The following is a 50,716-nucleotide window of genomic DNA, read 5'->3' as shown; positions in this document are numbered from 1 at the left end:
CAGCAGACGCTTGGCGGCTTTCGCGTTGCGACGGCTCTGAACCAGGATGTCGAGCACCATCCCATGCTGATCGACGGCGCGCCAGAGCCAATGCTTCCGGCCTGCAATGCTACATCATGGCTGATCACTTCAGCCGGGAAGCGGTGGCGAACGTAACGAGGATGATGGGTCGATTTCATCCCTCACATATGCCTCGATCCGGTCACTCTCCGGTTAACCTGACGATGCCGCCTGCCTTGCACGGTGAGCCCGTCATGTGACCGCGTTTGCCTCACCGCGCCCGAGTTCCGTTAACGTGACATCACCATCCTTGATCCCTGAGCCCAGAACGGATTGGCTAAAACTCTGAAACAGTAAATATGCGACGGATCCGGGTATCTTGGTCAGCTAACGACGATGGCTTCTCACGGGTTGTCCGCGTCCATCGATTGTGACGTCGTAGGATCGAACTGTGGCTCGACCCAGCAGTACGCGGCGTACCGAATCTCAGACCAGGCGGAGTGCGGCGGCGGTAGCGCAGGCAGCAGTGGGCGGCCGACCCGTTCGAACGTAACGCGTATCCGCACCAGTTTGCGGCCTCGGGTGAGCCGACGAGGCAGCAAAAACTCATCCTCACGAAAGCGGCGGGTCGACGTCAGAATTGCGGGCGACGGAGGATCCAACTCGCCCATGGGAAAGCTATGATAGAAAGTGGTGGAGCCTGCGAGGTACCAGATGCCAGCCTTCTCCCATATAGGCTCCGAGGCTGCGCCATCAGCGACCCACACGAGCGCTTTCTGGTCAGGCATGCCATAGTCCAGTGTGCGTCGCAACATGACACCTTGGTTGTCCGACCGGATAGCCAAGGTGAACTCGGACGTCCCGCGTGTGTACCGTACAAGCTGGGCCTCTTCCTGGCCAAATTCGTAGCTTGAGGTTAGAACCTGCGCTGGTGTTGCATCGGGGGAGTGATAGTTATGCGCGCTTTCGGATGCCGCGTCGCCAATGCGGAGTTCATCCGACTTCACGAGCGAGGCAGCGGGCAGGCCGTACCAATACGCAACCGTTCGATAGCGTTCGGACATATCATTGAGGCCGCCGTGCTCCAGTTGGATGCGGGCGTTCTTTCCGAACGGGAATAGGTCAGCCAGCAGGAACCGGTAGGCGGAGTGGACGAGATCGCTTGTATCGCGGGCATCGGCAGGCGTTGGCGCACCAATCGGGTGGCCGACGAATGGCAGCGTCATGGTCTGGCCGCCCCAATAGTCTCCGCCCCCGCCCCACTCTTCCGTGCCAGTACCATGCGCCTGGGGAGAGCGTGCATCATCGAAAAAGAAGCGCGGGTCACCCTCCAGGGTCCGGAGCTCGGCATTGTCGGTGAAAGTGAATGATGTGCCTATGAACGATCCTGACCAATTCTCGCTACCCTCGACACCGCGCGTATCAAGCAGCACATGGTCCGTGCCTGGCACTCCTGCGCCCTGATCCCGATAGGTTGCATGGAAGTAGCCGACGGTGGATGGCTGGTGCTCGAACGGCTCATAACGAACCTCAGCCTCAAGAATCACAGGATGTTCGAGCGCTGAGGGCGAGATCAGTTCAATCGATGCCGAACGGAAGAACGGCATCGGAAAGTAGCTCGCGAGATGCACGGCTTCTTCTGCGTAGCGGATATTGACCGGGAAAGCCTTAACCAGATACTCGACATTGTTTCGGTTGTACAGCAGGCCGGCGCCGAAGAAGAGCGCTAAGGGCGCATCAATCGAAGGCAGCTCTCTGTCATCCCAGGTGATGCGCAAATGCGCACCCGACAATGTCAGTGCGCGGTCGCGGGGCAGGCTGAGCTTCAATGCACGGATCGTTACAGGTCCCGCAAGCTGAAACAGGCGAAGTGAACGGCCAGGCTCAAGTGTCACGCGCTTTGTCTCGCGCGCAATATCGGTTGGTGCAATATCATCGCCGGATCTTCCGATCAATTGCAGGACTCTCGAATCGGGTGGAGTGAGCCAGTCGAGCGGCCGCGGCGGTGACACCGGAGCGTCATCGGCGAAATGGTGAAAGATGTAGTATCCCGTGCCGTAGAACGTCCGCTCATACGCCAGCCGCAGCGATCTCTCGAAGGGGATCGGCACCCAGTTCAGGTCTGATCCTTTCGTGGTCGGCCATGTCAACGCCAGTGGCGGCGGGAAGATCTTCGGGGGATCATATCTCGAGTCAGGCGAAGGATGGTGTGGATCGGCCGTGCTCGTCTCGCGCAAAACATGGTCGATGCTATCGACCTCATAATGCCAAGGGCTGCCGTGCCAGCGATTGGTCCGGACGAAGTGGAGAACACCCCGGCCCATGATATCGAGGGCGACATTGAAGTTTGGCCCCTCGCTGTAGAGGAAATGCGATGCGTCTGCTGTGCGGTTCAAACCGCCACGGTCGTAAGTCGAATGCATATAGCCGCGGATCCCAACCCGCTGATATGGCCACCGTGCCCATTGCAGGTACGCATCAAGTCCGAGCGGGGTGATCGGAGGCCACGACGGTGTGGCGTAGTCAGCGGCCGCTGCTGAAGATTTTCCGCTGTAGGTAGTATCTGCGTTCTGTGCCTCGGACTTACTCGCCTGAGCAAGGAGAATGGCTCCCAGCCCAGCTATGACGGCGAAACGCAGTCGAAGGTTCCGATCGGGTTTTGTAGTCTGCTCTGGCGATGTACAGACTCTCAATGCAGTTTGCCTTTGCTGGTTCTTTGGAAGATTTAGCATCACAATTCGGCTCTTTGAACCATCTCTCTGCCTCAGATCATCTCCTTGAACTGTCTGGCATGCCACGGCAACCATTCTCAAAAGCAGCCTCTCCAAGTTGGCAGGGTGGTGGGCTTGTCACGTTAACGGCCGTTGGACGCAATGAGACCTGGATGGCGGCATACGTGTTCAAGCGGCAGTGCCCGCCTCAACTTTCCATTCCGCCATGGCATGGAGGCGATGAAGATCGGTGGCAAGCGCAGAGCGGCGAGACTGGGGTGGTACGAAGAGGTTCCGGACGGCAGAGAACACCGCAGTAAACCTCTGTAAGCCTCCCGCCGATCGAAAACCTTGCATCGCCTGTTCTCATCGGCGTAAGGGCAGATGTGGATTTTTCGCACGGGTGTTCAGACCCTTCGAGCGGTGCTCAATCCTCGGCATGTCTGGCGCTGGGCGGCAGCGTAGGAGCTCAACTTATCGGTGATCATCCGTTGTGGAGGGCAGCCTTGCTTCTTCAGGAGGCGTTCTAGCACCCGCTTAGCCGCCTGGGGGTCGCGGCGGCTCTGGACAGTTTGGCCGAGGACGTATCCGTCCTGGTCGACGGCTCGCCAGAGCCAGTGCTTCTGGCCAGAGATTGTAGCCACGACTTCTTCGAGGTGCCAAATATCGCGGCGGGTCGGATCTTGCGTGATAGAACCAATCAACCTGGTCCAATTCTACCCAATGAGGCCATTCTCTCGAGGGGTGCATCGTTAGCACCACACTTACCATGTCTCGAGGGGAGGAACCTATGGCAGAAACACCCGAGAACCTACCCTCTGGCGCGGGCGAGATCGCGCAGTCCTACCCTGAGATCTGGGCTGCCTATGCAGCCCTCGGGAAAGCCTGCTCCGAGGCGGGCCCACTGGAGGACCGAACGCATCGCCTGGTCAAGCTCGCCCTGGCCGTCGGAGCGCTCTCCGAGGGCGCGGTGCATTCGCACGCCCACCGGGGCTTGGCTGAAGGCTTGTCAAAGGAAGAGCTCAAGCAGGTCGCGCTTCTTGCCCTTCCAACCCTTGGGTTCCCGCAGGGCGTGAAGGCACTCACATGGATTGAAGATATCACTGACCCGGCTTCGACTGACCGCACCCCATCGCCGTGAAACCATCCTTCAGCTATGCTGCCCCAAACGATGTCGTTCAACGCCAGCGGATCGTTCTCTCAAGAGTTTGCATGGCACAATGCAAGCTATCGAAAGGCCCAATTCAAGAAGAGCATGACGGCGAGCACAATCGCGATCATTTGCCAGACGAGCACGGGATTACGCTCGTAGAGTGGTTTGCGGTGAAAGGCAGTCGGCAGCGCTCGTGCGGAGCCATGCTCCAATTTAAAAGCCAGCTCAAGAACATCGCCGAAGCGCTCGCCCGGTTAAGCCGCAAGGGCGCGGGCGAGAACCTGATCCAGCCAGGCTGGCTGGTCGGGGCGGTGCGACGTCAATGGAGTGGATTTGCTGAACCGGGGCTGGGAGAATGGCTCAATCTCACCGTACGGGAAGGCCCGGCTGAACATGCGGTAGATCCTAACAGCTACCGCAAACCGATCCGATAAATCGTTGCCGGGTGCGCCGGTGAAGAGCTCGGGGGCCATGTAGCTTGGCGTGCCCAGTGCGTGCTCCAGGCAAAACCGTCCTGTCAATCGGCGTCCAAGTTTGGCTCTGACGCCGTTTTGGTGCACGAGTCGTCGTGACCTGTCATTCCGCTCCAACCAATCTGGCTTGCAGGAGATCGAGATGGCCTCTGCCGTACATCTGACGCTTCACGAGCTTGAGTTTCGTGATCTGGCCTTCGGTCTGACCGTTTGACCACGGCAACGTGATCGCCGCACGAACAGCCGCCTCATCCTTAGCGATGCCATTGGCGAACGAGGCTACGAGGCTTTGACGTGCTCGGGCGATCCATAACCTCAGGTCAGGCTCGCGGCCACTCCGGATCAGGGTCTGGAAGTCCGCAACCGTGTCGCGAGCACTGGCGAGAGCTGGCACGCCGCTTTGGATGGCGGCGATGGTCACGGTCTCCGTCTTGGAGAGCATGTCTCGCCCCGTACTCATCTGCCGGGCGATGGTCCTGGCGGATGGAATGCGCTGAAGCTGCTCGTCTCCGATCCGTTCAGCCCGACGGCGGCGGGTGGCCCATTCCCCCACAACGCGCAGCGAACCACGAAAGCCGCTGGCCCGCAGACGCCGCCAGAGCTCGGCACCATTGCGGCATCCTCCGGTCCAGAGGGCCTCAAGCAGCGGCCAGTATGCCTCAAGACTGCTCTCACGCAAACGGAAGACGTCGCTCCGGCCGCCCCGCAGGATCTGCCGTACCGTGCCGCGGCTCAGACCCGTTTGCCGGACGATCTGCTTGATCGGGACGCCGTCCGCGCCGAGAGCCATGACCGTTGCGTTGGTCTCCTCACGGCGCAAGTAGCCCTGGTACTGAATGCGTTCGGCACAGGTGAGAAGGTGCGAGTTGATTGTTGCCGATCCAATGACCTGACGGATCTGGCGCATCGACTTGCGGACAGCATCCAGAAAAGCGTGGCTGGCGTTCTCCATCAGGTGCCAGCGGTCGGCCACCTGCACCGCGTCTGGCAGCGCCTTGGCCGCGGCCTCGCCATAGCCACCGCCTCTGTCGCGGGCGACGACGGTAATCTCCGGGTGGGTGGCCAGCCATGCCTGTGCGGTGGCCTGCTCCCGGTCCGGAAGAAGCGATGCGATCCGCCGCCGTTCGAGATCACAGACGATGGTGCCATAGCGGCGATTGCGGCGCCAGGCCCAGTCATCGATCCCGATGGCGCTCAGCGGCTCGGAAGGACGGTGGACATGCCGGCGCACAATGCGCAGGAGCGTATCCTTGCTGACAGGCAGCATCAGCCGCCGGGCTAGACGTGTTGCGGGCCGACCGCCCAGAGCCAATCCGAGGTGGTGGGCAATGCCCTCGAGCCGGGCGGTGCGACGGGCATGACGGGCAATCACATCCGAGGCAAAGCGCTCGGTCAAGATCTGCCGTCCGCACCGCACAGCATCGCAGCGGAGCTGCCGCGCTCGGATCAGGAACTGGACGGGTCGACCGGCCGGCGGCAGGTCCGCCACGCGCCGGAGATAATGGCTATGCACACGCGAGGAGATCGTGCCGCACGAAGGGCATATGCCTGATCGGAAGCCGGAATGGACTGTGATGGTCACCTGCTGTGCGTCGGCGTGGATCTGGTCAACGATCAGGCCAGGCGGGATCAAAGCTGAGGGGCGCAGGCTTCGGTGCATGAGGCTGCCTCCTTCCGGAATACAGCATCAGTTCAGTCCTCAACTGCACCAAAAGTGCGTCAGAGCCAAGATTGCATGCCGAAACACACCTTGGCGACGGCACAGATCAGCCGTCTTCGCACCCGCCTCCTGCTCGCGCAGGATCGCCACGCCCTGCTCCTCGCTGAACTTCGATCGCTGCATCGTCCGGTCCTTCCATCGGGCAAGACTCTAGCTTCAAGTGGGCGAGTTTGCGGGGGGCAGAGCAGCCAGCCCAGCGTAAGTATGATCAATCCCAGTGACACAACACCGTGTCGATAGCTGCGTGGACGTCTACCTGAGGAACACCATCACGAGCCTGAACCGATCGCCCGAGCAGGAGCGCATCAATAAGGGTGGGGAAACCTTGCACTTTCGACTCGGCGAGCTCGCCCTCCTTCGCCGCGCGTTCGACGACCCTTCGAATGGCTACGCGATTCTTGGCGCGCTCCGCCGCTATGAGATCCTTGAGTGCTTCGTTCTGGCCCGACCATCCGGATGCGCCAGGGCCGATCAAGCATCCGGTCGGATGTCCGAGCGCTGATTGCATTCCGGGCTCTGTTGCATTAGTTGCTATAGGCCATAATGAGCCTACCGATGCGTCTTCCTCACGCGGCAAGACCGAACAAGTTGTTCACCATACGAATTACATCTAGCACGCCCGCATGCCTCAGCATGCAGTGACCTCGGCGGACCATTCGCATGATCTCGAACCCCTTCAGGGTCGTAGACGCGGTCTTCATTCGCTGGAACCCGCGAGCCGGCCGGATCATCCGCTTGATCGCGCCGTGATCCGCCTCGATGATGTTGTTTAAGTACTTTGACGTCCGATGCTCGACGTCTTTCGACAGCAACCCTTCATTCTGCAAGCGCCGAATTGCCTTCGGATACTCACTGCCTTCAAGGCTTTGCGCAGGAAGCGATAAGCCGCTCCAGCATCACGCCGCTCGGATAGCACGGAGGCGATCAGCTGCCCGTGCTTATCGACCGCTCGAAACAAGTACCGCCAGCATCCGCCAACTCGTACATAGGTCTCGTCCACGCACCATGACCCGGAACGGGATCCCTGGAAGCTGCGGACCCTCTTCTCGATTTCTGGCGCATAACGCTGAACCCAGCGGAAGATCGTGGATGGGTTCACATTGGTGCCTCGCTCTTGCATCATCTCGGTCAGATCGCGATAGCTGATCCCGTACTTGCAGTACCAGCGCACGCACAGCAGGATGATTCCAACAGGAAAACGGCGGCGCTTGAACAGAGGCATCGGGGCGGCTCCTTGACGAACCACCCCTCGTTGTACCGCCAAGGTTAATGCAACGGTGCCTCAGGAAACGTGTGGCCGATCGATAAGGAAATGCTCTTGAAGGTCATCCGCTAGAGGATGAAGACGTCTGCCTAGAGCCGGGAGACGGTAGGCTAGAGCTGTTTCCAAAGGCGTGGAAGCAGCTCTCTTTCTTGGTTTACCGCATTTTCAGGCGGCGAACCGAATTCACTTCGCCGGAGAGGGCTCAATCGCCCTGCCAAACCAAGCTGTTGAGATCGGCCGCCGAGTTGATGATCCCCTCTTTCTTCGCTGCGTCTACCCAGAAGCTCATTGTCTCCGGAGGCACGTTCTTCTCCCACCGGCCCAGAGCCATCTTCTCGATGACAGCCGGGGGAACCTTGGTGTTCGCTGCGATTGTTTCACGTACAATCTGAGGGTTCTTGAAATCATCCAAGGCCCGGTTGATGGCGCGACGGAAGCGTTTGGCAACCGCTCTGTTACCCTCGACATATGGCAGCATTGCTGCAACGCCCGAGAAGAACACAGGTGATTTCACGTCTGTGAAGTGGTACCCGAGCACACGGGCCCCTTGCTCCTTGCCGAGCGTAAGGAAAGGCTCGGTGGCACCCACAGCGCTCACTGTTTTGCTGCGAAGCGCAGCGATCATGTCCGGAAACGGGATCTCACGAAACGTGACGGATTTCGGGTCGACGTTGTGCTTTCGAAACCACTCCCGCATCGCCGTCCAGTCAGTATTATAGCTAAGGTTGGTCGCAACCGCTTTTCCTTTGAGGTCGGCCGCGCTCTTGATGTCCGGATCCATTGTCAGAACCGCATGAATCGGATCATCCGACGCTTGCGAGAAATTGAACGACACATAGGTGACCGGAATTCCTCCATTCCGGGCGTTCAGCACCCCGAGTGCGTCAGTGATACCGAACTGAAGGGCCCCAGACTGCAGTGCAGGAATGATCTGCCCGCCGCCAGCCATCGGCACGAGTTCGACGTCAAGATTTTCCTCCTTGAAGTAGCCCGCATCACGGGCGCGCCAAAAGTACGAATAGACGCCGATCGGAATATATCCGACCTTGATTTTCGTAATCTGTTCCTGTGCTCTTGCGTCCTGACTTGGAGCAACAGCACATAAGGCAATCGCGATGGTAACGGCGACAGCCGTCGTTAAGGTTCTCAGCTTCATTTCATGTCCTGTCAGTTGATGCCACAATGGTGCTTTTGTGCGCCTGCTGGCGCACCAAGGTGTAAACTCGGTGGCGCAAGTGTAAAAACTCGGGACTCTCCTTGGTCGAAAGTTGATCACGTGAACGAGGAAGATTGATCTCGATCTCCTCAACGACGCGTGCTGGCCTCGTCGAAAGCACGACGACCTTGTCCGCCATAAATACAGCTTCGTCGATATCGTGCGTTACGAGCAAGGCGGACAGAGACATTCGCCGGCAGATATCCATGACCATATCTTGAAGGTCAGTGCGGGTCTGGGCGTCGACGGACGCAAATGGCTCGTCAAGAAGAAGCAGCTGCGGCGTGACGACGATCGAGCGCGCTAGTGCGCAGCGTTGCTGCATTCCACCGGATAGCTGCCACGGATAGAGATCCGCGGCGTGCTCCAGACCCACGGAGCGCAGCGCAGCGAGGACGCGCTCAGCGCGGCCGTTTTTATCGCGTAAACCAAACGCGACGTTCTTACGAACAGTAAGCCAAGGAAAAAGGCTTCGATTGTAGTCTTGAAATACGATCGACAACCAAGAAGGCGGTTCTTTGAACTGCTGCCCCCGGTGAAGCACGGAGCCGGTGTCTGGCTGCATGAGTGATGCTATGCAACGCAGCAATGTCGTCTTGCCGCAACCCGACGGACCAACAACGGCTGTGAATTGTCCTGGCTCCACCTTGAACGTCACGTCCTGAAGGATTGGAGCGGACTCGTTGTAAGCCTTAGTTACACCTTCGACGCATATGATGGGTTGCACCAATGTGACTCCTACGCGCTTTTTGTATTGGACAGGCCACGCCAGCCCCGATGCCATGCTAAAACACGTTTCTCGAAAGTGAGGAGAAACAGGGTTAGTACCAGCCCGATCGTTCCGATCATCAAAACGCCCGCATAGACGTTCGCTGTTTGGAACAATCGCTGGCTACGAAGGATGTAGTACCCTAGTCCATTATCGGCCGCGATGAGTTCTGAGATCACCATCATCACCAGGGCGATACTGAGCGCGATACGGATGCCTGCAAAGATGAGTGGCGAAGCAGCCGGCAATGTGACCCGAAACAGTCGCTCCGCAGTTGATAGGCCGCAGATCCTGGCGACGTCCGTCAACAACTCCTCAGCGCGACGCGCGCCGTCGATCGCGGCAAGCAGGACCGGAAAGACCGAGCCGAATGCGATGACAAAGATGCGCATTGTGTCTGTCGCACCAAAGACCAGGAGAGCCGCTGGCAGGACGGCGACCGCAGGAATGAAGCGAAGATACTCGATCACCGGGCGGAGGAAGGGCTCGAACCAGCGCAGAGAGCCGATGACAATTCCAAGAACCGCGCCAAATAGAACCGCGATAGAAAAGCCGATCAATAATCGGAGGATGCTCGGAGCGACGGCGCTCCATAGAAGATCGCCCCAGAGGAGGTCCAGATATCTGGTGAAGATGAGTTGCAAGGGGGGTAAATGCGTCGTCGGGTTGGTCACCGCCGCCCATTGCCAAGCAACGAGCACCGCGAGAAGCGTCGAGACTTGCCAAGCAAGAGGGGCGATATTGGAGCGTTTACTGGTCACGGTTGTCGGGACTCCAAGGCAGGGCCACGCGCTCGATTGAAAGGAACAGGGTGTTGACCAAATACCCTGTCACACCTGTCACCAGGATCGCTGCCCACATCTCCGTGATCAGCCCATTTAGGCGAACATTTTCGATGTAGAAGCCAAGCCCTGGTTGGCCAGTGAGCATCTCGACGGTAATGGCGAGTACAAGTGCAATTGCCGAGGCTGTTCGCAGACCCGTAGCGACGGCCGGCAATGCGCTAGGAAGAACGATGCGGACGACTTGCATCAACCGGCTCAAGCCGAGCATGCGTCCTGTTTCGATGTAGCGCGGGTCCACACTCTCTACGCCGGCTTTGGTGGCAAAGAGAACAGGCCAAATACTCGCGAAAGCAATCATAAAGAGCTGCAGCTCAAGCCCGATACCAAGAATCGGCAAGGCGACAGGGATCATGGCGACGGATGGAATCGGGCGTAAGAACTCCAGGAGAGGCCGGGTTGCGATCTCCAAGCGCGGGAGCATTGCCAAGCTTACTCCGGCGACAACTCCCGCAATCCCTGCAATGAGGAGGCCTGGCGCCCAGGTGCTCATCGTTGCCAGAACAACGAAAAGCAACTCTCCACCCCATATGCCGCTTGCCGCTGCCTGAAGAATTGCAGCGAAAGAGGGCACGTCGCGAGGATCTACGATCCCCAGCATGCGAGCACTCTCCCAGAGCAGGACCGATAAAGCGATACCTGATGCGCCTTTAAGTACGTTCGCGAGCGGAATGTCGGCAACGAACCTTAAGGAGCGCATAAGACGACGCGGATTGTTTCGCATGGACACAGCCGAGATACTTGCCGTCGGTGGAGCAGAGAAACCCACGCTTTTCCATAACAAGGTACAAAATCCTCTCTGGAGCCGCTCGCCAAGCACGCTTGCATGAGGGCTGTAACAAGGGAGTACAGATTTGGCGCTGACCTGACTTGTTATTGACCTGTAAATTACCTCGCGGGCCGAGCCTGAAGTGGTTCGGCTTCTATCTCATGAAGAGAAACACGGTCATGAATGTACGTCAATAAGATTGACAGACAATCTTCCATTATGCAGATTCGGTTGGGGGCGGAACGACATTCATGATGAGGTGCTCCTAAGCGAGCTGCTCGTTGAGTGCCGTCATGGCTTTCGAAATGCCATTGTTTTCATGTTTCAGCGCGACTGACGGGCAGATGCGGAGGAACAACTCGTAGGACACTTCGAAAGTGAGTTCTTGAAAGCTAGCAGCCCGTTCAGCATCTGCTCAAAGGGGTTCACGCGATCTTCTCGAGCGGGCCCGGTCGTGTTTTGTGAGACGATCCAGGCGTTGGAAAGAGATTCGGTCCAGAGTGCGCCCGGCGCCTGCGTTGCAAGCAGGCGAGCCCTTGCGATGTCTGGTGACTGAACGAAATGCTCATCAACATCGCCGCTCACGCGCACCGGCTGTGGAAAGCCGCGACAGGCGCGCTCGCCTGACGCCAGCGAAGCAGGATTTGCTGCAGTGTTCGCAAGATTACCTCACATCACTCGCGTTCGGATAGGGACTCGCGTTTCACCTATGCATGGTCTCGCTGCCGGGTGTTGCTAAGCCCTTGCACAAAGGCGCTGTGCTCGCTGGTCTCGGATCAGATCGGTACGCTTGAGAAGGTGAAACAGGGAAATGCCGCAATTGCGGTCCCGCGATCACGAACTACAGGAGGAGGTTGCGCGACCGGCGGTGCCCGATGATCGTGGAGTACCTGAAGACAGCGCATCGGCCCCGCCATGGGCAGACCGTGCCGAATTGCCGATGAATCGCGCGGCAGGCCGGCACGAAATGCCTGGAGTTTGGGCAAATTGGCCTCAGCCTCGCGGCTTCCCCTGCGCGCGACTTTGGCCTGAAACTTGCTTGGCAGTTTGCTTGATGATTCATGTGAGCATCGACATCGAGAGTTCCCGTCAACTTGACGAAAGATACCCAAACAGGTCAGCGGCCCCTTCGTGTTGCGATCCTTGAGGAGGATAGCCTCAAGGCGGCCGTTCTGCTGGACGGGCTCCGGGAGGCCGGGATCGCGGACGTGGAAGTCATCGACACGATGACCCACATGCTGCGCCGGCTAAGCACCATCGATCCGGACGTGATCATCATCGGGCTTGAGAATCCCAGCCGCGACGTGCTCGAGCAGATGTTCCAGGTCTCCAAGCTCGTCTCCCGTCCTGTGGCCATGTTTGTGGACCAATCCGATGAGAGCATGATCCAGGCTGCGGTCGAAGCGGGCGTATCCGCCTATGTGGTCGACGGGCTGCGCAAGGAGCGGGTGAAGGCCATCGTCGATATGGCGATCAGCCGGTTCAAAGCATTCGACCGCCTGCAGCGTGAGCTGGCGGCAGCGCGCAACGAGCTGGCGTCCCGCAAGATCATCGAGCGGGCCAAGGGAATTCTGATGAGGACCCGGCAGCTGTCGGAGGCGGAAGCGTATGCGCTTCTTCGACAAACAGCCATGAACGAGAAAAGAAAGCTCGCCGAGATCGCGCAGAGCGTCGTTACGGCGGCTTCGCTTCTGGAGAAATAATCGCGTGTTGGATTCCCAAGCATCCGGAGAGTATCCCGTGCGTCAATCAGGACCGTTGGGTGATACCCCTGTCCGGAAGACCGGTCAGCCCTCGCAGGAGCGGTTGGTGCGCGCAGGCTTCATTCCACTCCTCGATATGGCGGTGCTTGTCGCGACGGAGGAGCAGGGCTTCGCCCGGCGTGAGGGCATCCGCCTGCAACTCGTCAAGGATGTGTCATGGTCGAATATCCGCGATAGGCTGGCCTTCCGGCAGTTCGACGTCGCCCACATGTTGAGCCCGATGCCGGTCGCCTCGCAGCTGGGGATCGGCTCGAACCCCTATGCGTGCTTCACACCTTTCAGCCTTGGGCGCGGGGGCAACAGCATGACGCTCTCACTCGACCTGTATCGCGAGATGCAGGCGGCCGCCGGCCTCGACGGCACGGAGGATGCGCTTGCAAATGCTCTTGCCTTGAAGGCAGTGATTGAACGGCGAAGACGTAGCGGCCGCAAGCCGCTGGTCTTCGCCATGACTTATCCGTTCTCGTCTCATAACTACGAATTCCGCTTCTGGCTGGCAGCCGGCGGCATCGACCCGGATGTCGACGTCATGATGACGGTGGTCCCGCCGCCGCTGACCGTGGATGCCATCGCCGCACGGGCGATCGACGGTTTCTGCGTCAACGCTCCCTGGAACATGATCGCAGTCGAGAAGGGCGTGGGCCGAATCGTCGCCACCAAAGCCGACATATGGCCGTCCGCCCCAGAGAAGGTGCTGGGCGTCAGCACCGACTGGGCGGACAAGAACCCGGAGACCCTGTCCCGCCTGATCGTTGCGCTGGATGCCGCCGCCCGCTGGTGCGACGATCCCGACAATCATGGCTGCCTAGCCCATATGCTGGGTGATCCGGCTTACGTGGGTGTCTCGCCGGATATGATCCTGCGCCTTCTGAAGGGGGAGATTACGGTCGACCCTGGCGGCAGAACGCGATCGACCAGGAATTACCTGATGTTCCATGGGCAGGCGGCCAATTTTCCTTGGCTCAGTCAGGCCCGCTGGATCTACAGTCAGATGGTCCGCTGGGGACAGGCTGCCTACGATGAGGCCTGCCTTCCCCGGGTTGAGGCGGCGTATCGGCCAGATATCTATCGCAGCGCACTCGCAGGCTCGGCAACGGCCGTTCCCGCCGTCGACAGCAAGGTGGAGGGCGCTGGATCCACTCCGACCGTCGTTCCTGCCACGGACGGGGACCTCATCCCGGACCCGGATGTGTTCATCGATCGGCGCGCCTTCGACCCGAGCGACATCCCAGGATACGTGAGCGGCTTTGCGATCAGGGCGAACGAGAGCGTTACGGCGGCGAAGTACGCAACCGGGCCAGAAAATAGGCGCCTTGTGCCCAAACAATCGACTTGAGCAAAGTCTGTGCAATGCTAACCTTTTCCCGAGATTTGGTCAGACAATGAAGTCGTGTCCAGCCCTGATCAGCAGTGCCGATCAACGATGATCGCCTGTGCGTGCCCTCTGACGAGGCATTTTCCCGACAACGACGTCGCATGATGGATTGCAGTGCCGTGACAGCGGCATGTGGTTCATCGCGCGGCGTTTTTTGCGTTCAGGCAAGGTTCTCACGACCGGCGAGCAACCTTGTCCGCAGGATATCCGGAGGTCATTGATGCTGCAGCCGTTGAGAAAGCCGACCGAAGCCGAACCGGGCCGCTTGGGCCGCCTCGCCAAGCTCCCGGTCTTCTTCGACTTGCGCGGCAAGCGGGCCGTGCTCATCGGCGGATCGCTGGGCGCCGCCTGGAAGGCGGAGCTTCTCGCCGCGGCGGGGGCCAATGTGGATGTCTATGCAACGGAGATCGGCCCCGAGATGGAGGCCCTGCTGGCGCGCGGAGCGGCAGATGGCCGCCTGACCCTGCACCGCAAGAGGTGGACGCCCGAGATCCTGAAGGATGCCACCCTCGCCGTTTCGGATCTCGAGGAGGAAGGCGAGGCGGCGGCCTTCGCTTCGGCGGCGCGGCGATCCGGCGTGCCGGCGAATGTGATCGATAAGCCCGGCTTCTGCGATTTTCAGTTCGGCTCGGTTGTCAACCGCTCACCGGTCGTTATCGGCATCTCGACCGATGGAGCCGCGCCGATCTTAGGCCAGGCCATCCGGCGTCGCATCGAGACATTGCTGCATCCGTCTCTGTCTTCATGGGCCTCGCTCGCCAAGGCGATACGGGTGCGCGTGATGGAGCAACTGTCTCCGGGGCCGTCGCGTCGTGCGTTCTGGGAGCGCTTCGCCGATCTGGCGTTCCAGGGCCGTCCGCCGGAGGCCATAGGATCGAGCGTTGATGCCGTCCTGGGACACATCGCATCGCAGCCTGTCGGAGCCGTGGGGCGGGTGACGCTTGTCGGCGCGGGGCCCGGCGATGCGGAGCTGCTAACCCTCAAGGCCGTACGGGCGCTTCAAGCGGCCGACGTCATTCTCTTCGACGACTTGGTCTCGGAGGACGTTCTCGAACTCGCCCGCCGTGAAGCGAAGCGCCTCATGGTGGGGAAGCGGGGAGGGCATGCGTCCTGCGCCCAGGACGACATCAACGATCTCATGACCCGTCTGGCCCTGCAGGGAAAGCATGTGGTTCGCCTGAAGTCGGGAGATCCCATGATCTTCGGCAGGGCCGGGGAGGAGATTGAACATCTGGAGCGCGCCGGAATCCCCGTGGAGGTTGTGTCGGGCATCACGGCCGGCATCGCGTTGGCATCGGCGCTAGGTGTATCCCTGACCCATCGCGACATGGCGCAATCGGTCCGGTTCGTGACCGGGTGTGCGAAGACGGGGCGCTTGCCGGCCGATCTGGATTGGCACGGCTTAGCGGATCCTCTCACTACGACAATCTTCTACATGGCTGGAGGAACGGCAGGCGCCATTGCAGCGCGACTGGTCGAGGAAGGTTTCCCTCCGGACACGCCTGCGGTGATGGTGTCGAGCGTGTCCCGAGGTGACGAGCGCTGGGCCGGGCCCATGTCGGAGCTCGGCGAGGCGAGCAGCCGACGCGATTCTGCGAAGCCGGTCATCATCGGCATCGGCCGCGTCTTCGGCAGGGCTGGTCTGTCGGGCCTCCGGTGTGTTCCCGCATCGGCTCGGCGGCTCCTCGTGGAAGCGTAAGCAAAGGACGACGGATCATGCTGCAGGGACGAAGGATCGCCGTGCCGGAAAGCCGCGAGCTCGATCTGTTCGCGAACATGCTCGAACGGAACGGCGCTATTGCTGTTCGCTGCCCGTTGGTGTCGATCCACGATGTGGAGGATGCCGCACCTGTTCAGGCATGGATCAGGCGGCTCGCCGAGGGGCGGCACGACAGCCTCGTTATCTACACGGGGGAGGGACTAAGTCGTCTCCTGGGGCTCGCGCGGCGCAGCGGGATCGAGGCCGAGGTGATTGCCGGCCTTCGGCGGACGCGCAAGATCGTCCGTGGACCGAAGCCCGCCAAGGTCCTGCGGAGCATCGGTCTTGCTCCGGACATCACGGCCGCGGCCCCCACTACCGCCGGATTGATGGCGACCCTGTCTGCGTTGGAGCTGAAAGGCAGTTGTGTCGGCGTGCAGCTTTATCCCGGAGGCGAGCATCTGCTGACCGCATGTCTGCGAGAGGCTGGCGCCAAGGCCGACCCCGTTCTCTGCTACCGCTATGCCTCCGAGGAGGAGGACGAGCAGGTTGCCCGCCTTATCGAGGATCTCATCACGGGGGCTATCGACATGATCGCCTTCACCAGCACGGCGCAGGTGCGTCGGCTTCAAGACGTCGCGCGACGGATCGGCCGGACAACGGAATTCAATGCGGCGATGCAGAGGGCTACGATTGCCGCTGTTGGCCCGGTCACCGCGCAGGCCGTCGAAGAAGAGGGCTGGCCTGTTTCGGTGATGCCGAAGGACAGCTTCCATCTCAAGCCTATGGTCGTGGCACTCGGCAGGAGGCTGGCTTCCGACGCGAGCACTACGCCTCCCGTCCGACCTTTGCAGCCAGTGCCCTGACACCCTCACCGTCGGCATGGAGCGCCTCGAGACCTTCGCGATAGGTGGGATAGAGAAGTTTCACCCCCAGCTCGCTCTTGATGCGGGTATTCCGAACCCGCTTGTTGTCCTGGTAGAAGGAGCGGGCCATGGGACTGAGATCGGCTGTTGCGAACGGGACCTCCGCGGGTGGCTCAAGCCCCAGCAGGTGAGCCGCATACGTCACCACGTCCTGGGGAGGGCTGGGCTCGTCATCGGCGACGTTGTAGACCGCGTTGCGGTTCGGGCGATCGATGGACGCCATAAGGACCTGCGCGATATCGGCGGTATGGATTCGGTTGAAAACCTGTCCGGGCTTGATGAGCCGCTGAGCCGTTCCTTCCGCGAGTTTCAGGAGAGCGTTGCGTCCTGGCCCGTAGATGCCAGCCAAGCGGAAGATCTGGACCGAGAAGGCTGCGTCCTTTCCGAGATCGAGCCATTGCCCCTCGGCGGCGATTCGATGACGCGAGCGCTCGTTGACAGGGCTCAGCGACGTATTCTCGTCGACCCATGCGCCGGCGACGTCACCGTAGACGCCGACGGTCGAAAGATATCCGATCCAGCGCAGGCGAGGGGCCGACGTGATGGCATCGAGAAGCGATCTCAGGACGGGATCGGATCCGAAGGCGGGCGGTATTGCCACGAGCAGGGCATCGGCGCGGCCTATCTCGGCGAGAATGGCGGGATCATATCTTTCTCCATCGAAGAAGGAGGGAACAATCCCGGCGGCCCTCAAGGCTTCCGCCTTCCTATCGGAGCGAAAGGTGCCGCCGATCCGCTCGAAGTATTGGCGGTAGGTGCCGATAAATTGCTGTGCCGTGTAACCGGCTCCGAAGACGAAAATATTCATGACGAGACAAGGCAGGAATGTCCGAGGGTTGACTGGAGTTTATCGATAAGAGTGAGAACCGGCAAATCTTCGATCCGGGCCTAGCAACCTGTGTGCTCTTCCTTTGCTGGGAAGGATTATCAGCAAACGTAAACGGTCACGCTGATCAGTCCAAGGGCATGGGGCTGACCGCATGTTAGCCACTGTGCTCAAATTATCTCCTTGAGCAAAATGCGTGCACTCGTTAATTTTCAAGACCAACGCGGGTCGCGACAACGAAGTCCAAAGACCTCGCTCGACCGTCTGACCAGGGATGTCAGACTGTTTGCCTCTCATCCGGCATTGCTCCGACAACGACGTCGCATGAATCGATTGGGTGCTGCGCAAGCCGCACGTGGTCACTTCAGGCGGCGATATCGTGCTTGCATCATCGTGTCAGGGAGACGCCGTCGATTTTCTACATTCTCAGGGAGACTGGGATGCCCAAGAAGCTCGTCGTCATCGGAAACGGTATGGCTGCAGGCCGTGTGCTGGAGGAGATATTCGATCGCGCTCCCGATCTATACGAAGTCACCATTTTCGGCGCTGAGCCGCGCGTCAACTACAATCGCATCATGCTCTCGCCGGTCCTGTCGGGCGAGAAGGGCTACGAGGACATCATCATCCATGACGACGCGTGGTATGAGGCCCATGGGATCACCCTAAATCGCGGCAAGCAGATTGTGCAGATCGATCGTGACGCGAAATGCGTAAGGGCCGCCGACGGAACAACGGCGGACTACGATCAGCTTCTGATTGCGACAGGCTCGCTGCCGTTCATCGTTCCCGTTCCAGGGGCGAGCTTGCCCGGAGTGGTCACTTACCGCGATCTGGATGATGTCAACACTATGCTGGCTGCGGCGCGAAGGGGAGGGCGGGCCATTGTCATCGGCGGCGGCCTCCTCGGGCTCGAAGCTGCTGCGGGCCTGAAGGCGCAGGGCATGGACGTGACCGTCCTCCACCTCATGTCGACCTTGATGGAGCGCCAGCTCGATCCATCGGCTGGGTATCTCCTGGGCCGCGCGATGGAGGAGCGTGGCATCGCGGTTCGCTGCAACGCGAACACCCGAACGATTCTCGGCGAAACGCATGTCACCGGGGTCATGCTCGATGACGGCACCGAGCTTCCCGCCGATATGGTCGTCATGGCTGTCGGCATCAGACCCAACGCAGTTCTCGCCAAGGAGACGGGGTTAGAGACGAACAGGGGCGTCATCGTCGGCGACGACATGCGCACCAGCGATCCCAACGTTTTCGCCGTCGGTGAATGCGTGGAGCATCGGGGAACCTGCTACGGTCTCGTCGCACCGCTCTACGAGATGGCGAAGGTGGTTGCCGCGCAGCTCGCAGGCGATTTAACGGCCGCTTATGCCGGATCCGTCACGGCAACGAGGCTGAAGGTCACCGGCATCGACCTCTTCTCGGCAGGGGATTTCAGCGAAGCCAGCGACACGCAGGACATCGTCTTGCGCGACGTGGCCCGCGGGATCTACAAGCGCGTCGTCCTCAGGAACGACCGTATCGTCGGCGTGGTTCTCTATGGTGAAACGGCGGACGGTGCGTGGTTCTTCGATCTCATGCGCCAGGAAACCGACATGTCGGACCTGCGCGACACGCTGATCTTCGGCCAATCCTATGGGGGAGGCGCGGCGCTCGATCCGGTGGCCTCTGTCGCCGCCTTGCCGGACAATGCGGAGATCTGTGGCTGCAACGGCGTGTGCAAAGGCAAGATCGTTCAGACGATCAACGACAAAGGCCTGTCCACCCTCGCCGACGTGCGGGCTCATACTAAGGCCTCGGCGTCCTGCGGAACCTGCACCGGCCTGGTCGAGCAGGTGATGGCGCTGGCCCTCGGGGACAAGTTCTCCCGTGTCGCCACCGATCCCATGTGCGGCTGCACCGACTTCGACCATGACGAGGTGCGTCGTCTCATCCGAGCGGCGAAGCTGACATCGATCCCGGCGGTCATGCAGGAACTCGGGTGGAAGACCTCCTGCGGGTGTGCCAAGTGCCGCCCGGCTCTGAACTATTATCTTCTGTGCGAGTGGCCGGAGGAGTACGAGGACGACGGCCGCTCCCGCTACATCAACGAACGCGTTCACGCCAACATCCAGAAGGACGGCACATACTCGGTCGTTCCGCGCATGTGGGGCGGCCTCACCAATCCACGGGAACTTCGCGCGATCGCGGACGTCGCGGAGAGATATAATATCCCGACCGTGAAGGTGACGGGTGGTCAGCGCATCGATCTCCTAGGCGTACGCAAGGAGGACCTTCCCGCCGTCTGGGCCGACCTCAACCAGGCCGGAATGGTCTCGGGGCATGCCTACGCCAAGGGGTTGCGCACGGTGAAGACGTGCGTCGGCAAGGAATGGTGCCGCTTCGGGACGCAGGATTCTACGGGTCTCGGCATCAAGATCGAGAAGTTCATGTGGGGCTCTTGGACGCCCGCGAAAGTCAAGATGGGCGTCTCGGGCTGCCCGCGAAACTGCGCCGAGGCGACGTGCAAGGATGTGGGCGTAATCTGCGTTGATTCAGGGTTCGAGATCCATTTTGCAGGTGCGGCCGGCCTGCACATCAAAGGCACGCAACTGCTCTGCAAGGTTGCGGAGGAAGACGAGTGCATCGAGGTCATCGTGGCCCTGACACAGCTCTATCGCGAGCAGGGCCGCTATCTAGAGCGCATGTACAAATGGGCCGACCGTGTCGGCCTGGATGCGATCCGCGCGATCGTGGTTGATGAAAGCGAGAAGCGCCGTGCTCTCTTCGAGCGCTTCGAAATCTCGCAGCGCAGGGCGCAGGTCGACCCGTGGGCCGAACGTGCGGCCGGACGCGATGCGCACGAATTCAACCCCATGGCGAACTTCACTTTGGCGGAGGCGGCGGAATGAGCGAATGGATGGATGTAGGAGCAGTCGACGACGTGCCGGCTCTCGGATCGCGCGTCGTGCAGGCGCCCGGAGGGAATATCGCGGTGTTCAAGGCGGCGGACGGAACACTCTTCGCACTTCGGGATCGCTGTCCTCACAGGGGCGGTCCCCTGTCGCAGGGCATCGTGCACGGCCATTCCGTGACTTGTCCGCTGCACAACTGGGTGATCAGCCTAGAGAGCGGCGAGGCGCAGGGCGCGGATCAAGGATGCGCCCACAAGATTCCGCTGCGGATCAACGGCGCGCGCATCCTGCTCGCAGCCTCCGCCCTCATGGCCAGAGCAGCGTAAATGCCACCACAGGCTCATTCGGGCACGACCACCATTGCAGCCACTTGCTGAACTTCGGCTGCACCGCATTCAGGGAAAGGAACTTCGATGGCTTACCTCGCACCTGCCGAATTCGTCACCAAGATGGTCGATGCCGGCGAATCCAAGATTTTCATGTCGACTCGGGACACGGTGATCCGAGCTTATATGGCCGGCGCCATTCTGGCGCTTGCCGCCGCCTTCGCAGTCACCATCAACGTCCAGACCGGTCAGCCGCTCGCCGGCGCAATCCTGTTTCCGGTGGGCTTCTGCATGCTCTACCTGATGGGCTTCGACTTGCTCACCGGCGTCTTCATGCTCGCTCCCCTTGCTCTCATCGATAAGCGGCCCGGCGTGACCGTGGCCGCTATCCTGCGTAATTGGGGCCTGGTCTTCGTCGGAAACTTCGCGGGCGCCTTCACGGTAGCGGTGATGATGGCGATCATCTTCACGTTCGGCTTCACCCAGGCGCCCGATGCGGTCGGGCAGAAAATCGGCGTGATCGGGGAGGGCCGCACAGTAGGATACGCGTCCCATGGCGCAGCGGGCATGCTCACGCTCTTCATCCGCGGGGTGCTCTGCAATTGGATGGTGGCGACCGGCGTGGTCGGCGCGATGATCTCGACCTCGGTCTCTGGCAAGGTGGTCGCCATGTGGATGCCGATTATGTTGTTCTTCTACATGGGTTTCGAACATTCCATCGTCAACATGTTCCTCTTTCCTTCAGGCCTCCTGCTCGGCGGCAACTTCTCGGTTATGGATTATCTGATCTGGAACGAGATCCCCACCGTTATCGGCAATCTTGTCGGTGGCCTCGCCTTCGTCGGATTGACCCTCTATTCGACCCATATGCGCACCGGCGCGAAGCGCAAAGCCGATCTCCGAGTGGGCATGGCCGCTGTCCCGGCCGAGTGATCAGACGCGGATTGGAGTCCCGCCCGGGTGCGGGACTTCCATTGACGGTGGTTCGATGACGTGCCCCTGACGATCCCGATCGGGCAGCATTCCGAAAAGGGCAGGAGACTGATCAGGATGAAAAGGTGGGTGAGATCGTGCTGATGCGGCGGGTCTCACGCCGCCACTTCTCATCACGGCGGAGATAAACTTCCAGGTGCGCTACAGAGCGGCAGCATGGATCTTGACGCACTTGCGACCGGCACGCTTGGCTGCATAGCAGGTCTCGGACGCCTAGTGCACGACGAACTTTGATCGAGGCGTACTTTTCATTAAGTTGAGCGACGCCGATGCCGGCGGCAAAATGCTGCCCGTTCCAGCTCAGGCTCAGATTCCTCACGGCCGCGATCAGACGCTGGCATAGGGTTTCAGCGGCGTAATGAGTGTCGTGACCGGAGGGACAGGCCGAACTCATCACCCCAAATCTTGAGAAGGCCGTTCGGCGGCCCGCGCTGCGGGGTTGGTGACGCTTTCCATCTATCGAGAGAATCGTTGAACCGTGGCCCGTAACATCATTTCACTGTCTCCTTCGCTGATCATCAGGACTTCGTTCGATGATTTCAAACTGGGTGCCTGATCTCGACAGAGAATTTCCGGACTAAGAGTGCCGGTCACTCGAGCCTCACATCCACGAACTTATGTATAGACATGTTTCACTAAAGATGTTTTGTTTTCCGCCAAGGATAGAAGATGAGAGGGAAAATGCCGAGCCGAGACATTTTCGATCTCAGCGGTCGCCGCGCGGTCGTCACAGGTGCAAGTCGAGGACTGGGCCAAGCAATCGCTGTAGCGCTCGCCCAGGCAGGGGCGGACGTCGCCATCACCTCGCGGTCGCTCTCATCTCTCGCGGAAACATCTGATCAGGTTCGGGCCCTCGGGCGGCGCTGCTTTGCCTACGAGCAGGATGTCCGAAATGTCGCATCCTGTTCGAGCGCGATTCAGGTGGCATCTGAGGCGCTCGGTGGACTGGACATCCTCGTGAACAACGCCGGCTTCGAAAACATCAGGCCGTCACTGGAAGTCGACGAAGCCCTATGGGAGAGCATCGTTTCCACGAACCTGAAGGGTGCGTTTTTTTGTTCTCAGGCGGCAGGCCGAATCATGTCGAGCCAGAAGAGCGGGTCGATTGTCAATCTGTGCTCGCTCACATCCTATGTTGGTGTTCCAACCGCAGTCCCTTATGGCTCCTCGAAGGCTGGATTGCTTGGCATGACGAAGGCTTTGGCTGCTGAATGGGCTCCCGACAACATAAGGGTGAATGCGATCGCTCCCGGTTATTTTCGAACCAGCATGACCGAGGTGTTTTATGCAGATCAGGATTGGCAGGATCGCATGCTGGCGAAGATACCTCAGGGCCGCTTCGGAGAACTCGCCGATATCGGCGGCGTCGCCGTATTTCTGTGCAGCGACGCCGCTGCGTACGTGACAGGCCACTGCATCCCGGTGGATGGCGGCTTCTTAGCCTCGATCTGACGCCCAGCTTGAAGGCGGCTCGCCGGATGAGAAAATCACAGACCGGTCTCGACAATACATGGTGGGCGTCTTAGCAGATGCGCTAGAGGGCCGGAGATGCTTGTGCCCGTAACATGGTATCGAATGGACGCTTGAGGATACAGTTTGCCAGGATTTCTATCCTGCAGCCTTCTTCAGCATTCAAAGGATTTGGTCGTAACGAGGGTAACTAGGGAGAGTGATGTGAGCTTTACCGCAATGGCGAGCAGAGCACAGAACTCTGTAACTCCGATTGCTGTTTCCGTGAGAAACGTTGGGATGACCTTCGGAGATTTCCAAGCGGTAAAAGATACATCCTTCGATCTGCCTAAGGGCAAGTTTCTGACGATCCTCGGCCCTTCGGGCTCTGGCAAGACCACCCTCCTTCGGCTCATCGCGGGCTTTGAGAAGCCCACAGTGGGCGAGATCTTCATTAACGGCCAGCCGGTCAACGCCGTCCCGCCGTACAAACGCGCGATCGGGATGGTCTTCCAGAAACTCGCGCTTTTTCCTCACATGACAGCCGCGGAGAACGTTGCGTTCCCGCTCAAGATGCGCCGGCATGACGCCCGCAACATCGGCAAGCAGGTGGAGCGCTATCTGGAGCTTGTCAAACTTGGAGGTTACGGAACTCGCAGGATCCACGAGCTTTCAGGAGGGCAGCAGCAACGCGTCGCTATTGCCAGGGCGCTCGTGTTCGAGCCGGATCTTCTCCTGCTTGACGAGCCACTGGCGGCTCTGGACGTCAAGCTCCGAGAGGAGATGCAACTGGAGTTCCGGCGGATCCAGAAAGAGCTCGGTGTCACAACGATCAATGTCACACACGACCAGCGTGAGGCCTTGGTCGTATCCGACGAGATCATTATCATGAACGATGGTGCCATCCAGCAAAAGGCACAACCGGTGCGGGCCTACCGGGCGCCCGAAAACCCTTTCGTCGCCCACTTCATCGGTGTGACGAACTTCATCGAAGCCGTCGCCGTCTCCGCCAACGGAAGCACTGTCACTCTCACCTGCAAGGGGCGTGAGCTCGTCGGCGTCCTGGCGGCAGGCAGTGCCGGCCTGGCGCAGGCTGCTCGCTGCACATGCGCCATCCGAGCTGAGCAGGTTCGTATCGCCCCGTCACAGGACAGGCTCGGCAAGCTGGAAACGCAAGTGAGAGGACAGGTCAACGACGCGATCTTCGAAGGCGAGCGCATCGTTTACGAAATCAAGGTGGCGGAGCTTGGCGACGTACTCATGAAAGTCTTCGATCATGATCCTGTCGGTCATCTCCAATTCGGCCCGGGTGACATCGTTCATCTCGGGTGGAATGCGAAGGATCTTCATGTCTTCGCAAAGTAAGGTCGAGAATCCAAGCCAGAGGAGAGTGCAATATGTCGAACGACGACAAACGACTGTCTACGATGATCAGCCGGCGGACCCTGCTTCACTCGATGGCGGCTGCCGGCGCGGCGACAGGTCTGCCTATGCTGGGAGGAACGCGCGCCTTCGCACAGGAGCCTCAAAAGCCAAGGGAGATCATTGTCAGAGCCTGGGGAGGCAGCTGGGTCGAGGCCTTGAAGGCGGGCGTATCCGATCCCTTTACCAAGATGACGGGGATTGCCGTTCGCCATGACCTGACCGAGGACAACGAAATCCAGCCGAAGGTATGGGCGGCAGTCGCTCAGAAGCGAGTACCTCCCATCCACATCAACTGGGACACGACCACGAATGCCACGAAGTCCGCGCTGCGCGGCGTCACGGAGGATCTGTCGGATCTGCCGAACCTCAAGAGTACGACCGAACTTGCAAAGCCGGTCGGCCTTGATGGTTACCCGATCGTCAACACTTACGGATACGTATACGTCCTGGCATACCGCCCGGAAGCCTTTCCGAATGGCGCGCCGAAATCCTGGAAGGATCTGCTTGATCCCAAGCTCAAGCGCCGCATCGCGTTCTACAACGATGGGATCGGCTTCCACTTCCCCGCGCAAGTTGCGGGCGGCGGCAAGATCGAGGATATTCCCAACAACATGCAGCCAGCCTGGGACTTCGTCACTATGATGAAGCAGCAGGAGCCGCTTCTAGGCGAGGACCCTGACTTCACGACGTGGTTCCAGAAAGGCGAGATCGACGCGGCGTGCACCATCTCGACCAATGCACGGGAAGCTCGCAAGAACGGCATCGACATCAAATGGGTCGTTCCCGAAGAGGGCGCCAAGTTCGATACCGACGGTCTCTGGATCCCAAAGGGCCTGCCCGCGAACGAGCTTTACTGGGCAAAGCAGTACATCAACCTGGCGCTTACCAAGGAAGCGCAGCAGGTGTGGCTGGATGGCCTCGGATTGCCCGGCGTCGTTCCCGGCCTGACGCCGCCTGCCGATCTGGCGAATGACCCATCTTACCCGACCAAGCCGGAAGACTTCAAGAACCTCATTCGCGTCTCGTCTAAGGTTCAGGTTCAGAACGAGAGCGATTGGTTCGCCAAGTTCAAGCAGATCATGCAGGGTTAACGTATGCTGCTCGCACCCGCCGCAGCTTCTTTGCGGCGGGTCTGTCTCAGACAAAGGTCATTATCATGCGCACATATCGTGTAGCGTATCCTTTGACGTGGCGCGCCATGGATGTGCTGGAGGCGTTCGTCGCGTTCGTCTGGCCACCGAGTTTCAGGGCCGCCGTTCCCTATCTTTTTCTTCTTCCGGCTCTTATCCTCGTGGGGCTTCTCGTGTTGGGGCTGATCCAAATCGCCGACACGAGCATGCGCGTCCTCGACCGAGACACCTTCTTGCTGTCGGATGCCTACTCGCTTGACAATTACAGGCGCGCCCTGACCGAGCCGTTCTTCGCCACCATCGCGGGGCGCAGCATCATTGGATCGCTGATCGTCACGGTCATCACCCTGGTCTTCGCCTTTCCTTATGCCTACCTCATGGTCCGCACGTCATCGTCGGCTCTCCGGAAGTTCCTTCTCGTCGCGTTGTTCCTGCCCTTCTTCATCGGGCAGGTAGTGCGTGCCTATGGTTGGCTCATCATTCTGGGCAACCAAGGTATTGTGAACGATATCCTGGGTCACGCCGGCATTCCGACGCTCCGGCTGCTCTATAACTATCCTGCCGTTCTGTTTGGGCTTGTTCAATATATGCTCCCGTTCGCGGTTCTCATGCTGGCTCCCGCACTGACGGCCATTCCGGAGGAACTTGAAGCCGCCGCGGGATCCCTGGGAGCATCCTGGCTCAAGACTTTCAGGCATGTGGTGCTTCCGCTCGCCCGGCCCGGTCTCGTCGGCGCCGGCCTCGTCGTGATGACGCTTTCACTCACTGACTTTGCCATACCGGCGATGCTCGGTGGCGGGTCGCAGGATTTCATCGCGAATGCGATCTACGATCAATTCTTCCGCACCTCCGATCAGGGATTGGGCGCGACACTCTCGCTGCTGCTCGTTGCTGTAGGATCCCTTCTGGTCGGAGTGGTATTCACCGCGTTCGGCGCCGGAACCCTGGCCATGGGAGGACGCCGGAAATGAGCGGCTCTCGAAGCAAGTCAGTCGTGATCTGGGCGTTCGTGCTCGCGGCAATCGCCATGCTGTCCGCCCCGACGATCGTGGTGCTCGGCGCCTCCTTCACGGCGGGCAACATGATCGAGTTCCCGCCTCAGGGCTTTTCCCTGAAGTGGTACTCGGCCATCCTCAGCGCGACCGATCTGCGGGATGCGTTTTTCCGCTCCGTATATGTGGCCGCTCTCAACACGATCATCGCCATACCGATCGGCACATTGGCGGGCATCGCGCTGGCGAAGTACAAGGTTCGGCTCGAAAACACGATCCAGGTCTACCTTCTTCTCCCCTTCACCATTCCGCTTATCGGGTCTGGAATTGGGTTGATGCTCGTCTTCGGCAATGCGGGCGCTCTCGGTCAGCTTTGGCCGGTTGCCATCGCCTGCTGCGTCATCAATCTCCCGTTCATGATCTGGGCCGTCACGGCGAGCGCCAGCAATCTCAGCAACGACCTGGAGCTTGCTGCGGCCAATTGCGGCGCGCCGCCTGTCCAGACCTTCCTCTACATCACGCTTCCGGCCGTTCTGCCGGGGGTGATCACTGGCTCGCTCCTGATGTTCATCTTAGGTCTTAACGAGTTCCTGGTCAGCCTGCTGCTCGTGGACGCCCGGAGCGTCACACTTCCCGTTCAGATCTACAACAGCATCAGGTCGATCATCACTCCCGATCTGGCAGCGATCTCGGTTGTATTCATTGTGTGTGCCGGTGTGGCCGTCACACTGCTCGACCGTCTGGTCGGCCTCGATATCTTTCTCAAATCGAAATAGCCCCGTCAGCAGGGACGAAATAGCACAAGGGATTGAACGATGAGCAATGTTTCCTTCCACGAGTATTCGAAGCTCGATGCGGCGCAAAAGGCGGCGCTCCTCCGGCGTTCGGAGACTGATATTTCGAGCTTCATCGAGAAGGTGATGCCGATCCTGGAGGCTGTGAAGACGGAAGGCGATGCCGCCTTGGCACGGTTTGGCCGGGAGTTGGACAAAGCTGATGTCTCTGAGGCCACGCTCAAGGTCACAGAGGCCGAGTTCGATGCAGCCTTCAGCCTCGTCGAGCCTGAGGTTATCAAGGCCGTGGAATACGCGATCAGGAATATCCGGCACTTCCACGAGGAGCAGAAGCCCGAAGCCATGTGGATGAAGGAGATCCGCCCCGGGGCCTATGCCGGTGATCGGTTCACGCCGATCCAGTCCGTCGCTCTCTACGTTCCCCGTGGAAAGGGCTCGTTCCCTTCGGTGACCATGATGACATCCGTTCCGGCAGTTGTGGCGGGGGTTCCGAATATTGCGATCGTAACTCCACCGGCTCCAGACGGGAGTGTTGACGCGGCAACTCTGGTGGCTGCTCGTCTCGCGGGTGTTGAGACCGTGTACAAGGTCGGCGGTGCGCAGGCCGTTGCTGCCGTCGCGTACGGCACACAGACCATCAAACCTGCCTTCAAGATCGTGGGCCCCGGGAGCCCGTGGGTCGTTGCGGCCAAGCGCCTGCTCGCCGGCGTGATCGACACGGGCGTTCCAGCCGGCCCATCCGAGGGCATGATTTTCGCGGACGACACGGTCCACGGTGGTTTGGCCGCGCTGGATCTCCTAATCGAGGCCGAGCATGGGCCCGATTCGTCGGCCTATCTCGTCACGCACAGCCGGCGGGTTGCCGAGGAGGCATTGGCGGCGCTGCCTGAGCATTGGGCTCGTATGACCGAGCAGCGCGTCAAATTTTCAAGGGAGGTGCTGACGGGCAAGTGCGGGGGCATCGTGCTCACGTCCTCGGATGAGGAGAGCTATGAATTCGTGAATGCCTATGCGCCGGAGCATCTGGAGATCCTCTCGAAGGATCCATTCTCGCATCTCAGCCATATTACGGAGGCCGCCGAAATTCTCATGGGCCTGCATACTCCCGTCAGTATCGCGAACTTCTGCCTTGGTCCGAATGCGGTTCTGCCGACGAGTCGCTGGGCGCGCAGCTTCGGCCCTCTCTCGGTCACGGATTTCGTCAAGCGCAGCTCCATAGGCTACGTCACGGCCTCCGCATACCCTGAGTTCGCGAAGCATGCGCACGAGCTCGCCCTGTATGAAGGCTTCTCGTCCCACGCCAACGCCGTCTCCCCGGTGCGCGACGTCTATCTGAAGAAGGGCTCGTGAACCATGAGAGCCGTCCGACTCCACGATGCCGGCGACCTTCGCCTGGAGCATGTTGACCCTCCAGCGGAGCCTCCGAGCGGGTTCGTGAATGTGAAGGTGAAGGCCGCAGGAATCTGTGGCTCCGACCTGCATAACTATCGTACGGGCCAGTGGATCACACGTCGACCGTCCGTGGCCGGGCACGAGTTCTGCGGCGTCGTATCCGCCGTTGCGGAGGATGTCGCGTCCTTCAATGTCGGCGATGCGGTTGTCGTGGACTCGCGGGTGTGGTGCGGCACATGCCCTGCCTGCGTCAGCGGGCGAACCAACATCTGCGAGAATCTTGGCTTCGTGGGTGAGGTTTGCGATGGCGGCTTCGCGGAGGAGGTGCAATTGCCGGCCTACCTGCTCCATCGGTATGACTCATTACTGCCAGCCAGAGTGGCCGCCATGGCGGAACCGCTGGCTGTCGCTCTCCATGCGGTAAGGAAATTGAATGCCCGCGCCGGAGAGCCTGTGCTCATTGTGGGGTGCGGAACGATCGGCGGTCTATCCGCTATTATTCTCTCGAAAACGCATGATGGGCCCATTCTTCTGGCTGATCTCAACGGCGCGCGGGCGCGAGCAGTCGCCGAGCTTGTCGGCGGGCGGCATGTCGATCTGTCCAAAGGGGCAATCTCCGCCACCTTAGGTGACACACGTCTCAGATATGCGATGGACGCAACCGGCAGCGTTAAGGCCATCGCGGCCCTGCTCGATACGCTCCATGGGGGCGGGGCCATCGCCATGGTCGGGATCAGCCACGGAACCCTCGACTTCGATCCGAATATCCTCGTCGAGCGGGAGATCGCCCTTCTCGGGTGTCACGCCTTCAACGATGAGTTGCCTGAAGCGATTACCATGCTGGACGACCTGCGAGCCTCTCTTGAGCGGATATCGGAAACGATCGGCCTTGAGGACGTTCCGGCAACCTACGAGCGGCTGTTGTCGGGGCGCGGCACGGCCCTGAAGACGATCATTAGCATAAGCTGACAAGGTCAGGATTCTGACCTGTCAGCTGGAATCGAGGTCCCATGAATCGGGGCCGCGTAGGATGCGCACGCGCAACGCAGACCGGGAGCTCTTATCATGGCCAAAATCACCAGCCGCACAGCCGAGATCAGAAAGCTCGCGCGGGAGAAAGATGGTCGTGCTGAGGTGCTCCTCGTGGAACTGCTACGGGACCTGTTTCAGGTCGAAGCGCAGAATTTGGTCATCAATCGCGATCAATACAGCCTGAACTCCCTCAATGGCTTCTTCGAGACGGAAGCGGGCCAGTTCTTCTTCAAGTTCCACCAGGAGGAGGGCGAAGAGGCCATGAGCGGCGAGTATTATCGTGCCGATATCCTTGCTAAGGCGGGACTGCCCGTCGACCAGCCGGTCCTGATGTCGGTGCTCCCCGGCGAGCAGATCCTTGTCTACCGGCGGCGCGCCGATCCACGCTTCTCCGATGTCTTAAGAAAGCTCGACCTCGAACCGGATGAGAGCCAGATCAGGCTGGCCGTTGAGGCTGAGCGGAAGCTGTCCCGCTCGGTTCTGTCGGTTTATCTAGAGACGCTCGCGCCCGCGACTGTCGAGCAGGTTCGGGCCGAGCCTGTGCACCGCCTGTTCTACGAGCGGCTGATCGATCCCGTGACGAAACAATTCCCTGGCGGCCGCCTCGCAAACTTTTACGTGGGGAAGAGCTTTCAATTCCCCGGTGTGACGCTGAACTGGGAGGAGTTCGCCTCCAGCCAATTCATCGTGAACGGCACCCGGTATGAGAAAACCGTGGGCGAGCTCTTTCACGACGCGGCCGACCGCCTGAGGCCCGACCGACTTGCTGACGCAGGCGGCGTCACGGCTCATGGGGACGCGCACAATGCCAATGTCTGGTACGAAGAGCGCGATGGCGCCGCATCGCTGGCTTTCTTCGATCCAGCGTTTGCCGGAGAGCACGTTCCGACCCTCTTGGCGGAAATCAAGACAACCTTCCACAATGTGCTCGCACACCCGCTTTGGCTTTATGATCCCGCCCTCGCGGCGGACAACTTCAATGCGTCGGCGACTTATCGGGAAGGCATCTTGAATGTCGCAACGGACTGGTCTCTCAGCGAGGTCAGACGAGAGCTCTTGAAGGTCAAGGCTGAGGAGATCTGGCGACCGCTCCTTCAGTCTCTCAAGCAGAGAGATATGTTGCCGCAGGATTGGAGAAATGTGATCCGCCTTGGACTGTTCTTGTGTCCGACACTTGTGATGTGCCTGCGTTCCGGCGCGGCAACGCACAACCCGATCTCCTCTCTTATTGGATTTTCAATCGCCGTTATGGCTGGGAGCGCTCCGCTGAACGGCAGCGACATCATCACCGAGTTTCTCGATGTCATCGATCCGGAGGCTTCTTAGGATTAGAGGTCGATGCGGATTTGGCGACGCCACTCAGGCGATTTGGGTAGAGCCCAAAAACCCGTGAAGCGGGTCCGTTCGGGCCGCCTGTGTGCACTGAACGGAGCTCTCTGAGCAGCAGCAAGGGGGCGCCACTCGCCGAACCTGAAATGGGTACCCTCAGAGCACAGGGCAGGGGTCCCAATCCCACAGAATGAACAAAAGCGGCTGCCCAGTGGAGCAGCCTCGTATCACGAACAGCAAGATCGTTGGTCATGCCGGAAGGGCGCCCGGATGTGGATCCAGGGCGCCCGCCGCTTCTAATGGATCAGATCACCAGAAAATCGGCATTGGTGAGGGTCGGTTTGGTCGTGAGCTTGGCAAAGAGGACGCCTTTGTAGGCTGTACCAGAGCCATCCTGGTCATAGTACAAATTGCCCGATGCCTTGTCGTACACGATGCGATCATCCGCCTGTGTGGCGACCGTACCGAACTGCAGAGCACCGGTGCTCAATGTCCCGGTGGTCGTCAGGCCAGTGAACACGGCATTCTCCAGCCAGATGGTGTCATCCACCGCAATGAAGTCGGTGATGCCGTCCACATTGCCGGTTGCGCTGAGCGGTGTGTCGAACACGAATGCGTCCTTACCCGCTCCACCCGTGAGCACATCCTTGCCGGTGCCGCCGAAGACCGTGTCATTGCCCGCAGCTCCATCCAGAACGTCGTTCCCGCCTAAGCCCAGCATACGGTTGCCACCGGCGTTCCCGACGATGACGTTCGCGCCGTTGTTCCCCGCCGCGCCGAAGCCGCCCGAGCCTGACAGAGTCAGGTTCTCCACGTTATCGGCCAGCTTAAAGCTGGTGGAGGCGATTACACGGTCGGTTCCTCCCGTTGCGGCCTCGACGATCTTGTCCCCGATGCTGTCGACGTAATACGTATCGTTGCCAGCGCCGCCCGACATCGTGTCGGCTCCGCCCCCGCCGTTGATCGTGTTGGCGTAGGCGTTCCCCATGATCACGTTGGCCGCACTGTTGCCCTTGGCACTTAACGCAACCGACGTTGCAGCAAGAGTGAGGTTTTCGATGCCTGCGCCAAGGGTATAGGACGCGAGCGAGCTGATGACAGTATCATTTCCGGAAGCATCGATGATGATGTCCCCAGCGTCCTGGACATAGAACGTGTCGTTACCGGCTCCTCCGTCCATCCGGTCGGCTCCGGCTCCTCCAATCAAGGTGTCGTCGCCGAGGAGACCGAACAATTGATTGGCGTTGGCATTGCCCGCAATGTAGTTCCCGCCATCGTTGCCGATCCCGACGATCGCCGCGGAACCTGCCGTCAATCGCAGGTTCTCGATATTATAAAAGTATTCGCTGACGGACGAGCCGCTCACGTAGCCCCCGAGGGTGGAGCTGAATGACGAGTAAACCGTATCGATGCCCTCATTGCTGTTCTCGCTGACATAGTCATAGGTCGAGTCGACATAGTACGTGTCGTTTCCGGCTCCGCCCGTCATCGTGTCGTTCCCGGTTCCGCCATCAAGGGTATCGTTGCCCAGACCACCCGATAGGCTGTCGTTGCCTGCGGCGCCCGCGAGCTTGTTGTGCCGCTCGCTGCCGATGATCGCGTTGGCGAGATCGTTGCCGGTTCCGGTGACGGCGCTTCCTGCCAGTGTGAGGTTTTCGACATTGGCTGCCAGGGTATAGGTGGACAGCCTGCTGACGACGGTGTCGGTTCCGGAAGCCGCCGCCTCGACCACAACATCCTTAGTGTTGTCGACAACGAAGGTATCGTTCCCATGACCGCCGGTCATCCGATCGGCACCAACACCGCCATCGAGCGTATCGTCGCCCTCGCCGCCGTCGAGAGTGTCATTCGAGGTAAAGGTGCCTGCTGAGACTGGGATCGACGTTGAGATCGTGCGTCCCGTAGCGTCCGAAGTGACAAGGACTGCCTTGAACGTGTCGGAACCCGAGGCGCTCAGGGCGAGCGGGGGCGTCCTAAAGCTGAGGCCGAACGGCGATACGGTGAAGCTATCGCTCCCAAGAACCTCAACGAGTTGGTCGTTACGATAGATCTCGATCCAAGCACCATCACGGACGCTCACCAGAGCGTTGGTCAGACCGGCATCCAGATCCTTCGGATTGAGCACAATCTCGGCGCTGTCGTTTGACAGACCGTCGTCCAGAAGATCGAGAACCTCCTCGTCGGCACCTGCACCGGTTCCAATGGCTCTGATCAGCGTGCCGCCTTGTCCCGTGGCCCGAAGTGCCGGCAGGATCGAGGTCTCGTAGTCCCGGTTATCAGGGGCGCCATCGGAGACAAAGAAGACCAGATTGCGCCCTGTCCCTTGTCCCTCAAGAAATGAAAGTGTCTGCTCCAATGCGGCGGTGTAATTGGTCGAGCCGGCAACACGCAGGTTCCGCAGTGCTTCGATAACATCGGCAACTCCATTGCCGTTGGAATCGGCAACGGGGCTGCCGGTGTAGCTTACGGAAGCACTCGACTCGAAGGGCACCAGCGCAAGGCGGACATTGGCGCCTAGGCCTGCGTCACTCAGTGACTGGTTCAGCCGCTCGAACGATGCAATCGCGGCATCGAGCGTCGTATTGCTGTAGCCGTCGCCGTTGCGATCACCCACGTCGGTCTCACCGCTGAATGTGTCAGTCATGCTGCCGGAACGGTCAATGACATAGACGATATTGAGCGGCGCCTCCGTGAGATCGAGAGTACTGATACTGCCCGAGAGAGTCACGCTACGGTTGGCAATCTCGGGCGCGGACACGTTGAGGACGAGATCGACGCCGCCGATTTGTCCGCGGCCGCTGGCTACAATACTTTCGGGCGCACCCGCATCGCCGACGAGAAGATCGTTACCAGCGCCTCCGCTGAGAGTGTCGTTGCCGCCGCCTCCGTTAAGTGTATCGTTTCCGTCATAGCCGTGAAGCGCATTGGCGACATTGTTGCCGGCTAGGGTATTGTTGAGGCTGTTGCCTTTGAGAGTGACGCCGCCTTTAAGTTGAACTCCGTTCTCGACATTGGCTCCGAGCGTATATGAAGAGAGGGAGGTCTGAACAGTGTCGACTCCCTTTCCAGCGGCCTCGATTACCGAATCGCCGCTATTGTCGACGACGTAGACGTCGCTACCTGCGCCGCCTTTCAGGGTATCGGCACCAGCCTTGCCATCCAGAGTGTTGTTGCCGCTGTTGCCGGTCAGCACGTTCGCCGCCGCATTGCCGATGCCGCGCCACGCCGGGCTCTTTTCGGCAAGGGTTAGGTTCTCGACATTCGTCCGCAAGGTATAGCTGGCGGCAGACGAAACGACGGTGTCGGTCCCCTGATTGGCTCCCTCGACCACAACGTCCTTCTCTGAATCGACGACGTAGGTGTCGTTGCCGCCAAGTCCGGTCAGGGTGTTCGTGAGGGAATTGCCCGTCAGTACATTGTTGGAATTGTTGCCTGTGCCGCTCGTGGCTGAGCCGATCAGGGTCAGGTTCTCGAGGTTGGCTCCGAGGGCATAGCCGGAGACCGCAGAATTGACGGTGTCAGTCCCCTCGCCGGTGATCTCCGTCACGACATCGCCGCGGCTGTCGACGACATAGGTGTCGTTGCCGACGCCCCCGGTCATCGTGTCATCGCCCGATTTTCCATCGAGCGTGTCGTTTCCTTCAAGCCCGATCAGGGCGTTGTTCGCGGCGTTGCCGGTTAGCACATTAGCGGAAGCGTTGCCCTTGGCCGTGATTGCCGAACCTGTAAGCGTCAGGTTCTCCACATAGACGAGGGCTCCTGTATGGAGGGCGAAGTTACGGCTCGATAGAATTGTGTCGGTTCCCGCATTGTTCGCCTCAACGACGACATCGCCTGCATTGTCGACCACGTAGGTGTCGTTGCCGGCGCCTCCGACCAGGCTATCGGCACCGGCCTTGCCATCGAGGTAGTCATCGCCACCGAGACCGGTCAGGGTATTCGCGCCCGAATTGCCGATGAGCGTGTTGTCGAGCCCGTTGCCGGTTCCGTTGATATTGTTCGTTCCGGTCAGTGTGAGCTTGAGCTGGTAATCCGCAAGAACAGTGCTCGACCCGCTTGTGACATCAACGGGATAGTTCGTGATTTCCGCGAGTTGCGTGGTGCTGAGCCCTGCAAGAGCATAGGACGGCAACTTGGTCAGACGTGTGGCCTGCGTCCGAACTTCGGACTCGACATCGCCAACGACATAGAAGTGAACAATCGTCGCTGACTGACCGGCGGCCAATGTTAAGTTGTATCCGCTCTCGAATCGATCCGTCGCCGACCGGGATGTCACCGCCGGTCCGGCAGCGCCCCCAGAGACGATGTGGGCAATCTGGGGATACGATGAAGCCGACGAACTGGTCATGTACCAATCATCGGTGCTCGAGTAAGTGGCGTCACCGCTTGAGGTGCCTGTCAGGGTGGCGGCACTGTCAGCATAGAGATTGTCAGTGAGATTGACCGCGAGCGTTTGGGTGGAGGACGCGACGTTGGTGAGGGTCTCCACAACCCGCAGGAAATAGAAACCGGCACCGTCGGAGAGCACCTGAGCCTGGCGGTTCACCGAGATACCGGAACCCGTTGCCGTTACAGAATGAGAGGTCGCCGTCGTTGTTGGCGTGCCATAGCTCAGGGAGATCGGCGTCCGAGTGCTGCCCGAGACAGCGGAAACTGTGAGACTCGCGCCGGTATCATGGAGGGATGATCCATTGTTGGCGCGGATTGATCCGTCGTAGTTGATCGACCAAGAGGTACCGTTGGGATCGGTATAGTAAAGGGACATTCTGAACTCGGGGTTGGAACTGTGGCCAGATTGTGTCAAAGCACACCCGAGAGGTATCTTCAAGATCTGCGTCGTTATCCCTCTCCCTTCTTCAAGCACATTCATCGTAAAATCGATTATTCACCTTCGGACGATCAATGCTGCCGTAAAGTTGAAATGTGACTCTGTGTCTGAATGGATTCTCGGCTGTGGCAGTGACACGTGACTGTTTGGATCCCGTCGCAACGTTGAGGCAGTTGCGTCTTCAGGCGCCGGTGTGGTCATGATGGTGGCGCTAAGCCGCTGATCCCGCAGCAGCCGGACAGCGTGGCCTCCCTAGGCCAGGGGAGTGACTATCGAGTTGGCGACATGTCTGGAAGGCTGGGAAAGCGCAAGAACACTATTCGGAATCGGTGCAGCGCTTGGTCAGGGTTTGACACAGGGCGGCCGTCGATGCGGTTCACATGCCGCGGGCTCGGATCGGAGTTCGCGCATCGGGTCAAGTTCAGAGCCTCGGGCTTGGAGAGCTTATCGCAAAGCTGGTTTTGCTGATCCCGTCTCGGTGATCGTTGCGCAATCTCTCCTTGGGCTTCGGCGTCCTATGCTCTCACGGCTCCTTTGCTGCGACGGCCAATGCTCCACGACAAATAAAATTTTGCCGCAGAGCCGGCGGTCATGTCGCCCGCTGTCGACGCAGGCGAAGAGCAAGAGTCACTAAAGCATCGGGTCAAAACTGGACCCGCGCTGTTGGGTCCGATGCTTTCCTTCTTCAATGAGAGCATCGTTCGCGCGGAAAAACGAACCCACTTTTCGCTGACGCGGCCCTCTGGATCCGCACGATGCTCTAGATGCTGGTGTAGCCCGCATCCGCCGTGACGATCGACCCCGTCATGAGGCTCGACGCGTCGGAGGCCAGGAACTGGACGATGGAGGCGATCTCCTCCGGCTTGCCCATGCGACCGGCCGGCGTCAGATCGAGCCAGCGCTCCTTGAGGTGAGGCTGGCTTTCCAGGCCGTGCAGGAGCGGCGTCTCGATATAGGTCGGTGCCACCGCGTTGACCCGCACACCTCTCGCGGCCCATTCGACCGCGAGCGAGCGAGTCAGATGATGGACGCCTGCCTTCGAGGCATTGTAGTGGCACTGAGGCTGCGGAACGTTGACGATGTGGGCCGACATCGAGCCGATATTGATGATGGACCCCTTGCCCCGTTCCAGCATGCGCCGCCCGAATGTACGACAGGTCCGGAACACCCCGGTCAGGTTCACTTCGATGACCCGGTCCCACTGTTCGTCGGTCATGTCTTCCGCCGGAACATTGCTGACGACGCCCGCATTGCAGACGAGGATGTCCAGGGGCGGCAATGTTTCGGCCAAAGCGCGGAGCCGTGCGCTGTTGGTCACATCAAGCTGCTCCGCCTGCGCCGAGCCGCCGATGGATTTCGCGACGCCCTGCGCCCTCGCAAGGTCGATGTCGGTGCAGATGACCGTCGCTCCGGTCTCGGCGAGAGCCTGCGCACAGGCCGCTCCGATTCCCTGACCGGCGCCAGTCACGAGGGCGACGCGTCCGCTCAGATCTAATTTCGCGCGATAGGACATGACTTTCTCTGGATCTGGATGAAAGGGGGGCCGGCCGAGTATCCGCCTCGTGTCCTGGGCTCTGTCCGCTTCACGAGGCTCGGCGGGAGCTTGGCGAAGGCGGCGGACCTTGCCCGGTAGCCGTGCGGGCTACGGTGGGCCGTGCCGGCGACGGAAACACCTGCGGTTCTTCCCGCTCACAGCAGCCCTCGTCGGGCCATGTCGCGAACGAGAGCCCGAACGCCGTAATCCCACGGGCGGGCCTTGTCGGAGGTCGTCACCGTATTGCGCAGCGTGCCCAGCATGGGCGTGGAGATCTCCACGACGTCCCCTTCCATGTGCGTGAAGCCGCTGCCCTTTTCCGCGCGGTCCTTCGTGGGAGCGAACATGGTGCCGAGGAACAGCATGAAGCCGTCGGGGTATTGGTGGGAGGCGTTGATCGTCTGGGCGACGAGCTCGATCGGCTTGCGGCTGATATCCGCCATGTTCGAGGTGCTGGACATCTCGAAGCGGTCCGTGCCCGTGACCGACATGGTCAGCGTTGCGTTCTCAATGTCTTCGATCGTGAAATCCTCATCGAACAGGCGAATGAACGGACCGATGGCGCAGGAGGCGTTGTTGTCCTTGGCCTTGCCCAGAAGCAGGGCCGAACGGCCTTCCACATCCCGCAGGTTGACATCGTTTCCGAGCGTCGCGCCGCAGATCTTGCCCCGGCTGTCGACGGCGAGCACGATCTCCGGTTCAGGGTTGTTCCATTTCGAGATTCGGTTGACGCCGACCTGAGCGCCGTGGCCGACAGCGGACATCGGCTGCGACTTAGTGAAAACCTCCGCGTCCGGTCCGATCCCGACCTCAAGATACTGCGACCACAGGCCTTCGCCTTCGAGCGCCGCCTTCACGCGCGCGGCCTCTTCCGAGCCGGCCCGGATATTGGACAGGCTGCCGCCGATCAAGTCGCCGATCCGCCGGCGGATCTCATCGGCCCTAGCCGGATCTCCCAGGGTGCGCTCATCGATCACGCGCTCGATCATGCTCTGTGCGAACGTGACGCCGCAGGCCTTGAGAGCCTGGAAGTCGCAGGGGGCGAGCAGGCAATGACGCGTGGCGCGGACCCCCATCTCCTCGGGTGCAAGAACGAGATCATCAGGCGTGCCGAGAACCTCGCCGTCGAGCGTGTCGAAGCGGCCTGCCGGATCCTCGTCGAGGAAATCGGCCATCGATGAAACCGAGGGCGTAACATCGATCACCTGGGCGTCGCGAACGATCACCACCGAGGGAGCTGAGATATCTGAGCGCCATACGCGGCCAACGAGCCGGGCGCGTTCGTGGGATACGGGAAGCATTCTACGATCCGTGTATGCGTAGCAAAACTACGTTAATGCCTTCCCGGTCGTCAAGACGCAAAGCTACGCCAAACTGGAATGAGAGCGGGAAATGTTCGATACGCCCCGCGATTTTGATACGATAGGTGCCGTGTCATCGTTCTAAGTCTCTGCCGGACAACACTTTTCTAGTTCGTCAGGAGAGTAAGGCCAGCTCTTTCGGTTTTCTCTTTTGTGAGCTTGCACTTATGTAGTATTGCTATATTCTGCCTGCCGTGGCCGTAGAGGCGGACGTACGATGTGGAAACGATGCGGAGAGCCAATGTCTGAAGCGATAGTGTCCCGATTCAACGGAGCTCTGTTCATCGCGGGACGCTTTGTCGAAGGTTCCGGGGCGCGCATGAGCGTCAAGAATCCTGCGCGCGACCAGGTGATCGGCGAGATCGCGGGCGCGACGCCGGATGAGATCGACCAAGCCGTGGCGGCCGCGCGCAAGGCGTTCCGGTCTTGGTCGCGTGTTCCGGCGAAAGTTCGCGCGCAGGCCCTGCACAAGCTGGGCGACCTGATCGCAGCCGACGCGGGCCGCATGGCCGAGATCATGACGATGGAGCAGGGAAAGCCGCTCAACGAGGCCAAGGGCGAAATTCTGAAGCTCGCCGAAGCCTGCCATTTCTATGGCGAGGAAGCAGTTCGCATTCTCGGCGAGATCGTACCGAACGATCAGAACGGCTTCCAGAGTCAGGTGGTCCGTGAACCGATCGGGGTCGTGGGTGCGATCACGCCGTGGAACTACCCTGCGGAATTGATCGGCTGGAAGCTTTGCGCCAGCGTGGCCGCAGGATGTGCGATCATCATCAAGCCGGCCGAGCTCACACCCTTTACCGCGCTCGCGATTGCCGAAAAGGTCGCCGAGGCGGGAATCCCGGCCGGCGTCGTCAACGTTCTGACCGGAAAGGGTTCGATCGTCGGCCAAGCTCTGGTGGAGCACCCGGATGTGGATAAGATTGCCTTCACCGGTTCCAACGCCGTGGGATTGCAGATCCAGCGCTCGTGCCCAAGCATCAAGCGTCTGTCGCTCGAGCTGGGCGGCAACTGCCCGCTGGTCGTAACGGCAAGCGCCGATCTGGATGCCGCCGTCAAAGGCGCCACGCGCCGCTCCTTCCGCAACATGGGGCAGATTTGCATCGCCATCAACCGCATCTATGTGGCGCGCCCGATCTATGACGTGTTCCTCGAAAAATTCGCCAAGGCCACGGATGCACTGACCGTCGGCGACGGGCTCTCGCGTCCGGATGCCGACGTGGGCTCGATGGCCTCGGCCGAGCCGTTGGCCAAGATGCGCGACCATCTTGCCGATGCGCTCGACAAGGGTGCGCGCCTCGTCGCCGGGGGCGGAGCGCCAGAGGGTAAGGAATTCGCGCACGGCTTCTTCTTCCGCCCGACCGTCGTTGCCGATTGCACGCATGCCATGAAGGTGATGACCGAGGAAACGTTCGGCCCGCTGGTCGGCGTAGCGCCATTCGATGATCTCGACGAGGCCGTCTCGCTGGCGAATGACACCTCGTATGGCTTGGCATCCTATGTTTACGCACGCGATCTGCAGGAGATCTACCGGCTGTCGACGGACCTCGACTTCGGCAATGTGGCCATCAACAATGTCGACGCAGGCATCATGAATGCCCCATATGGCGGCCGCAAGCAGAGCGGAGTCGGCTATGAGCACGGTCGCGAGGGACTGCTGGAGTACTTCAACTTCAAGCATGTCCGGCTCTATCACGGGGTCGGAGCCTAGCCATGCCGTCCGCGCTTCTTGGCATCGATATCGGAACATCCGGCTGCAAGGCCTTGCTGATCAGCACGGACGGAGAGGTTCTGGCCGCCCATACGGCGCATTATGGCCTGGCGCAGCCACGCCCCGGCTGGACGGAACAGGATCCGCAGTCCTGGGTCGACGGCGCTCGCGAAGCGGTGACGGCGGTCATGCGGCAGTGCCCGGATTCCGAGCTTCTCTGCATCGGCCTGTCCGGGCAGATGCACGGGTTGACGCCGCTCGACCAGGACAGGCAGGTGCTGCGGCCGGCCATCCTGTGGAATGACCAGCGCAATGCTGCCGAGGCGGCCGACATCACCGAGCAGGCAGGCGGGCTGCAGGCCCTTCTGGCGCAGACCGGCAACCGCATGCTGGTTGGATACACCGGCGGCAAAATCCTCTGGATGCAAAGGCACGAGCCGGACCTCTACCGGCGGCTGCGCTACGTTCTCAACCCTAAGGACTATCTTCGGCTTGTCCTGACCGGGGAAGTGGCCACAGAGGTGTCGGATGCATCCGGAACCGGTCTTTTCAACACCATGAAGCGTAGCTGGGCCTCGAGCCTGATCGAACGGGTCGGGATTGATCCGGCCCTGCTGCCGCCCTGTTTCGAATCCCACGAGATCAGCGGTCGCGTGAGCGCCTCTGGTGCTGCCCTGTTCGGGTTGCCGCCCGGAACTCCCGTGGCCGGCGGCGGCGGCGACAGCGTGATTCAGACGATCGGCTCGGGCGTGATCTCTCCCGGCGAGCTTCAAACCACCATCGGCACCGCTGGGATCCTCGCTGCGGCATTGGACGCGCCTTCGCCGAGCCCGGACGGGCGCATTCAAATGTTCTGCAATGTCGGCCCGTCCAAATGGCATGCCATGGGCGTGTCGCTGAATGCCGGCGGCGCCATGGGCTGGTTCCGATCCGTCATGCGGGGATTGGGGCATGATGCGCTCGACTTCGACACGGTGGTCGCAGCCGCGGAAACGAGCCAGCCCGGCGCTCGAGGACTGCTGTTCCTCCCCTACCTGAACGGCGAACGCTGCCCGCACCCCGATCCCGACGCGCGCGGCGCCTTCGTCGGGCTCACGGCACGGCATACGGCGGGTGACCTGGCCCGCGGCGTTATGGAAGGTGTGGTGCATGCCTTCTACGACATGCGGACGCTGATGCAGCCGATGGGGATCTCAGGTCGGTTGATCAAGGCCTCAGGCGGCGGCGCGAGATCCGCGCTATGGCGCCAGATCCAGGCCGACCTGTTCGATTGCGACGTCGTGACGACGGAGGGTGCCGCCGAGGGCGCCGCCTTCGGAGCCGCCTTGGTCGCCGGCGTCGGCGTCGGCGTGTGGAAGGATGTCGTTGAGGCGTCGGCCACGATCCGCGAACTCACCCGCGAGCATGCCGATGGGGCAGCCGGTGCGGTCTATCGGAAGGCTCACACGATCTATCGTGGTCTCTATCCAGCATTGAGCGAGAGCTTCTGTGCGTTGAACGACCCCGTCTTTGCCGATCGATGACCTGCCGGACGGGCTGTCGCAGCGAGACTTGCATCAACACGGACGATATCAGTCAAACAAGGGAACGGCGCTACGCATGAACCGGTATTCGGCTCTCATCTTTGATCTGGACGGTACGTTGATCGATAGCGCGCCGGATATCGCAGCCGCGGTCAATGTCTACATGGCCGAGCGCGGCTGGCCCGAACTGGACGTCGCCTATGTCGAGCAGTTTATCGGCAATGGGCCGCGCCGGCTGTTGCTCGACATCTTCATCGACAAGAATCTTCCCGCCGACGACGCAACCGTCGACGATGCCGTCCAGTGCTACATTGAGAACTATCGCCGGAACCCGGCCGGCAAGACGCGCTTCTTCAACCACGTCGAGGAGGACCTGCACAGGCTGCACAAGGCTGGAATCCGCCTCGGAATCTGTACGAACAAGCCCCATGCCCTGACCCACGACATTCTGCGAATTCTCAAACTCGACGAGATCATCGACGTGGCGATGGGGGCCGACGCTGTACCCGCTTGCAAGCCAGATCCCGGGCACCTGCTTGCGGTGGTGGAAAGAATGGAGCTCGAGCCGGGCGCCTGGGCCTATATCGGCGACACGAAGGTCGATAAAAAGACTGCGGAGGCGGCCAACGCGCCCTTTTTTGTGGTGCCCTGGGGGGGCGGGGGAGACGTTCCCGTCGAACCGCATCAGCGGCTTCAACGGCTGACCGACCTCCTCGGCCATCGGCGCTGACAACGAGGGCAGGGATCGGGAGGAGTATACTTCATGGCGGTGAGTCTTCTGCAGCGAATTCTGCAGGACATGGACGCAATGGGAGCCGCAGAACAGCGCATCGGTGCCTTTGTGAACTCGTGCCCAGGTGAAGTCATCCATATGAGCATGGCGAAGCTGGCGGAGTGCTGCTCCGTCAGTGATCCAACGATCATGCGGTTCTGCCGCAGGTTCGGCTTCGAAGGGTATCAGGATTTCAAGCTGCACCTGGCGCAAAGCCTGGTGCCGTCCGCTCCCTTCGCGTACGAGCAGATCGTGTCGAACGACAGCGTCGAGAACATCGTGCGCAAGACCTGCCGCAATTCGCTGAACGCCATCCAGCGGGCGCTGGAGGATCTCGTTCCCAAGCAGATCGAAGCCGCTGCGCAGCTTCTACGAAGCGCCACATGGATCGGGATCTACGCCAGCGGCATCTCGGAGGTCACCGCCATCGACGCGGAGCACAAGTTTCAGCGTCTCGGAATGCGCTGCGCGGCGGTCATGGGACGGCAGAAGCAGTGGATGCATGCCGAGAACTCACGGCCCAACGAAGTTGCTCTGATCTTCTCCCAGTCGGGGCATACCAAACAGATGGTGGAGTTGGCGATCGCAGCCCGAGCCGGGGGCGCGCGCGTCGTATCGGTCACTGCTGCGGAAAGTCCCCTTGCGCGCGTGACCGACGTCCTAGTCGCCGTTCTGCCCTATGACCGGACGGAACTGATGACGCCGCTTGCTTCGCGCCTCAACCACCACCTCGTCATCAACATGCTTGTGACGGCCATCGCGGTTTCAAGCGGAAGCGAGTTCCCGGATCAGCTGCCAGCCCTGGATTCCTGGCTGACTGATAAAATCTGAGGTCGTCCATCAGGGCGATCGTCGGTCGGCGCGGCTCCTCGAGCGCCGGCGCCAATTCATACAACGTAAGGAAAGAAGATGTCGACGAAGCAGGATGAAGCAAAGAAAGTTGCAGGACGCCGCGTGATTCAGGACTTCGTCCGGGACGGCATGAAACTTGGTCTTGGTTCCGGCACCACCTCGCACTTCTTCGTCCGGGAGCTCGGAAAATACGTTGCCGATGGGATGAAGCTCACCTGCACAACGACATCTCGGTCGACCATCGATGTGGCCCGCGAGGTCGGCATCGCCATAACGGATCCCAATGAAATCGGAGAGATCGACCTCACGATCGACGGACCCGACGAGATAGATCGCAATTTCCACATGATCAAGGGTGGGGGCGCCTGCCTGCTCTGGGAAAAGATCATCGCGCACGCCTCCAAGCGGATGATCACGATCTGCGACGAAACGAAGATCGTGGATGCGCTCGGGGCATTTCCGCTGCCGGTCGAGGTTGTGCAGTTTGCCTGGAAGCAGACCGAGCGAATGGTGGACCGCGTGCTGAAAGAGCACGGCATTCAGGCCGAGATCTACCGTCGGATGCGGGATGGCCAGCCGGTGGTGACGGACAGTGGAAACTTCATTCTCGACTGCAAATGCGGCGTCATTGGAAACCCAGTGTCGCTCGAGATCGAGCTCAACCGCATCCCGGGCGTCGTCGAGAACGGGCTGTTCACGCGCGAGTCTGTCGGCATGGTCGTGGGCTGCTTCGATGGAACATCCCAGGTGCACATGCGCTGATGTAGTAAAACTTAAATCTGTACGCCTTTAGCCGTACCGCGCCTTCGGTTCGTCGGCGCGGTACTGAGGGTCACTATTGTCCGGCTCCTGCTGGTATCCAAGAATAAATAATTGATAATACTAAAGGATACCAACTTCTCGGGCACTCTGCGATCTTGGACTTGACAAGCCGCCGACCCATGTAGTGAAACTATCTCAATCAAATTTTTCTAGGGAGGATAGAATGAGCATCAATCCGAGAATGAACCGTCGACAGATCCTCGCAAGCGGGTTGGCACTGGGAGCAAGCACGCTCGCCGGGCGTGCGGCATTTGCGCAGGATCGCGTGTTCCTGCCGTTCAGCAACAAGAGCCTGGATTACTATTTCTTCGTCATCGAGGAGCATGCCGTAAAGCGGGCCGTCGAAGCCAACAAATGGTCGTTCCAAGCCACGAATGCCAATTTCGACAACACCAAGCAGCTTGAGCAGTGGCAAAGTCTGATGCTCTCGAAGCCGGCGGCTCTCGTCTCCGATCCGATCGACAGCCAGGCGATCGTCAGTGCGATCCGCCGCTACAACCAGCAGAAGATCCCGGTGGCAATCATCGATACGCCTGCTGACGGCGGCAAGGTGGCCATTACCGTCAGCTTCGACAACCGCGAGGGCGGCGTCATGGCTGCGCGCGAGATCATCGATCGCCTGACCAAGAAGTACGGGAGCCCACGCGGCAAGGTTCTCAACTGCTACGGCGCCCTGGCCAGCGTTGCATGGCGCCAGCGCAAGGAAGGCATGGATGCCGAATTCGCCAAGTATCCAGAGATTACCTATATTGCTCGCCCGAGCGAAGGTCAGCTCGAACAGATGCTTTCCGTGACGCTGGGAACCCTGTCCGAGCACCCCGATCTCGACGCCGTTCACGCGCCGAGCGATTCGCCAGCTCGCGGCATCGCAACGGCGCTGCAGCAAAAGGGTCGTTGGAAGAAGGCCGGTGAGGAAGGTCACGTGATCTTCGTCACGATCGACGGCGAGCCCGTGGCTCTCAAATGGATCCAGGACGGTTACATGGACGCCTGCGTGTCGCAGGATCCGATCGCCTATGGTGAAATCGCAGTGGAAATGCTCGCCAAGCATTCCATGAAGGGCAACGAAGTTCCGCTCGGCACCTACCAGAATGCAAAGTACTTCTGGGAAAAGGGCGAGATCGTGGACGGCAAGACCGGTCCTACGCTGATCATCCCGCCCTTCGTCATCAACGGAGAAAACGCTTCCGACAAGCGTCATTGGGGCCATGTGGCCGAGAAGGAGTGGGGCGTACCTTACACCTGATCCTGGGCTGGCCCGGTTGCGCTCTCCCGTGCAACCGGGCGCCACTTCACGCATGCCCGAATGAGCTCGGGCGGGATCAAAGAGGTCACTGCGAGGACTCAGTGTCATGCCCGTTCAGATGAATGCCTCAGTTGATAACCGGCGTGACACGGCGGACATCGTGTTGCGCGTGGAAAACATTCGCAAGACTTATGGTTCGTTCGTCGCGCTTCGCAACGTCAGCATCGATATTCGCCGCGGCACCATTCACGGTCTCCTTGGCGAAAACGGAGCAGGCAAGAGTACCCTCGTCGGCATCATATCTGGTCAGAAGAGCCCGACCAGCGGCACGATCCGTCTTGACGGCCACGAGATTTCCCATGCGGACGTACGTTCCATGGAAGAGGCAGGCGTGTTTCTCGTCACGCAGGAGCCGATGATCATTGATCATATCTCGGCAGCCGAGAACCTGATGCTGGGAATCTGGCCGTCGCGCAGCGGCTTCGTGCGCTGGAAGAAGCTGAAGGCCGACGCTGCCCGCATGCTGGAGGGATCGAACATCAGTCCCGAAGCGAGGGCGGGGTCCCTCGATGCCGTTGCTCGGCGCAAGTTGAATATCCTGCGTGCCATGTTCTCGGGTGGTAAAGTCATCATTCTGGACGAGCCGACGGCCGCTTTGACGGTGCCGGACCGGCGTCAGTTATTCGACTTCATGCGCCAGCTGAAGCAGAAGGGCGTGACCTTCATCTTCATCTCGCACTACAATGAGGAAATTCTCGAAATCTGCGACGCGGTTTCGGTGCTGCGGGACGGATCGCTGGCGGGCGGTACCGACGACGTTGCGTCTTTGACATCGGAGCAATTGTCCGAGCTCGTGCTCGGGCGTGGGCTGGACCTCTTCCAGCGCGACCGTCGCACCGCCGCCGAGGTGCCGGTTGCCGTCCAGTTGCGGAACGTCGTAGCGCCCCACGTCCGGATCGACAGCCTTGAACTTCGTGCCGGCGACGTGGTTGGTTTCACGGGCCTTCCGGGAGCCGGAGCAAAGGAACTCGCCCGTACGATCTTCGGGCTCCAGCCCGCTCGGGAAGGGACGATTTCGTTCGATGGTGGCGCGGGCGAGAGGCTTCCTGCCCATCCGCGCGATGCGCTGGATCGCGGCATTGCCTATCTGTCCGACGATCGGCGGAAGGACGGCGTCGTCGGGCATCTTTCGATAGCCGAGAACGTGGCCCTGTCGTCCCTGGATGAAAGGTCATGGATGGGCTTCATCGATTCCAAGCGCGAAGCGCGCTTGTGCGGCGACTACTTCGCCAGCATGGGAATCAAGGCGCCGAGCCCGTCGGTTCCGGTCGATACATTGAGCGGCGGCAATCAACAGAAGGTCTGTCTCGGTCGCGTTCTGGCGACCAACCCGCGCCTGCTGATCCTGGACGAGCCCACTCGCGGCATCGACATAGGGGTCAAGCAGGATGTGCTGCGCATCATCGATCAACTCAGCAGAACCGGCGTTTGCGTGATCATCGTGTCGACCGACACGGACGAACTGGTTCGTGCCGTCGACCGGGTCCTCGTGTTTCGCAACGGGTCCGTTCAGGAAGTCGTCACAGGCGACGATATTACGACGGGCAATCTGCGCAACCTGGCACAGGCCTGAGGCGCATTGCCGGTATTAGGGATAAGACAATGACTGCAATCGTTTCGACCGCCAAGGGATCGGCAGCCCGGAAAGGGGACAAGTTGCACCAGACCATCCGCTGGGTCCTGCACAATGTCGTTTGGATCTGGCTGTTCGCACTTGTTGTGGGCTTCGGGCTCTTCAACGAGTTCTTCCTTACTGTCATGAACATGCAGAACATCATGGTGCAGGCGACCGTGCTAGGCATGTTAGGCCTCGCCGTGGCGCTGCCGCTCCTCGTCGCAGAGATCGACCTGTCGATCCCCGCCAATCTCGGGTTCTCGTCGGCGATCGGCGCTCTCGCCTATTCGGACCTGAATATGCCCTGGTTCCCTGCCATGATGGTCGGTGTCGCGGTCGCCACACTGATCGGATTCTTCAATGGGCTTTGCATCACGAAGCTGCGCATGGTTTCACTGATCCAGACCCTTTCGATGATGATCATCCTGCAGGGCGCCCTTTTGGCCCTGACCCAAGGAAAGACGCTCACCAACCTGTCCGACGGCTACGTCTGGATCGGCCAAGCCTCGGTTGCCGGATGGCCGGTGATGCCGCTGATCTTTGTCCTCTCACTTGTCCTGATCGGCGTCATGTTGCGCATGACCGTTTTCGGTCGCTCCATCTACGCAGTCGGCGGAAACCCCGCTGCATCGAACTCTGCGGGCATCCGGGTCGACCGGATCAAGATCATGACCTACACGATCTCGGGATTTCTCGCGGGTGTCGCGGGCTTCCTGCTGGCCTCGTGGCAGATGGCGATCACCTCGAACCAGGGATCGAGCTACCTGCTTTATGCCATCGCGGCCCCGATCATCGGCGGCGTCAGCGTGTTCGGCGGCCGCGGGAATGTGACCGGAATTCTCGGTGGCGTCCTGCTTCTGACGGTGATTCAGGTGGGGCTTGCCATTACGAATGTTCCCTCCTTCTACGTTGGGATGATCGGCGGCTTCATGATCTTCATCGCCGTGGCCATTGACGCGATCCGGGTTCGCTATTTCGCATAACGCTTGAAGCGAAGCTTGGGGCTCCACCTATGGCGCTGCGAGGCGCAGGTTTGGGATTCCATCGACGTCACGACGTCTATCCTGGCGGAAACGATTGATCATGCGGTCCGAGCCTGCGGACCTCCTGGCCATGTGTCCGACGGGTTGCGAAACCGTGCGGCGTGCTGGCCCACCTAAAGGCTCGTTGGGTGGCTTCGCTACGACAATCCTCGACCGGAAGTGGAAAAGGTACGATGAAGACGATTGGGGAAGATACGATCTCACGCCTCCGGAATGTGCTCGGTCCCGCCGGTCTGCTGGTTGGGGCCGACATCACGGAGCGCTACTCCCGCGATTGGAGCGGCGATTATCATTGTGCTCCGTCTGCGGTCTTGCGTCCAACGACCGTCGATGAGGTGGCGGGCGCGCTACGCATCTGTCGCGATGCGGGACTGTCCGTTATCCCTCAAGGAGGGCACACCGGCCTGGTTGGAGGCGGGACACCGGATCGCACGGATCAGGTCGTGCTAAGCCTTGAGCGCATGAACCGGATCCGGGCAGTCGATCCTCTCGGTATGACCATGACCGTGGAGGCAGGATGCATCCTCCAGGACGTCAAGGACGCCGCAGCCGCGCAGGCGGCTCTGTTTCCGCTTGCCCTCGGTGCGCAAGGAAGCTGCCAAGTTGGCGGCACCATCGCGACGAACGCGGGTGGCCTCAACGTGCTGCGCTACGGCATGATGCGCCGATCCCTCCTGGGCCTCGAGGTGGTTCTGCCCGATGGGCGCATCCTGTCGGATCTGCGCGCCCTTCATAAGAACAACACCGGCCTCGACCTCAAGCAGCTCTTTGTGGGAACCGAAGGCACGCTGGGGGTTATCACCGCCGCGACGCTCAGGCTTTATCCGCAGCCCAAGCACGTCGAGACCGTGTGGCTGTGCTGCGAAAGCGTGGACCAGATCATGGATCTCTACGCTTTGTTTCAGCATGAGGCGGGCGAGTTCCTGTCGGCTTTCGAGCTGATCACCGCCCCCTGCCTCGAGCTAGCATTCGAGCTCGACGATCACCCCGGCATCCCGAAGGAGACGGCGCAGTATCCGGCTCACGCCCTCGTGGAGATTTCGTCGAGCGGCGGTCCGGACCTCAAGGGATGGGTGGAGGACCTGATGGCCATGGCCTTCGAACGAGGCCTAGCGGCAGACGGGTTCATGGCCCAAAGCGATACGCAGACGAAGGCATTCTGGCGGATCCGGGAGCTGATGGTCGAGGCGCAGCAGAGGCGCGGACTTCATCTCCGGTCGGACGTTTCCGTTCCGATTTCGTCCATGGCTGCCTTCATTGCCAAGGTCACCGAGGTTCTCACGACGCAGCTTCCGGGGCTCAATGTGCTGAGCTATGGCCATGTGGGTGACGGCAACGTCCATGTGAATGCGCTGCCGCCGGAAGGCTTGGCGGGGACCTTCTTCCAGCCGCACCTGCCTCTTCTCGTCGAGAAGTTGAACGAGGTTGTGGATTCGTTTGATGGCAGCATCAGTGCAGAGCACGGGATCGGTCTGTCGAAGCGTGCCGCTCTCGACATGCGGTTGCAGGGGCCGCAACGGGAGCTAATGACGGCCATCAAGCAGCTTCTCGATCCCTCGGGATGTCTCGCTCCCGGACGAATCCTGGTGCCCTGATGGTGCTGGGTTCCGTGTTGGAGATATCTCGCCTCCCTGCTTCCCCACCGTCTCCGGCGCCAAGGCTGCCTGTTAATGATGATGACCCAAACCGATAGTCTTCCATCCGCGTNGAAAGGCTCGGAGGTGGGCGCCCACATTCTGTCCGGCGCGGTGATCGACCCGATCGGGCTCGACGGCCTCCTGCCCGAGTGGCGCACCGATCCCGACCGGCCGCTCAAGACGGAAGTCACCGCCGACGAGTTCATGTATCTGGGCCATGCCGGCGGCGTGCGCCTGCCCAACGTGTTCATGCCCAAGCTCATGAACAACCACGGCAACTTCGTGGGCTCGCTGGGCAACCTGGCCCGCTATCTCGGCCGCAAGGCGGAGGAGCTGGGAGTGGAGATCTATCCGGGCTTCCCGGCTTCCGAGGTGCTGGTCGAGGACGGCCGGGTGGTGGGGGTGGCCACCGGCGACATGGGCGTCAGCCGCAACGGCGAGCCCAATGCC

General features: G+C 60.4%; 38 protein-coding genes and 4 pseudogenes. 27 read left to right on the top strand and 15 right to left on the bottom strand.

What is annotated here, in order from left to right; genetic code table 11:
• The 3 genes and pseudogenes from E4K09_RS30500 to E4K09_RS24370 form a co-directional block, all read right to left on the bottom strand.
• A pseudogene (locus E4K09_RS30500) lies at positions 1 to 111 on the bottom strand (DDE-type integrase/transposase/recombinase); the annotation flags it as partial.
• A gap of 293 nt (positions 112 to 404) precedes the next feature.
• Positions 405 to 2,423 carry a DUF2961 domain-containing protein gene (locus E4K09_RS24375; protein WP_166802492.1) on the bottom strand — a complete coding sequence of 673 codons (2,019 nt, stop codon included), beginning with the start codon at positions 2,421 to 2,423 and terminating at the stop codon, positions 405 to 407.
• 477 nt (positions 2,424 to 2,900) lie between these two features.
• Positions 2,901 to 3,391: pseudogene (locus tag E4K09_RS24370) on the bottom strand (IS6 family transposase); the annotation flags it as partial.
• A 110-nt stretch (positions 3,392 to 3,501) separates the two neighbouring features.
• On the opposite strand from E4K09_RS24370, the gene E4K09_RS24365 reads away from it, so the two are divergent.
• Complete coding sequence (locus tag E4K09_RS24365; RefSeq protein WP_134500235.1) at positions 3,502 to 3,852, top strand: carboxymuconolactone decarboxylase family protein; 351 nt, start codon at positions 3,502 to 3,504, stop codon at positions 3,850 to 3,852.
• A gap of 71 nt (positions 3,853 to 3,923) precedes the next feature.
• Complete coding sequence (locus E4K09_RS24360) at positions 3,924 to 4,298, top strand: hypothetical protein (RefSeq protein WP_134500234.1); 375 nt, start codon at positions 3,924 to 3,926, stop codon at positions 4,296 to 4,298.
• A 142-nt stretch (positions 4,299 to 4,440) separates the two neighbouring features.
• Here E4K09_RS24360 and E4K09_RS24355 read toward each other — a convergent pair whose 3' ends face one another.
• From E4K09_RS24355 to E4K09_RS24320, 8 genes and pseudogenes are all read right to left on the bottom strand, one after another.
• Complete coding sequence (locus E4K09_RS24355) at positions 4,441 to 5,997, bottom strand: ISL3 family transposase (protein ID WP_134500233.1); 1,557 nt, start codon at positions 5,995 to 5,997, stop codon at positions 4,441 to 4,443.
• A gap of 84 nt (positions 5,998 to 6,081) precedes the next feature.
• Positions 6,082 to 6,180, bottom strand: a pseudogene (locus E4K09_RS24350) (transposase); the annotation flags it as partial.
• Positions 6,181 to 6,265: 85 nt separating this feature from the next.
• Positions 6,266 to 6,565 carry a hypothetical protein gene (locus E4K09_RS24345; protein WP_134500231.1) on the bottom strand — a complete coding sequence of 100 codons (300 nt, stop codon included), beginning with the start codon at positions 6,563 to 6,565 and terminating at the stop codon, positions 6,266 to 6,268.
• A gap of 58 nt (positions 6,566 to 6,623) precedes the next feature.
• Positions 6,624 to 7,279: pseudogene (locus tag E4K09_RS24340) on the bottom strand (IS6 family transposase).
• Positions 7,280 to 7,523: 244 nt separating this feature from the next.
• Positions 7,524 to 8,477 (bottom strand): ABC transporter substrate-binding protein, encoded by a 954-nt coding sequence (locus E4K09_RS24335; RefSeq protein WP_134500230.1) that lies wholly within the window; start codon positions 8,475 to 8,477, stop codon positions 7,524 to 7,526.
• A gap of 1 nt (position 8,478) precedes the next feature.
• Positions 8,479 to 9,264, bottom strand: a complete 786-nt coding sequence (locus E4K09_RS24330; protein WP_244610665.1) for an ABC transporter ATP-binding protein — start codon at positions 9,262 to 9,264, stop codon at positions 8,479 to 8,481.
• Positions 9,265 to 9,275: 11 nt separating this feature from the next.
• On the bottom strand, positions 9,276 to 10,067 hold the full coding sequence (locus E4K09_RS24325; protein ID WP_166802490.1) for an ABC transporter permease: 792 nt from the start codon (positions 10,065 to 10,067) through the stop codon (positions 9,276 to 9,278).
• A complete protein-coding gene (locus E4K09_RS24320) occupies positions 10,057 to 10,749 on the bottom strand; it encodes an ABC transporter permease (protein ID WP_166802489.1) in 693 nt (230 codons plus the stop codon). Before E4K09_RS24320 ends, E4K09_RS24325 begins: the two co-directional genes overlap by 11 nt.
• A 1,262-nt stretch (positions 10,750 to 12,011) precedes the next feature.
• Between E4K09_RS24320 and E4K09_RS24315 the strand changes: the two genes are divergently transcribed.
• From E4K09_RS24315 to E4K09_RS24300, 4 genes are all read left to right on the top strand, one after another.
• On the top strand, positions 12,012 to 12,620 hold the full coding sequence (locus E4K09_RS24315) for an ANTAR domain-containing response regulator (protein ID WP_134500226.1): 609 nt from the start codon (positions 12,012 to 12,014) through the stop codon (positions 12,618 to 12,620).
• Between the two features lie 55 nt (positions 12,621 to 12,675).
• On the top strand, positions 12,676 to 14,016 hold the full coding sequence (locus E4K09_RS24310) for a CmpA/NrtA family ABC transporter substrate-binding protein (protein WP_244610664.1): 1,341 nt from the start codon (positions 12,676 to 12,678) through the stop codon (positions 14,014 to 14,016).
• A 259-nt stretch (positions 14,017 to 14,275) separates the two neighbouring features.
• Positions 14,276 to 15,754, top strand: coding sequence for a siroheme synthase CysG (gene cysG / locus E4K09_RS24305; protein WP_134500224.1), 1,479 nt, complete (start codon positions 14,276 to 14,278; stop codon positions 15,752 to 15,754).
• A 17-nt stretch (positions 15,755 to 15,771) separates the two neighbouring features.
• Complete coding sequence (locus tag E4K09_RS24300; RefSeq protein ID WP_134500223.1) at positions 15,772 to 16,620, top strand: uroporphyrinogen-III synthase; 849 nt, start codon at positions 15,772 to 15,774, stop codon at positions 16,618 to 16,620.
• Here E4K09_RS24300 and E4K09_RS24295 read toward each other — a convergent pair.
• Positions 16,583 to 17,488 carry an SDR family oxidoreductase gene (locus E4K09_RS24295; protein ID WP_134500222.1) on the bottom strand — a complete coding sequence of 302 codons (906 nt, stop codon included), beginning with the start codon at positions 17,486 to 17,488 and terminating at the stop codon, positions 16,583 to 16,585. The genes E4K09_RS24300 and E4K09_RS24295 overlap by 38 nt on opposite strands.
• A gap of 458 nt (positions 17,489 to 17,946) precedes the next feature.
• Here E4K09_RS24295 and nirB point away from each other — a divergent pair, with 458 nt between their 5' ends.
• The 11 genes from nirB (at position 17,947) to E4K09_RS24240 (ending at position 31,259) form a co-directional block, all read left to right on the top strand.
• Complete coding sequence (nirB, locus tag E4K09_RS24290; RefSeq protein WP_134500221.1) at positions 17,947 to 20,397, top strand: nitrite reductase large subunit NirB; 2,451 nt, start codon at positions 17,947 to 17,949, stop codon at positions 20,395 to 20,397.
• On the top strand, positions 20,394 to 20,726 hold the full coding sequence (gene nirD, locus E4K09_RS24285; protein WP_166802488.1) for a nitrite reductase small subunit NirD: 333 nt from the start codon (positions 20,394 to 20,396) through the stop codon (positions 20,724 to 20,726). Before nirB ends, nirD begins: the two co-directional genes overlap by 4 nt.
• Before the next feature lie 87 nt (positions 20,727 to 20,813).
• Positions 20,814 to 21,659, top strand: a complete 846-nt coding sequence (locus E4K09_RS24280; RefSeq protein WP_134500220.1) for a formate/nitrite transporter family protein — start codon at positions 20,814 to 20,816, stop codon at positions 21,657 to 21,659.
• Between the two features lie 741 nt (positions 21,660 to 22,400).
• A complete protein-coding gene (locus E4K09_RS24275; protein ID WP_134500219.1) occupies positions 22,401 to 23,171 on the top strand; it encodes an SDR family NAD(P)-dependent oxidoreductase in 771 nt (256 codons plus the stop codon).
• Positions 23,172 to 23,408: 237 nt separating this feature from the next.
• Positions 23,409 to 24,533 carry an ABC transporter ATP-binding protein gene (locus tag E4K09_RS24270; RefSeq protein ID WP_134500239.1) on the top strand — a complete coding sequence of 375 codons (1,125 nt, stop codon included), beginning with the start codon at positions 23,409 to 23,411 and terminating at the stop codon, positions 24,531 to 24,533.
• 32 nt (positions 24,534 to 24,565) lie between these two features.
• Entirely contained in the window at positions 24,566 to 25,684 is a 1,119-nt protein-coding gene (locus tag E4K09_RS24265; RefSeq protein ID WP_134500218.1) for an ABC transporter substrate-binding protein, read from the top strand.
• A 65-nt stretch (positions 25,685 to 25,749) separates the two neighbouring features.
• Positions 25,750 to 26,694, top strand: coding sequence for an ABC transporter permease (locus E4K09_RS24260; RefSeq protein ID WP_134500217.1), 945 nt, complete (start codon positions 25,750 to 25,752; stop codon positions 26,692 to 26,694).
• Positions 26,691 to 27,491 (top strand): ABC transporter permease, encoded by an 801-nt coding sequence (locus E4K09_RS24255; protein WP_134500216.1) that lies wholly within the window; start codon positions 26,691 to 26,693, stop codon positions 27,489 to 27,491. The genes E4K09_RS24260 and E4K09_RS24255 overlap by 4 nt, the downstream gene beginning before the upstream one ends.
• 39 nt (positions 27,492 to 27,530) lie before the next feature.
• A complete protein-coding gene (gene hisD / locus E4K09_RS24250) occupies positions 27,531 to 28,859 on the top strand; it encodes a histidinol dehydrogenase (protein ID WP_134500215.1) in 1,329 nt (442 codons plus the stop codon).
• A gap of 3 nt (positions 28,860 to 28,862) precedes the next feature.
• A complete protein-coding gene (locus tag E4K09_RS24245; protein ID WP_134500214.1) occupies positions 28,863 to 29,870 on the top strand; it encodes a zinc-dependent alcohol dehydrogenase in 1,008 nt (335 codons plus the stop codon).
• 96 nt (positions 29,871 to 29,966) lie between these two features.
• Positions 29,967 to 31,259: a hypothetical protein gene (locus E4K09_RS24240; RefSeq protein WP_134500213.1), complete on the top strand. Its 1,293-nt coding sequence runs from the start codon at positions 29,967 to 29,969 to the stop codon at positions 31,257 to 31,259.
• A gap of 307 nt (positions 31,260 to 31,566) precedes the next feature.
• Here the strand turns inward: E4K09_RS24240 and E4K09_RS24235 are convergent, their stop codons facing one another.
• The 3 genes from E4K09_RS24235 to E4K09_RS24225 form a co-directional block, all read right to left on the bottom strand.
• Complete coding sequence (locus tag E4K09_RS24235) at positions 31,567 to 36,027, bottom strand: beta strand repeat-containing protein (RefSeq protein ID WP_244610663.1); 4,461 nt, start codon at positions 36,025 to 36,027, stop codon at positions 31,567 to 31,569.
• An 823-nt stretch (positions 36,028 to 36,850) separates the two neighbouring features.
• A complete protein-coding gene (locus tag E4K09_RS24230; RefSeq protein ID WP_134500211.1) occupies positions 36,851 to 37,603 on the bottom strand; it encodes an SDR family NAD(P)-dependent oxidoreductase in 753 nt (250 codons plus the stop codon).
• Between the two features lie 176 nt (positions 37,604 to 37,779).
• The gene (locus E4K09_RS24225) at positions 37,780 to 38,925 is read right to left on the bottom strand and encodes a fumarylacetoacetate hydrolase family protein (RefSeq protein WP_134500210.1); all 1,146 of its coding nucleotides are present in this window, start codon (positions 38,923 to 38,925) and stop codon (positions 37,780 to 37,782) included.
• Positions 38,926 to 39,226: 301 nt separating this feature from the next.
• Between E4K09_RS24225 and E4K09_RS24220 the strand changes: the two genes are divergently transcribed.
• The 10 genes from E4K09_RS24220 to E4K09_RS30495 all read left to right on the top strand — a co-directional run.
• Positions 39,227 to 40,696 carry an aldehyde dehydrogenase family protein gene (locus E4K09_RS24220; RefSeq protein ID WP_134500209.1) on the top strand — a complete coding sequence of 490 codons (1,470 nt, stop codon included), beginning with the start codon at positions 39,227 to 39,229 and terminating at the stop codon, positions 40,694 to 40,696.
• A 2-nt stretch (positions 40,697 to 40,698) separates the two neighbouring features.
• On the top strand, positions 40,699 to 42,219 hold the full coding sequence (gene xylB / locus E4K09_RS24215) for a xylulokinase (RefSeq protein WP_134500208.1): 1,521 nt from the start codon (positions 40,699 to 40,701) through the stop codon (positions 42,217 to 42,219).
• Positions 42,206 to 42,949 carry an HAD-IA family hydrolase gene (locus tag E4K09_RS24210; RefSeq protein ID WP_244610662.1) on the top strand — a complete coding sequence of 248 codons (744 nt, stop codon included), beginning with the start codon at positions 42,206 to 42,208 and terminating at the stop codon, positions 42,947 to 42,949. The genes xylB and E4K09_RS24210 overlap by 14 nt, the downstream gene beginning before the upstream one ends.
• A gap of 33 nt (positions 42,950 to 42,982) precedes the next feature.
• Complete coding sequence (locus tag E4K09_RS24205) at positions 42,983 to 43,822, top strand: MurR/RpiR family transcriptional regulator (RefSeq protein ID WP_134500207.1); 840 nt, start codon at positions 42,983 to 42,985, stop codon at positions 43,820 to 43,822.
• Between the two features lie 78 nt (positions 43,823 to 43,900).
• Entirely contained in the window at positions 43,901 to 44,605 is a 705-nt protein-coding gene (gene rpiA, locus E4K09_RS24200) for a ribose 5-phosphate isomerase A (protein WP_134500206.1), read from the top strand.
• 223 nt (positions 44,606 to 44,828) lie between these two features.
• The gene (locus tag E4K09_RS24195) at positions 44,829 to 45,911 is read left to right on the top strand and encodes a sugar ABC transporter substrate-binding protein (RefSeq protein WP_134500205.1); all 1,083 of its coding nucleotides are present in this window, start codon (positions 44,829 to 44,831) and stop codon (positions 45,909 to 45,911) included.
• Between the two features lie 106 nt (positions 45,912 to 46,017).
• Positions 46,018 to 47,544, top strand: a complete 1,527-nt coding sequence (locus tag E4K09_RS24190) for a sugar ABC transporter ATP-binding protein (protein ID WP_244610661.1) — start codon at positions 46,018 to 46,020, stop codon at positions 47,542 to 47,544.
• Positions 47,545 to 47,573: 29 nt separating this feature from the next.
• Positions 47,574 to 48,569, top strand: coding sequence for an ABC transporter permease (locus tag E4K09_RS24185; protein ID WP_134500204.1), 996 nt, complete (start codon positions 47,574 to 47,576; stop codon positions 48,567 to 48,569).
• Between the two features lie 233 nt (positions 48,570 to 48,802).
• Entirely contained in the window at positions 48,803 to 50,224 is a 1,422-nt protein-coding gene (locus E4K09_RS24180) for an FAD-binding oxidoreductase (RefSeq protein WP_134500203.1), read from the top strand.
• Positions 50,225 to 50,337: 113 nt separating this feature from the next.
• A partial coding sequence (locus tag E4K09_RS30495; protein WP_425293882.1) for an NAD(P)/FAD-dependent oxidoreductase occupies positions 50,338 to 50,716 on the top strand: 379 nt, incomplete at both ends.

Source organism: Microvirga pakistanensis, from assembly GCF_004458765.1.
Taxonomy (GTDB): domain Bacteria; phylum Pseudomonadota; class Alphaproteobacteria; order Rhizobiales; family Beijerinckiaceae; genus Microvirga; species Microvirga pakistanensis.
This window is presented reverse-complemented; position numbering and strand designations above follow the sequence as displayed.

What these genes read in the sequence shown, in the direction of transcription:
- E4K09_RS24375 (WP_166802492.1), bottom strand. Translation starts at nt 2,423, where the DNA reads ATGCATTCGACTTACGACCGTGGCGGTTTGAACCGCACAGCAGACGCA.
- E4K09_RS24365 (WP_134500235.1), top strand. Translation starts at nt 3,502, where the DNA reads ATGGCAGAAACACCCGAGAACCTACCCTCTGGCGCGGGCGAGATCGCG.
- E4K09_RS24360 (WP_134500234.1), top strand. Translation starts at nt 3,924, where the DNA reads ATGGCACAATGCAAGCTATCGAAAGGCCCAATTCAAGAAGAGCATGAC.
- E4K09_RS24355 (WP_134500233.1), bottom strand. Translation starts at nt 5,997, where the DNA reads ATGCACCGAAGCCTGCGCCCCTCAGCTTTGATCCCGCCTGGCCTGATC.
- E4K09_RS24345 (WP_134500231.1), bottom strand. Translation starts at nt 6,565, where the DNA reads ATGCAATCAGCGCTCGGACATCCGACCGGATGCTTGATCGGCCCTGGC.
- E4K09_RS24335 (WP_134500230.1), bottom strand. Translation starts at nt 8,477, where the DNA reads ATGAAGCTGAGAACCTTAACGACGGCTGTCGCCGTTACCATCGCGATT.
- E4K09_RS24320 (WP_166802489.1), bottom strand. Translation starts at nt 10,749, where the DNA reads ATGCTGGGGATCGTAGATCCTCGCGACGTGCCCTCTTTCGCTGCAATT.
- cysG (WP_134500224.1), top strand. Translation starts at nt 14,276, where the DNA reads ATGCTGCAGCCGTTGAGAAAGCCGACCGAAGCCGAACCGGGCCGCTTG.
- E4K09_RS24300 (WP_134500223.1), top strand. Translation starts at nt 15,772, where the DNA reads ATGCTGCAGGGACGAAGGATCGCCGTGCCGGAAAGCCGCGAGCTCGAT.
- E4K09_RS24295 (WP_134500222.1), bottom strand. Translation starts at nt 17,488, where the DNA reads ATGAATATTTTCGTCTTCGGAGCCGGTTACACGGCACAGCAATTTATC.
- nirB (WP_134500221.1), top strand. Translation starts at nt 17,947, where the DNA reads ATGCCCAAGAAGCTCGTCGTCATCGGAAACGGTATGGCTGCAGGCCGT.
- nirD (WP_166802488.1), top strand. Translation starts at nt 20,394, where the DNA reads ATGAGCGAATGGATGGATGTAGGAGCAGTCGACGACGTGCCGGCTCTC.
- E4K09_RS24280 (WP_134500220.1), top strand. Translation starts at nt 20,814, where the DNA reads ATGGCTTACCTCGCACCTGCCGAATTCGTCACCAAGATGGTCGATGCC.
- E4K09_RS24275 (WP_134500219.1), top strand. Translation starts at nt 22,401, where the DNA reads ATGCCGAGCCGAGACATTTTCGATCTCAGCGGTCGCCGCGCGGTCGTC.
- E4K09_RS24270 (WP_134500239.1), top strand. Translation starts at nt 23,409, where the DNA reads ATGGCGAGCAGAGCACAGAACTCTGTAACTCCGATTGCTGTTTCCGTG.
- E4K09_RS24265 (WP_134500218.1), top strand. Translation starts at nt 24,566, where the DNA reads ATGTCGAACGACGACAAACGACTGTCTACGATGATCAGCCGGCGGACC.
- E4K09_RS24260 (WP_134500217.1), top strand. Translation starts at nt 25,750, where the DNA reads ATGCGCACATATCGTGTAGCGTATCCTTTGACGTGGCGCGCCATGGAT.
- E4K09_RS24255 (WP_134500216.1), top strand. Translation starts at nt 26,691, where the DNA reads ATGAGCGGCTCTCGAAGCAAGTCAGTCGTGATCTGGGCGTTCGTGCTC.
- hisD (WP_134500215.1), top strand. Translation starts at nt 27,531, where the DNA reads ATGAGCAATGTTTCCTTCCACGAGTATTCGAAGCTCGATGCGGCGCAA.
- E4K09_RS24245 (WP_134500214.1), top strand. Translation starts at nt 28,863, where the DNA reads ATGAGAGCCGTCCGACTCCACGATGCCGGCGACCTTCGCCTGGAGCAT.
- E4K09_RS24240 (WP_134500213.1), top strand. Translation starts at nt 29,967, where the DNA reads ATGGCCAAAATCACCAGCCGCACAGCCGAGATCAGAAAGCTCGCGCGG.
- E4K09_RS24235 (WP_244610663.1), bottom strand. Translation starts at nt 36,027, where the DNA reads ATGTCCCTTTACTATACCGATCCCAACGGTACCTCTTGGTCGATCAAC.
- E4K09_RS24230 (WP_134500211.1), bottom strand. Translation starts at nt 37,603, where the DNA reads ATGTCCTATCGCGCGAAATTAGATCTGAGCGGACGCGTCGCCCTCGTG.
- E4K09_RS24225 (WP_134500210.1), bottom strand. Translation starts at nt 38,925, where the DNA reads ATGCTTCCCGTATCCCACGAACGCGCCCGGCTCGTTGGCCGCGTATGG.
- E4K09_RS24220 (WP_134500209.1), top strand. Translation starts at nt 39,227, where the DNA reads ATGTCTGAAGCGATAGTGTCCCGATTCAACGGAGCTCTGTTCATCGCG.
- xylB (WP_134500208.1), top strand. Translation starts at nt 40,699, where the DNA reads ATGCCGTCCGCGCTTCTTGGCATCGATATCGGAACATCCGGCTGCAAG.
- E4K09_RS24205 (WP_134500207.1), top strand. Translation starts at nt 42,983, where the DNA reads ATGGCGGTGAGTCTTCTGCAGCGAATTCTGCAGGACATGGACGCAATG.
- rpiA (WP_134500206.1), top strand. Translation starts at nt 43,901, where the DNA reads ATGTCGACGAAGCAGGATGAAGCAAAGAAAGTTGCAGGACGCCGCGTG.
- E4K09_RS24195 (WP_134500205.1), top strand. Translation starts at nt 44,829, where the DNA reads ATGAGCATCAATCCGAGAATGAACCGTCGACAGATCCTCGCAAGCGGG.
- E4K09_RS24190 (WP_244610661.1), top strand. Translation starts at nt 46,018, where the DNA reads ATGCCCGTTCAGATGAATGCCTCAGTTGATAACCGGCGTGACACGGCG.
- E4K09_RS24185 (WP_134500204.1), top strand. Translation starts at nt 47,574, where the DNA reads ATGACTGCAATCGTTTCGACCGCCAAGGGATCGGCAGCCCGGAAAGGG.
- E4K09_RS24180 (WP_134500203.1), top strand. Translation starts at nt 48,803, where the DNA reads ATGAAGACGATTGGGGAAGATACGATCTCACGCCTCCGGAATGTGCTC.